Source organism: Thalassotalea loyana (genome assembly GCF_030161435.1).
Classification (GTDB): Bacteria; Pseudomonadota; Gammaproteobacteria; order Enterobacterales; family Alteromonadaceae; genus Thalassotalea_G; species Thalassotalea_G loyana.
Genome location: NZ_BSSV01000006.1, coordinates 230,686 through 288,356, shown reverse-complemented (window position 1 = coordinate 288,356; position 57,671 = coordinate 230,686). Strand labels below are relative to the sequence as shown.

Sequence of the window (57,671 nt, the reverse complement as noted above, 5' to 3'; positions counted from 1 at the left end):
CGTTAGAAAACTTAGTGTATTTGGCAAATCTTCGATTAAGCTACCTTGACGGACGTTACCAACTGCAACGCAAAGATACCGATGCACTCGCCCTAGAAGTTATTGATACTTGGCAAGCAGATAGTGTCAGGGATACGTCGACATTATCTGGTGGTGAGAGCTTTCTTGTAAGTTTAGCGCTTGCCTTGGCCTTGAGTGACTTGGTGAGTAACAAAACCTCAATTGATTCACTCTTTTTAGATGAAGGCTTTGGTACGCTTGATAATGAAACGTTGGAAATGGCATTGAATGCACTAGATAGTCTCAATGCAAGTGGCAAAATGGTCGGCATTATCAGTCATGTTGATGCACTTAAAGAGCGTATCAATGTGCAAATTAAAGTCAAAAAGGGCAGTGGCCTGGGAATTAGTCAGCTTGAGCCTCAGTTTAAGTTTCAGGAAAGTCCCTAATCTACTAGGTTTGCTTGAGTAAGTTTGATAGTATCTGCGCCAATTTTTTTGCTAGCGCAAGTTTATATTTAGGAAATATGATGAATATCACAAAAGATAGCGTCGTTCAGTTTCATTACACACTGACCGACGAACAGGGTACGCAAGTAGAGTCTTCTTTCAATAGCGATCCTATTGCTTATTTGCACGGTCATAAAAATATGATCGTTGGTGTCGAAAAGGCGCTTGAAGGCAAAGCAGCTGGTGACGAGTTTTCAGTTACGGTTACGCCAGAAGAGGGGTACGGTGAGCGCCAAGAAGATGCTATTCAACGTGTACCTGTCAAGCACTTGCAAGGTGCTAAAGTATGGAAGCCTGGCATGATAGCAACAGTAAACACGGAGCAAGGTGAGCGTCAGTTAACTGTAGTAAAAGCGGGTCGTTTTATGGTTACTGTTGATTTAAATCATCCTTTATCGGGCAAAACATTAACCTTTGATATTAAAGTAGAAGGTGTTCGTGAAGCAACGCAAGAAGAGATTGAGCACGGTCATGCGCACGGTGTAGGTGGTCATCAGCACTAGTTACCTAATTTCATGGGTTTTATTAAAAGTCAGCTTTTTAGCTGACTTTTTTGTTATTTTGTCTCTATTATTTTAAATTAAGGTTATATCTTGTTAAAGTGAACTGTAGTTCACATATGTGTCCGATAATAATAAGAGGTAATATGAAAACAATCCCTTCTCTCGTAGCAATTATCGCTCTTGCTATCAGTTCGTCTGTTGTTGCTAAAACAACAGTTATTCATGCGGGCGAATTACTCGCAGTGCCAGGTGATAAGCCATTAAAGGAGCAGACTGTAGTCATTAAGGACGGTAAAATCATTAACGTTGTTAAAGGTTATGCTGAGGCGACTAAATTTGGTAAGAACGCACAGTTAATCGATCTCTCCGATCGGTTTGTTATGCCAGGTTTAATGGATATGCATGTCCACTTACAAGGTGAGTTAAGTCCAAGTAATGATAGTGAAGCGCTAAGAATGTCTAATGCAGATGTCGCAATGAAAAGTACGATGTTTGCTAACAAAGTATTGCATGCTGGATTTACGACGGTTCGCGATCTAGGCGCAAATCCAGAAGAAATATTTGCACTGCGCGATGCGATTGATAAAGGTTGGGTTAATGGTCCGCGCGTTATTGCTGCAGGTTCTATGGTGGCGGCTACCGGTGGCCATGGCGATGTTGACGGTATGAAAGCAGAGCTTATTGAAAAATATACCCCAAAAACTATCTGTGATGGTCCTTATGATTGTCGTCGTGCAACACGTCATGCGATTAAATATGGTGCAGATATCATTAAGATAACATCGACAGGGGGCGTTCTATCTGATACCAATACAGGCACAGGACAGCAAATGACGGACGATGAGCTTGTCGAAATTGTTGAGACGGCTCATGGTTTAGGTCGTAAAGTAACAAGTCACGCTCACGCAGCAGCAGGAATCAACGCAGCACTTCGCGCAGGTGTGGATAGTATTGAGCATGGCAGTTATGCCGATGAAGAAAGCATCCGATTATTTAAAGAAAATGGTGCCTATCTTGTGCCAACTTTACTCGCCGGTGATACGGTTGTAAATCTAGCAAAAAACTCTAATTTTATGTCTGATGCGATCAAGGCCAAGGCGATTCGTGTAGGTGCAGATATGATTGCTAATTTCAAACGTTCATATGAAGCAGGCGTCAACATAGCGTTTGGTACTGATTCAGGCGTATCTAAACATGGTATTAACGCTCGTGAAGCGGTATTGATGGCTAATGCGGGGATGAGAAATAGTGATATTTTAAAATCTGCCACGGTTAATGCAGCAGATTTAATCGACATGTCAGCAAGCCTTGGCACGATTGAATCTGGAAAAATCGCTGACATTGTGGCGTATGATGAAAGCCCATTGAAGAATATTGAAGCGTTATTAGATGTCGATTTTGTAATGAAAGACGGTAAGGTGCACAAACAAAAATAGCCTTGGTTTATTGTTTGTGAAGGAAGGGGAGAGTTCTATGACTTTACCCCCTTTTTTTATGCAGTTGTTATCAGCTTTTTATCGCTTTACGACTTAATACACCCGTTGTTAATCCTACACCTAACAGGATAGTCAAAGACCCAATAATGGTCATCGTAGTTATGTTCTCTTCTAAGAATAAATATCCCCAGAGTATACCAAAAACTGGAATTAAGTAGGTGACTGTTATGGCATTGTTTGGACCCATAGCCGCAATCAGTCTAAAGAATATAATGTAAGCAAACCCAGTACAAATAACGCCAAGAACAATCACGGAATAAACAGCATGGTCACTTATGTTGTTCTCAGGCAGGAAGAATAGACTCAACGGCAATAATACGAGTGTTGCTGATACCTGACTTCCCGTTGCTAGTGCCAATGAACCCATACCCGAGAGTCTGGCTTTAGTTAAGTTAGCTGAAAACCCATAACAGAAAGTAGCCAGCAGCACGGCGAGCGTAGGAAGCACTACCGTGACTGAATCACCACCGGTTTTATCAGACATCAACAAATAGACGCCAATAAATCCAACCAAAAGTCCAACGACATTGCTTGTTGCAGGCTTTTCTTTAAACCATAAAAACGCAACAAGGACACCAAACATTGGCGTTGTCGCATTGAGTACCGACGTGACACCTGCTGATAGGGTAAGTGTTGCATAGCCAAACAAAACAAATGGAATGGCAGTGTTAAACATTCCAACAAAAAATACGTCTTTATACTTGCCTGTTAAGGCGTTTTTTTGGCCTTTGAGTAACAAAAAAGGCAACAATACGATACTCGCAATCAGTGTTCTTAATGCCATTAATAGTACAGGCCCAAATTCAGGGCTTGAGATACGCATAAATAAAAAGGAAGCACCCCAGATAGCAGCAAGAGCGATTAATTCAATTAACGGATTAGTTTTCATTGTTGACTGGTTCTATATTGCAAACATGCGCGGTTGTTTTGTTTATCATGTGCCAAGTAATATTTAATTGAAACAAATTCATTCCGTAGCGTTTTTTGTCATCTTGGTCTTTTTTATAAGCCGGACGCGGATCTTGAGCCAATACCTGAGTGATTAACGCTTTTAAATTTTTATGTTGAGCATCAAATTGCTCAATAGCATTAAGCGCTGTGCTTGAAAAAGTAACATTGATAGTACTATCCGCTTCCTGCGCAAAACTGCTTGTCGCGTTTGTTAACGCATCGGCATAGGGGACATAAGGCTTAATATCTATGATAGGGGTTTCATTGAGTAAATCCATCCCTGATATATTGATTAACGTCTTGCTTTCACGCTGAGATATGCCATCGAGCTTCACCACGGACATTCCAATCGGGTTAGGTCTATAGGTAGAACGTGTCGCTAATACACCCATTTTTTTGTTACCGCCGAGTCTAGGTGGGCGTACCATAGCCTTCCACCCGTGAGGAGCGGTTGCATGAAAACCAAAGATAACCCAAATATGCGAATATTGCTCAATACCTTGCAACATTTGCGAGGCTTGTTGTTGGTCAAACAACTCGATATGGCCAGATGCGTGAGTGACAATGCCTGGTTGTCTGGGGATTGCAAACTTTTCGTTATAGGGAGTGTATGCTTTGCCAATATATTCAATGGTTAATGCAGATGGAGTAAGATCACTCATTAACGATCACTTTATAGGCCTTACCATAACAGAGCTTTTCTTTAACACAAGCTGTTGACTCTACAACGACACAATCAGAAAAAATAATGGCGTTGGCGTCTAATTTATTCGCTTTACGTTTAGCCATGTTTTTGGCGTCAACTTCATCTGGCTCAGCCAAGTGAGCTTTAGTTTGGCAAGAACTGCCTTCTACAATTGCTACGAACTCGTTGTCTTTCGGTAATTCATTTGCTGTTTGATATGTTTTCACTTTACCAACGGCAAAATAGTTTTCGAAATTTTCTTTGTCTAGGTTAGTAGAAACGGTGTAGTTGCTACTACAACTTGTTAAGATCAATAAACTCAATAAAGAAATTAAATATTTCATTGTCAATGGCTTAGCTTTTATTGGTTGTTTGTTATTGTACGTGATAATTTGTTTGAACACATCATGTTATTGTGTGCTTTGTGGCATAGCTAAAAACTCAATAGGTGCGTTTCCAGCAATCCAATAATTAAATAACTTATCAATGGTTTTATTCTTTTGCTTCATCAGAATCCAATTACGGATATAAAGTTCGAATTGATGGTCCACTGAATTTAGCGCAAACGCCAAACTTAATGGGGCAATCCTAGGTGTTGGCACAACAACTGTGTATTCCGGGTATAACAAATTCCATCCAGAAGCGGACGGAGCACCGAATAACATACCATCAATATGTTGGTACTTTTCCTTAAAAAATAACCTTGGCGTTGATATCTCCCAAGCTTTACCTTGTGTGAAATGTTTGTCGATAGCATCTTTATAGAAAAATGTTTCGGGAACGCCAATGATTAAGTCGTCACGACTTAAAATATTTTGCCAACTGGTAAATTCACTTCTACGTTCATCTTTAACAATAAATGCTACGGTTTGCTCACTGTAAGGAATTGATAATGAATAGTTTTCCATATTATCTGGGATGACAGGAATGCCTGTTGTAATGTCTAAATAGCCAGAATCTAACAAGGGCTTTGCTTGGTCCCGAAAAATTAGGACAAACTCAAGTTCAACGCCTAAATCACTGGCAATGTGATGCATAATGGAGATATCAAAACCAACTAACTTGCCGTCTTTGTTGTGAAAAGCATAAGGTAAATCGTCTCTAAAATAGCCTACACGCAAAAAGCCACGTTCATTAATTCTTGTTAATACTGACTGTGATAAATCGACATCGGTGTTAGCTTCAGGGGCTTTTAAAATGCGATGAGGGACATTCTTAAATACTAAGTCTCGATCGATAAAGTTATCGTAGCCTTGGTATTGATGGTCTATTGAGGCTAATGATAGGCGTAACAATAAGAAAACCGAAATACTTAAGCTTGGCAGGAGAATTCCTGCTCTTAACAGTCGACTGAAATTGAGTCGTATTTTCCTTATCACAGCAGAACTGATCATGAGCACTAAACAAAACGCACTCATAACAGAAAGCATCGCCACCAGTTTGCCATTTAGCAGGTTTTCCGAAATCAAAAACATCTCAAACATCGCTGATGATACGTTAAAGGATTCAAGAAGTTTCGGCATCGCGACGGTTGTTGAGGAAAACAGCTGAGGTATTCCTTGAACAATCAAATTAAAGTAATCAGAAATACCCACTTTTGCCCCAGAAAACCATGCCGCAAATACAGGGAATAACATGGCAAGTAGTTTGCCTCCAACAGGAATGCTGAAACAGATAGGGATAACGATGCCAGGCACTTTATCAAGTGAAGTATTCTTGCCATGTAACTGATGGAAAAGACTTTTTGATTTCTCAACTAAATTAGGAATGACCAGTAAGAAACTCCCTGTAGCAAACGCTGCCATCATTGAAGATCTTGTTGCTTTAATGATTTGTTGATAACTAAACGGAGTGAGCATCGAAATAACGACAGGTAATACGATCCAACATAGCATCATGACCAACAAGAATGAGGTGATAAGATAAACGATAAGTCCATCAATTGTTTGAGCTTCTAAGTTCGATACGGCGCGATATGCAATACAGAAGATACCAACGGGTGACCACGTCATAACGATTTTATTGATGTATGTGATGCCCTCTAATAATTGTTCGAGAGTACCAATTAATGATTGTTTGTTGTTTAACGGGATGAGTCCTATTCCCAAGATGAAACTGAAAAAAACAACACCTGGTATGTTTGCGTTGGCAAGTGCCTCAAAAGGGTTTTTGATAATGAAAATTGATAGCAGTGACACTGGCTCCGGTGTATTGATTGTATTAGCACTGTAAAATTCTGCATTTTGCCAATTTGGAAAAGCCAGCGGCGCGCTAAAAATAAACAATAAAATGATGGCTGCAATCAATAACAATGAAAGTAGGGCAGGTTGTAACGCCCACTTGGCTTCTTTTGCATTAAGTTGACAAACCCCAATGATAATTGAGAGTGAAATATATGGAATAGCTGTTAGCTGAAGCAATGCTAAAAAGCTATCTGCAACTTGCCCAATAATTGCAGGCATGCCGGTAAAATACAGTCCGCCACTAAGTCCTAGTATAATCGCTAAAATGATTTGAATAGACAAAGGTATCTTTTTCATAACAGCCTTAATATTTTTATGTTTCAGTGTTTTACGAGCAGAAAAAGGTAATTTTTAATTATGTTTAATAGTATAGGTGATAAGTTATATTTCACGTAGACATTGTGTTATCTTACGTTACTTTCTGTTAATCGATTTAAAGGAAGCGATATGAAGCGAGTATTAACATTGATCTCTGTCATCTTTTTAGCTGCGTGTACACCTGAAGTAGGTAGTGAAAAGTGGTGCAAAATGATGGATGAAAAGCCAAAAGGTGATTGGACTGCAAACGAAGCAGCAGACTACACAAAACATTGTGTGTTTAAGTAAATTACGTCTGTAAGCCTTTATTTATGGCGATGTTAGCGCTATGTTAATGTCGTCATTTGCCATATCTTGTAACAATTTTTAGACCCTTCATCGTGTTGTTTGTACACTTCATTTGATACGTTAAAGTTAGCCACCATTCTACCCTACAAAAAATAACAAACTTTTACCTCGATTGGTTCGAATAGCGTTGTTTTAAAGCCTATCCTAGCGCCGTTAACACTATTTAATAAACAATTGGAAGGTAAAAAATGAAAGCAACACCGAGACTATTGTCAGCTGTTTTTGTAGCTGTCTCTATGGCCGGATTAGTAGGGTGTGGTGAGGAAAAACAAGAGGTTGTGCGAGAAGTCGTGCGCCCTGTTGAATTCTTTACAATTACCTCAGCTTCTAGCCAATATATTCAAAACTTTCCTGCGTTAGTCGCTCCATCAGAGGAGTCAGACCTAGCTTTTCGAGTAGGTGGTGAACTTGTTGAAGTGAATGTCGTCGCGGGCTCAACGGTTGAAAAAGGCGATGTTATCGCACGAATTGATCCGACAGATTTCAAAGTTAAAGTAAACGAAGCACAAGCCGCATACGATTTGGCGCAAAAAACGTTTGACCGCCAAGAGCGCATGTTGAATCTAGAGTTAACTTCTCAAGCTGATTACGACATGGCCGCTGCTCAATTAGCACTATCAAAAGCTTCATTAGATGCTGCTGAAAATAACTTGAAATACACTGTGCTGACGGCACCTTACGATGGTGTAATTTCTAAGGTTAATGTAGAAAATCGCGAAATGATCCCAAACCTGTTGGCGCAATCGAAGCCAATCGTCAATATTCAATCTCAAGATGGCATCGACATTTCATTCCAATTGCCTGAGTCAATCTTAAGCCGTATTAAAAATAATGCTGCTTCCTATAAACCAGAGATTACATTTACGTCTTCGCCATCGCACAAGAGTAAGGTTTTCACCGCTGAATTTAAGGAGATGGATAAAACACCAGATCCGAAATCACGTTCGTACAATGTGGTACTTACGATGAAAAATCCGCAAGGTATCAATGTCGTATCAGGAATGACCGCGAACGTAAGAATTGAACTTGACCAAGTGTTAGAAGGTTTAAATCCATATGCACTCGTACCTGTTGAGTCAGTTTTTTCTCCACCAAACGTAGATCCCGCCAAAAAACAGTTCGCGGTATGGAAAATTGACCAGGAAACAATGAAGGTAAATCAACAGTTAGTCACTATTGGCGACTTAACAGACCAAGGTATTAAGGTGACGAGTGGTTTAGCTGCGGGCGATGTTATCGCTGCTGCTGGTGTTCACTCGTTACTTGAAAACACTACGGTGCGTCAGTGGACTAAGCAAAGAGGTATCTAGTCTATGAGTAATTCTACCGCACAATTACCTCTTGGAGGTGGCGTCGCTGGCTTCTTTATGAGAAATGGCGTAATCGCGTGGATGGTTACGTTGATTCTGCTATTCGGGGGCATCAATAGCTTTTTAAAACTGGGTCAACTAGAAGACCCGGATTTCACAGTGAAAAACGCAATTGTTGTTACGCTTTATCCCGGAGCTTCTGCTCAACAAGTAGAAGAGGAAGTTACCCACGTCCTGGAAACAGGTCTTCAGAACATGAAAATGATTGATTATATCGAGTCGTTTTCAAGTAAAGGCTATTCATATATCTCTTTCAATTTGCCTAGAGATGCTCAAAAGAAAGACGTTCAACAATTTTGGGATGATTTGCGCCGAAAAGTAAACGACGCTTCTAGCTTTTTACCACCTGGCGCTTCTAAACCGATAGTTAATGACGACTTTGGTGACGTTTACGGCATGATGATGCAAGTATACGCAGACGGATACTCGTTGGATAAAGTGAGTGAGTACGTTGAGCTGATTAAACGTGAGTTATTGCTTGTGCCTGGCGTAGGTAAAGTTGCGACGAAAGGTGAGCAACCTGAACAAATTTTTATTGAAATTGATCGCTCTAAAGTCGCGAATCAAGGCTTAACTTTTAATAATGTTGCTAATGCGATTAAAAACCAAGACAGTATTTCAAACGCAGGTGACGTTCATATTGGCGAAGAGATTATTCGCTTCCACCCAACCGGTGAGTTTCAAACGATTGATGATTTGAAGAACATCATTGTTTCACCGACAGGTTCTCAAACTATCCTTTACCTTTCTGACGTAGCAAACGTTTACAAAGGATTCAAAGACAAGCCTTCAAATTACATCACAATCAACGGTCAAGAAGCGATTTCAATGGGAATATCATTCGCGCCTGGTGTAAATGTTGTCACTGTTGGTAAAGCGGTTCAGGCACGAATGGATGAACTTGAAGAAATGCGTCCTCACGGTATCGATTATGAGTTTGTATATAATCAGCCGGAGCGCGTAGATAACTCAGTTAAAGGCTTTTTAGGTAATCTATTAGAAGCGTGTGTCATCATATTCTTCACACTATTATTTACGATGGGCCGTAAAGCAGGTTTGTTAATCAGTTTTATTTTAGTTGTTACCATTTCCGGTACCTTCATCTTAATGGAAATGCACGGTATACAGCTCCAACGTATTTCTTTAGGCGCATTGATTATTGCCTTGGGTATGCTCATTGACAACGCCATTGTTGTTGTTGAAGGTTTGATAATAGGCATGGAAAAAGGCAAGTCAAAGTGGGACTCAATGATTGCGATTGTTAAGCAAACACAGTACCCGTTACTTGCAGCAACTGTGATCGCAATTATCGCTTTCGCACCAATTGGATTGTCGCCAGACAACACGGGTGAAATTGTCGGTTCATTGTTCTGGGTACTATTGTATTCACTATTTTTGAGCTGGATAACCGCGGTGACGATTACGCCATATTTCTGTGAAATTTTTTACAAAGACGGTGAATTCGATGGCCATGCTGAAGCGCATGGTGATCACGACCCCTACGGTGGTTTCATTTTTGTTGGTTTCAAGTGGTTACTTGACAAGTGTATGCGTTTTCCTTGGGTTTTTACTTTCCTGTTAATTGCTGCACTAGTTATTTCAGCTAAATCATTCAAGTTGGTTAAGCCTGAATTCTTTCCCCCATCAACAATTGCTCAATTTCAATTAGATGTGCGTGATGGTTTTGGTACTGATATCCGTACTATGAAAGATAAAGTAAACGAATTTGAGAAGTTTCTACTCGAATATGAGGAAGTGACGCAAACAACGGCAGCGATTGGTGGTGGTCATGTTCGCTTCATGCTTTCTTACAAGCCTGAGAAACAATATGACAACTATGCAAACCTCATTGTTTCTACGAAAACACCAGATGATGTTGTCGAAGTGATCAAGAAGTTACGACGAGACGCACCTGCTAAATTCCCTGCTTTACAAATAACACCAAAGCGTTATTCAGTGGGCCCACAAACACCGGGGGCAATCGAGTTACGCATCTATGGACCAGATCCTGTCGTCTTGCGTCAGTTATCTGAACAAGCTAAAACGTTTATGCGTGCGGCTCCTGGAGCTGAGTCAATTCGTGATGATTGGTTTGAACGCTCTAAAGTTATTCGTCCTTTGTTCAACGAGGTTAAGGCTCGTCGCTTAGGTATTACGAAAAAACATCTCGATCAAACGATTCTAGCAAATTTCTCTGGCCGAACGATTGGTAAGTTTAAAGAAGGAACCGACGTACTGCCAGTTGTAGCTCGTCCGCCAGAGGAGCAAAGGGTAACACTATCTAATCTAGGTGAGCTCAATATATGGAGCCCAGTTAAGCAAGGATTCGTGCCAATTTCACAAGTAGTCGATGGGTTTGAAACGACCTTTGAGGACGCATTTATTAATCGCCGCAACCGTGTTCGTACGATTACCGTAATGGCTGATTATGATGTGACAGGTGATGCAACATCTGCTTCCGTTCGTCGATTAATGTTACCTGCTGCACAAGAATTTGAGCAAAATCTTCCTGTAGGCTACTCAATGGAGTGGGGTGGTAAGTTTGAGAAATCCACGAATGCAAAGGCCTCGGTATTTAGCTCTATTCCAGCCGGTTATTTAATTATGTTCATTCTAACAATTATCCTCTTCAACTCGTTGAAGAAAGGCTTAGTGATTTGGTTCGTTGTTCCTTTATCTATCATCGGTGTCGTTGGCGGACTACTCGCCTTTAATATGCCATTTACGTTCATGGCATTGTTAGGCGCGCTAAGTTTAACGGGGATGATGTGTCGTAATGGCATTGTTTTGGTCGATCAAATTACAATCTATCAAGATAAAGGCGCTGAAGATTATAAAGCGATCTTTGATGGCGCGGTATCAAGGGTTCGACCGGTATCGTTAACCGCGATAGCTGCAATCTTGGGCATGATCCCTTTACTCAAAGATGCTTTCTTTGCGGCGATGGCCGGTTCTATGATGGTTGGTTTAGCGGTTGCAACGTTCTTAATCTTGTTCGCTGTTCCTGTGTTCTACATGCTTATCTATCGTGTGAAATATCGCAAACTTGCAGATATTGAAGCAGAAGGTTCATTGGAGTAATTTGCCAAGCACTCGGTTTTATATAGGCTGAGTGCGCTACTAAGGATTTATTATGAGTTTATTCGATGTATTAAGAGAGAAAGAAGAACAAAAGGCGCATGAAGACGTAAGGGAAACATTAGTGCAAAAAGTGGCGACAATGTTTGATCCTCAAGAAGACATAACAACCCATGAGCTTGCAATCATTTTTAAATTGTTTGCCGTTGCGAGTGTTGACATGGATATTGATGCGGTTCGTGAACAAGCCAAAGCCTACAATTTAGGACGACACTTTGGTTTGGATGACTAGTCATCTAGTTAGTATCAAAAAAGGCTTCATGAAATGAAGCCTTTTTATCGCAAAAAACAAAACTATTTACTTGTTTTGTTCTTGTTGAGATTGAATCTTCGCTTTTTTGGTTTGCTTTCGCTTCGCGATAACTGCTGCTGCATCGCTACCAATGTGTGATTCACCACGCTTTTTCGCTAATTCCATTTGTTTTTCACGTTCAGCATAACGAGCGCGTTGTTCATCGGTTACGCTATCAATACAGTGATGACAGCTCACACCTTTTTGATATTCTTTGCGTTGCTTATCTTCTTCAAGAATTGGCATGCGACAAGCGTGACATTGATCGTACTTGCCAGCATTGAGTTGATGGTCTACCGTCACACGATCATCAAAAACGAAACACTCACCTTTCCATAGGCTTTCTTCTTCTGGTACTTCTTCTAAATACTTAAGAATACCACCTTCTAAATGGTAGACTTCTTCAAAGCCTTGTTCTTTCATGTAAGCAGTAGACTTTTCACAACGGATGCCACCAGTACAAAACATTGCGACTTTCTTTTGCTTCTTCGGATCCATGTGGTCTTTAACGTAGTCTGGAAACTCACGGAACGTTTTTGTTTTTGGATCTACCGCATATTCAAACGTACCGATATCCACTTCGTAGTCATTACGGGTATCAACCAGGACAACATCAGGATCAGAAATCAGCGCATTCCAATCTTTAGGTTGCACATAAGTTCCAACTACGTGGCGAGGATCTATACCTTCAACGCCCATAGTAACAATTTCTTTTTTCAGTTTTACTTTACAGCGTTTAAACGGCTTTTCTTCTGAATAAGATTCTTTGTAAGATAGACCAGCGAAACGTTCGTCTTGTTTTAAGTAGGCGACAAGTGCATCAACAGACTCGCGCGAACCTGCAATTGTGCCATTGATACCTTCTTTGGCTAGCAGAAGTGTTCCGCAGATATTTAAAGATTCCATTGTCTTTAATAATGGATCGCGGATTTCTTGATAATCTTCAAGTGCAACAAATTTGTACATTGCACATATAACGTAGTTTGACATTAAATTTTCCTATTGCGAGCTGAATCGTAAATTCAGAGCTAATCGATAAATTGCCATTTTTAAGGCGACGCGGATTATAAGGGGTTTGGCATCCGTTGTAAATTGATGGCTTTTATTAACGAGATGTTAAAAAAATGTTTGTTGGTTATTTAAACACTTGACATTGATCACAAACTGTAACATTTTTGCTATTTCGTGTGAAAAAACGTAAAATCCAGTTCGCATTATTGCAGGATGCAAGTGCTTATCTTCACATTTTTAGGCTGTATTTATGAAGTTAAACAATGATTGTTCGCAATATTTAGCGCTAGTTATACCTGCACTAATATCAACGTGTTCTTTTGCAAATACCCCGGCAGAAATGGCGGATTTGAGTCTGCAAGATTTGTATGCAATGTCGATTGACGACGATGCTAATGATTTTGGCTTTCAGGCGGGTGTATTGTTTAAGCGTGAAACATTAGACGGGTACATGAGCGGTACCAACTCGTTGTCCTACGATGATGTACTCTTTCAGCCTCCAGAAGATCGTACTGACAACAATTATCCTATTTTACCGACCGTTATCACTCAGCAAACCTTAGTTTTTAATTTGGCGTTTGGTGTTGACGATAAAAGTACGGTGAACTTGAGTATTCCTTATATCGAGCAAGATACAGATCACCTCAGTATTGTGCCAGGTTATGACGAGTTTAATATCGCAACCCATGGCCTCGGCGATTTGTCGATTAATTACCAACGCCAAGTGTACAAGAAGGCGAATACTCATATCTCACTCTCTTTAGGCGTGACACTGCCGACAGGCTCTATCGACGAGCAGGGCGATACACCGCGAGCTCACGGTGATCAGCAACTTCCATATACGATGCAGTTGGGATCGGGCACTTTTGATATGCCGATAGGTATTAATGTTGCACATGTAATGCGCAATTACACAGTCGGCGGAAACCTCTACGCGAAACTCAGGTTCGGTAAAAATGATCGCGATTACCGACTAGGAAATAAATATGCGGCGAGCGCATGGATAAAGTATGAAGGTTGGTCGACGATCGACCCTCAGCTCAAGTTAAGTTACATAAATTGGCAGGACATTTCTGGTCAAGATGATGAAATCACAGTGCCTGGTGCTTTTCCATATCCTGCAGGTATCACAAACCCCAAAAATTATGGCGGTCAACAGATTAATGTTTCTACCGCATTCGATGTATATTTTGGCGATCAAAGAGCTAGCATTGAAATTATCGTCCCGGTTTACCACAACCTAAACGGTGTTCAACCCAAGCAAAAAACAGGGCTGGCTCTACAATGGCACCAGCAGTTCTAAGGTAGGTCTGAATGTTCTTGGGCATACATAAGTTTATGATATATAAAACGATAGCAAGTTTGTGTATCCTGCTTTGGTCTTTTTCAAGCAACGCTATCGAGCCAGCCAAAAATAGCGATAAGATTAAGGCAGCGTTTTTGCTGCACTTTACTGGGTATACTACTTGGCCAAGTATAAAAACTGAACAAGTCAATATATGTTTACTCGGGGAAGTGAGTTTCGATAGCTTTTTAAAAAGCATGGTAAAAGCAAAGCCCGAGAATAGAGTGGGTCAAAAACTGAATGTACTTTATCTAGAGACTAAGGAAGAACTTAACAGTTGCCACGTAGCATTTGTTGCTAAAAATTTAGTAAAGCAAGCCGTTGAATATCGCACTGAACATAACTTATCAACGCTGTTAGTAGGCGAGTCAAAGGGATTTATTGAACAAGGTGGTATGGTTAATTTCTTTACGGACAAACAACGTATTCGTTTTCAAGTTTGCGTAGACAAAGTAGAAGCTGCAAATATTAAAATGAGTGCAGACTTGTTGAGACTGGCGGTTATCTACAAACCTCAAATAGATAAGGTTGCACCATGAAGGCTTTTATAACTCAGCTATCGATAAAACAAAAAATAGTGAGTGTGATCCTATTTATTAGCGTAGCTGTCGTTAGTGTTACGGCCACTGTATTCTACGTTAAAGAGGTACAGCTTTTACGCAATGCCATGGTTATCAATACACAAACACAGGCAACGTTGATTGCATCAAGTGTTGTCGCCGCCATTACTTTTGACGATAGGCTTGCTGCAACAGACAGCGTGCGTCTGCTAAAAAATAACGAACAGGCCTTATATGCCGCGGTCGTGTTACTAGATAATTCTGTATTTGCTGAGTATGCGAATGAAAATATTACTCAAAAGCCAATCATAGACTTAACAAAACAGACTCGTTTTGATAGCGATCATTTGGAAGTTGTTGTGCCTATTTTGGACAATGATGCAACCATAGGCCATTTATATTTGTGTGTCGCACTCGACCAACTAAATGCCTTGCTTGAAAAGTATCGCAAGATATTTATTGTGACCTTATTATTAAGTGCATTCGTTTCTTATTTATTAGCACTAAAATTTCAACGTTTGTTAACAAAACCTATTATGGCGATGGTTAAACAAGTGGAAAATCTCGCGGCACAACGCGACTACACGAAACGCCTATCGCTAAACCTGACAAACGAGCTTGGTAGTTTACAACATGGTTTTAATCACGTTTTGGACGCCGTAGAAGAACGTGAAACTCAGTTGAAACGCCATAGTGAAACATTGCAAGATATCGTTAATAAGCGAACTAAGCAGCTATATCAAAAAGCTCACTTCGATGCATTGACTGGTCTACCCAATCGATACTTGTTACTTGACAGACTTGACCATGCAATTTCTAATGCTAAGAGAAACAACGGTCAATTAGCCGTTTTATTCATGGATTTGGACCGTTTCAAAGTGATTAACGATAGCCTCGGCCATGAGGTAGGCGATCAGCTTTTACAAGCGGTTTCAGTAAGACTCAAAAATGTGGTTCGTGAGTGCGATACTGTCGCGAGATTAGGTGGCGATGAATTTGTCATTTTATTAGAAAACGTTGACCATGCGAGAGATTGTGCTCGTGTTGCTGAAGCAATAAATCAAGTGTTCGAAGCGCAATTTAATTTAGAGCATCACGTATTGCATGTCAGTACAAGTATTGGAATTTGTGTTTACCCTGATGATGGTGCCGATGCTAAGGCTTTGCTTAAACATGCTGATATAAGTATGTATCACTCGAAACAAAAAGGTCCAAGCAATTACAGTTTCTACGAAGCTAAGATGGATGAAAAAATTCATCTTCGCTTGGAAGTAGAAAATCAACTACGTCATGCAATTGAGTATGATGAACTATACCTTCATTACCAACCACAAACCTGTATCAAAACCGGTGACATAAATAAGGTTGAAGCGCTAATTCGCTGGCACAATAAGCTATTGGGTCAAGTTCCGCCGATAGACTTTATATCAGTAGCTGAAGAAATTGGCATTATCAACCAAATAGGTTTGTGGGTTGTTGAGCAAGCCTGTCAGCAGGTTAAGTCGTGGCAGGATGCAGGTTTAAAGAGTCCAAAGGTTGCTGTCAATATCTCATCAACTCAATTACTTGATGGTGAGTTGATTAATCATTTTGAGCGCTTAATTGAGCAATACGAAATTGAAGCTCACTACTTAGAAATAGAAATTACCGAAGATGTATTTGTTGACCAGTCAACAAGGACTGTAGAGGTCATTAGTGCATTACGTGATATGGGGATTAATATTGCGATCGATGATTTTGGCACCGGTTACTCATCATTGAGTTATCTGAAAAAACTGCCAATTGATACCTTAAAGCTCGATGGTGCGTTTGTTAGTGACGTACAATATAGTGCATCGAGCCAGGGTATTGTCAGTTCAACGATTATGTTGGCACATAGCTTAGGCATGAAAATCGTTGCAGAAGGTGTTGAGACCCAATCACAGTTAAACTTTTTGAAGTCGCAAAACTGTGATTATGCGCAAGGCTATTATTTATATCGTCCGATGCCAAGTGACGAAGTCACTAAACACCTTGAAGTGTCGCCAAACTACAAAGATTCTCATGCAATAACCAAGGATGCCTCTTTGGTAACTAATCAAGATTTAGTCATAGAGAAATAATTTGTCTAAGTGACTCGCATTTTCATGGCGAGTCACTTTTATTCATCAATCAATTGTCTAGCTGTGTAGCTTGAATGCTTGTTACCTAATTTTTCTTTCATTGTTGTTAGCAAGTTATCTGATTCACCTAATAGTTGCCACGGTGGATTAACGATAAATAACCCAGTGCCCGTCATACCATATTCATCACTGTCTTGCTTTTGGCAGTATTCAAGCTGAATTACGTTTCGTACGTTACTCGAAACAAATTGCTCCTCCATTGCTTCGATATAACTTCTTTTTACGACCGGATACCATAACAGGTAGGTACCAGTGGAAAACTTTCGATAAGCCTGAATTATAGTCTTTACGGATTTTACGTAGTCTTCTTTTAATTCAAATGGAGGGTCCATCAATACAACGCCACGGCGGGTAGGCGGCGGAAGTTGCTCAAGAAGGCCATTGTAGCCATCTGATTTATAGACTCGTGATTTTTTCCATCTCTGGCATAGTTCTTCAAGTAGTTCAAAATCACTTTTATGTAATTCAAATAAATGGGCAAAATCTTGTCGTCTTAACAATTCTTTCGCAATACCAGGAGAACCAGGGTAAATTTCTAATGATTTATTATTATTTAGGGAAGAAATTAATGAGATATACTCATTGAGGATTTCCGGTAAGTCGCTCGATTGATACAGTTTACCAATACCGTCTTTGTATTCCCCGGTTTTTTGCGCGTAGTCGTCTTGTAAGGCATACATACCAGCACCACTATGGGTATCGATATAGCTATATCCTTTGTCTTTACGAGCCATGTAATCGAGTACGTAAATTAGCACACTGTGTTTTAAAACATCAGCAAAATTGCCTGCATGAAAGGCGTGACGGTAGCTTAACAAATTAGCCTCTTTATGGGTTGTTAATAATCAGCGAGATAATACCAGAAATGTCAAAAGAATTATCCTATGGATAACATTGTAATTGACTAAGACTATTTATCTGACCAAATCGCAAATTCATTGCCACTTGGCTCTTCAAAATGGAAGCGTTTGCCCCCTGGAAATTCGAAAATATCTTTGACAATCTTGCCTCCGTGGCTCTTCACTTTCTCGAGGCTTGCATCTAAATTTTGGCTATATAATACGATCAAGCAACCACCTGATGCCGTTGTTGATGCCAAAGGAGCTTGGTAGAAGCCTCCGTCAAAGCCCTGCGCGTTATAAGCGACATAATCAGGGCCATAATCAGTGAATTTCCATTCAAAGCAATTAGCAAAAAATGCTTTGGTACTTTTTAAATCATTTGCCGGAAGCTCTAGGTAGTTAATTGTTTCGGTGTTCATGATTAATTCCTTTTAGGTAAACCAATTACATTTAATTGGCATTATTGACCTTATCAAATTGCAGAAAAAAATAAAGCGAGCCTTAGCTCGCTTTATTAATCTTTATATCCATAAAATGCTACTTAACGCGCATTCCTGGCTGAGCACCTTCTTCAGGGTTTAAAATCCATAAATCTTCGCCACCTGGACCTGCTGCTAGTACCATGCCTTCAGACATACCAAAGCGCATTTTACGCGGGGCGAGGTTAGCGACCATAACTGTCATTTTGCCTTCTAAGTCTTCAGGCTGATATGCTGACTTGATACCAGCAAATACTTGGCGAGTTTCGCCACCTAAATCTAGCTCTAAACGCAATAGTTTGTCGGCTTTTTCAACGTGTTCTGCTTTAACTATTTTAGCGACTCTTAAATCGATCTTAGCGAAGTCTTCAAATTGAATTTCTTCACTAATTGGATCATCAGCAAGTGGACCTGTTACAACCGCTTTTTGCTCTTGTTGTAACGATTCTTTTGACGCTTCAATCATGGCTTCAACCTTGTCCATTTCAATACGTTGCATTAACGCTTTGAACTTATTGATCTTGTGGTTTGCTAACAATGTTTTATGGCCTTCCCAAACCAACTCATCATTTAAGAAAGCTTCCGTTTTTTCGGCCAACGCAGGTAATACTGGCTTCAAGTAAGTCATTAAAATGCGGAATAGGTTAATACCTAATGAACAAATGTTGTGTACATCTTGTTGCTTGGTTTCGTCTTTGATTAACTGCCATGGCTCTTTAACAGCAATGTATTCATTAACTTTGTCAGCAAGTGCCATAATCTCACGCATCGCTTTACCGAATTCGCGGTTTTCATACAAACTTGCCAAATTATCACCTGCCGCCATGACTTCATCAGCTAACTGTTGATCATCAACCTCACTTGAAAGTACACCGTCAAACTTCTTAGTAATAAAGCTTGCACAACGTGATGCGATGTTAACCACTTTACCAACTAAGTCTGAGTTTACACGTTGGGCAAAATCTTCAAGGTTTAAGTCTAAATCATCGATTTTGTGAGTTAATTTCGCTGCATAGTAGTAACGAAGGTATTCTGGATTCAGATGATCTAAATAAGTACGGCCTTTGATAAAGGTACCTTTCGATTTAGACATTTTCGCACCGTTTACTGTTACAAAGCCATGAGCGTAAACCGATGTTGGCTTGCGATAACCTGCACCTTCTAGCATTGCAGGCCAGAATAGTGAGTGGAAGTAAATAATGTCTTTACCGATAAAGTGGTATAATTCTGCGCTTGAATCTTTCGACCAAAAGGTATCAAAGTCGATATCTTGTTTGTCACAAAGGTTTTTAAAGCTACCCATATAACCAATTGGTGCATCTAACCATACGTAGAAAAACTTGCCCGGAGCATTTGGAATTTCAAAACCAAAGTATGGCGCGTCACGGCTAATATCCCATTGTTGAAGGCCAGACTCAAACCATTCAGCGAGTTTGTTGGCCATTTCATCTTGTAATGAACCACCAGTTGTCCAGTCTTTTAACATCTGTTCAAACGCTGGTAGGTCAAAGAAGTAATGCTCAGAATCACGTAGAACAGGGGTTGAGCCTGAAACGACAGAACGAGGGTTGATGACTTCGGTTGGTGAGTATGTTGCACCACAGTTGTCACAACTGTCGCCATTCTCGTCTTCACTACCACATTTAGGACATGTACCTTTAACGAAGCGATCAGGTAAGAACATTCCTTTCTCTTCATCAAAAAGCTGTGAAATTACACGTGTTTTAATGTGACCATTGTCATTTAACTTATTATAGATTCCCGTAGCGAATGCACGGTTCTCATCACTATGCGTTGAGTGGTAGTTGTCAAAGCTGATCAAAAAGTCATTGAAGTCACTCATATGCTCTTCGCGTACACCATCGATCATTTGCTCTGGTGTTATCCCCAATTCCTGTGCTTTAAGCATGATTGGCGTACCGTGAGCATCATCGGCACAAACGAAGTAAATTTCGTGGCCACGCATACGCTGGAAGCGCACCCAAATATCGGTTTGGATGTGTTCAAGTAAATGGCCTAAATGAATAGAACCGTTTGCGTATGGAAGCGCACAAGTAACGAGTATTTTACGATTTTCTGTAGACATAGAATCTGCCATCAATGAAATTAAATTTTTTATATGGTAATCAATGGCGCAATGGTACAAAATTTACCATCATCTTTCATCAACATTTCTGTTGTTTTTTGCATTCAACGTCATAAAGGTCAGTATTTTGTTTAGTAAGCTTTTTTCTTCATCAAATAAAAACAGCAAAGTGCCTGAAGAATTGGTACAGGTCATCGAGCAAACATTAGCGCAATATCGTTCAGAAGCGTTTCCATCAGGCGTGCTTGCGTGTTGTCAAGATATGACATTCACGCGAAAAGATAATGAAGTGATTGTCGAAGCTAAAATTGGCTTTCCTTGTCAGTCTGAGTTAGTTGAATTAGCGCATCAACTCAGTGATAGCCTTGATATCAGTTTAAAGCTTAACTTTTCTCTAGCGGTACTACCCGTTAAAAAGCATGATATCAAAGGTATTAAGAATATTATTGCCATTGCGTCAGGTAAGGGTGGGGTAGGTAAATCGACAACGTCAGTAAACCTTGCACTAGCATTGCAATCGGAGGGAGCGCGCGTTGGTATTTTGGATGCCGATATTTATGGTCCATCGATTCCAAAAATGCTTAGTGTTGAAGGCCAGTCTCCGAAGAGTGATGATGGAAAGTCTATGACACCGATAGAAGCTTTCGGACTTGATGCTATGTCAATAGGTTTTTTAGTTCCTGATAGTGATGCGGCTGTATGGCGTGGCCCAATGGCGAGCAGGGCATTTGACCAGCTGTTAAATGAAACACGATGGCATGATTTAGACTACTTAATCGTTGATATGCCACCGGGCACTGGGGATATTCAATTAACCTTGTCGCAAAAAGTTCCTGTTTGTGGTGCTGTTATCGTAACGACTCCACAAGATATAGCACTGGCGGATGCCACTAAAGGGATTGCAATGTTCAACAAGGTTAACGTGCCAATCTTAGGATTAATCGAAAACATGAGTTATCACATTTGCGACAATTGTGGGCACCATAGTCATTTATTCGGTCAAGACGGTGGTGTATCTGCGGCTAAGGAGCACAATATCCCGTTGCTTGGTCAATTACCACTCGATATTACAATTCGAAAAGATGCAGATGCAGGAACAAGTCAAGTTATTGAAAATTCTACTAGTCAGATAGCCCAACAATACCTTAAGATAGCTCGTAATTTAGCAGGGCAATTATTTAACAATAGAGATAAACGCAGCCCTAATACGCCAGATATATTAATAAAAGAAGTGTAACTCATGAGATTGTGCGATAAAGATATTGAACAACATATCGAGCAAGAAAAAATAATTATTAGCCCGAAACCTGATAGCTCAATGATTTCAGGTGTTAGTGTCGATATACGATTAGGTAATGAATTTCGTGTATTTAAAGATCATACCGTACCATACATCGATTTAAGCGGTCCTAAAGCAGATGTTCAGCAAGCCATGAGCTCAGTGATGAGTGACGAAATCGTGATTGCTGACGGTGATGCATTCTTTTTACATCCGGGAGAATTAGCGCTTGCTGTGACCTACGAATCCGTTACTTTACCTGATGACATTGTTGGTTGGTTAGACGGCCGCTCATCGTTGGCTAGATTAGGCTTGATGGTTCATGTAACAGCACATCGCATTGATCCAGGTTGGTCTGGCCAAATCGTACTTGAATTTTACAACAGTGGTAAATTGCCATTGGCTCTGCGTCCTAAGATGAAAATCGCCGCGCTTAACTTCGAAACTATGTCTGGCAGTGCAGAAAAGCCTTACAACAAACGTGATGATGCTAAATATAAAGGGCAAATGGGCGCGGTTGCTAGTCGTATTAGCGAGGATGATACGAGTAAATAGACTTGCACTTAAGTCTATTTACCCTTGTGGCTCATTATTACGTTTGAACAAGTGTGAGGGGATTTTTATTCTGTTCACGCTGATGAGTTTCTAAACACAAATTAACTGCTGATATTAATTTAGCTTTGTCGTGGTGATGAGCGACTTCTTCACATGTTAAATCATGAACAATGATATTAGCACGTGAAGAGGACATCTCTTTATCTTCTGTAATTACAGTATGAATCGGCTGATATCCCGTATTTTCCTCTATCCAGTCGAGTTTTTCGTCGATTGTGAGTGCTGCTGCTGGGCTTCTTTCTTTTACTACGTTATCTAAAAAGATACAGTGCGCGCTACTTTTCTTAATGGCCTTTGTAATGTCACGCACCAATAACGGCGGAATGACACTCGTTAAAAAACTGCCGGGGCCAAGCACAATAATATCTGCTTTATTAATAGCATCGATACAAGGGGCAGGGGCCTTTACAAGTGGTGCAAGTAGCAAGCTCTTCGGCATAATAGGCATATCATCCACAGACAACTCGCCAACACGACAGCGTCCTTCCGGATAAAAAGCCATGAGATCAGTTGGAGCCTCGGACATGGGCAGTACTTGAGTTTTTACTTGTAGAATGTTCCTAACTAACTCGATTGACTCCAGTGGTCTAGATTGAATCTGTCCTAGTCCGTATAGAATAAGGTTACCAAGATTATGGCCACCTAATTCGTCTTCACCATCAAAACGAAAATTAAAGAGCTGGCTACCGACGGATTGATCGTCAACGAGTTGCGTTAAGCAATTGCGTAAGTCACCCCATGCAATAGAGCTACTTCTTCTACGAAGCCTACCGGTTGAGCCGCCATTGTCAGTCGTCGTTACAATACCTGTAAGTTGGTCACCTAAAAAGGATAGGGTAGATAACGTTCTTCCCAAACCGTGGCCACCACCAATTGCGACTACATTTGCGTGTTTTAATTGCATGAAATAAAAATGTCATAAGAGAGTATGCTAACAATAACGCTAAAGTCATAAAAAATAAAGTTTTGCGGTAATCTCCATAATCGTCATGCTGACATTTACTTAGCAATCACGCCAAAAAATCAACGGTATTTCCCTTCATATATAGGAAGAAAAAGTCTGTTGTTAGAAACATTTTGGTAACAGAAGTGTAAAATTATGAATGACGAGCGCTCATTTTTTATCTCTATAAACTATTGAATTTCGATATAAAGCGTTAAAAAGTGAGCGAATTGATTGTTTGATAATCACTTGAACTCGATATTGCAAAAAAAAGCGAATTTATTTGAATTAATGGTTGACAGTTACTTAGGTGGTGCTTAGAATTCGCCTCGCTTTCAACAAGTACTAGGTCACTTGTTAGCGGCTTCAGTGGGGCTATAGCTCAGCTGGGAGAGCGCTTCGCTGGCACGCAAGAGGTCTGCGGTTCGATCCCGCATAGCTCCACCACTTTAGCATAGTCTGAAGTTGTCGCGAGAAAGCAAGTAAGTAACAACGTCTAGGTCCTGTTGTTATTTATGTTGCGTCCCTATCGTCTAGAGGCCTAGGACACCGCCCTTTCACGGCGGTAACAGGGGTTCGAATCCCCTTAGGGATGCCAAAATTCTTGAAATGAGAAAGGCATTGTTAGGTATTACCTATTATAATAGTGCAGATGAACCAGTTTAAATGGTGCGTCCCTATCGTCTAGAGGCCTAGGACACCGCCCTTTCACGGCGGTAACAGGGGTTCGAATCCCCTTAGGGATGCCAATTTCTCGTTTCACAATTTTACATGCAAGTAGCATCTTAGCGTCCCTATCGTCTAGAGGCCTAGGACACCGCCCTTTCACGGCGGTAACAGGGGTTCGAATCCCCTTAGGGATGCCACTTTTGCAAATGTTATTGGATTTGTGCATACAAGCACACTTAGTGTCCCTATCGTCTAGAGGCCTAGGACACCGCCCTTTCACGGCGGTAACAGGGGTTCGAATCCCCTTAGGGATGCCAATTTCCAATAACAAATCACTTAAATGTGACTTTCATTAGGCCGAAAGTACATTGTTAATAAGTGAAAGCTGCAAAGCTTGATGTCCCTATCGTCTAGAGGCCTAGGACACCGCCCTTTCACGGCGGTAACAGGGGTTCGAATCCCCTTAGGGATGCCACATTAAAAAAACCGACGAAAGTCGGTTTTTTTATACCTGAAATATACCAATACGATGTTGGTATCTAAATGAGCTAACCAGACAGTAGTTGTCCCCACAAGTATTGTACGTCATCTTTAAGGTCTTCATCAGCGGTGACAATATGCTTGAGGCGCTGTGAGAGGAATTCAATGCAATTGTATTTAGCGCGACAAGCCATATTAAGTCGTAATCAAAACGTAGTTGCGTATGAGTTGTTCTTTCGTGATGGACCAGAAAACTTTTTTCCAAACATTGATCCTCATGAAGCTACATCCAAGCTAATCGGGCGTACTCACTTTAATAAAGGGATCAAGGAGATTAGTGGGGGTAAACGTGCGCTAATCAATTTTTCTGAAGAAAGTTTATTAAAGCGTTTACCACTTATCCTGCCAAAAGATGAAGTTATCATCGAAATTTTAGAAGATGTCTTGCCATCTGACGAAGTCTATCAAGCATGTGTTGATATGTATCGCCAAGGATATGTGTTTGCACTTGACGACTTCGTCTATAAAAGAGAATGGCGACGTTTCTTGCAGCTCGTTAAAGTGATCAAGTTTGATTTAATGCACACACCACTCGAAAAAATTGAGCCTATCGTTACTCAACTTCGAGAAAAAACGAAAATAAAACTGCTCGCTGAGAAGGTTGAAACGCAAGAAGAATACTTAAAAGCGATGGCTATGGGATTCCACTATTTTCAGGGCTATTTTTTTACAAAACCCGAAATGAAAACGGTGCATGAAAACGAGTCAAATCAGCACTTGTTAATGCTTATCATGCGAGAATCTGCGGCAAAAGAATTAAACTATCGCAAAATTCAAAACTTGTTAGAGCAGGATAGTACGCTAATTTATCGTTTATTATGCTTTGTAAATTCCGGCGGTTTTCCTTTAAAAACGACGATATCGTCAGTCAAACAAGCGATGAATTATTTAGGTGATATACAACTTCGCCGTCTACTTGCTTTATTTGTTACCGCGGTTTTAGGCAATGACAAAACGCCGGAGTTAACAAAAATGTGTGTCGTGCGGGCAAAGTATTGTGAATCAATTTGTCGAAAGGTAGCACCTAATCTTGTTGATTCGGGTTTCTTGGTTGGTATGTTTTCGCTTTTAGATGCCATAATGGAAATGCCTATCGCGAAGGTTCTTGAAAGGCTGCCCATGTCTGTTGAGATCGAAGACGTTTTACTTGATGCTGACGACAAAAACCAAACACCTATCGCACTTGCTTTGCGGTCGATTAAATTCCTAGAAAAAGGTAGCTGGCATTTCACTGAGTTAGAAGCCAAAAAATTGCGAGTGAGTTCTGATTTCTTAAATGAATGCTATCAAGAGGCGATAAATTGGGCTGAGCACTACAACGAGGTGTAAGGAAAATTTCCCGTTGTAGTGAATTTATCCGCTAGTTGGATGTCATTACAACGTTTTGTTCAATCATTGCTTTCATTTTATCCGCTAAAATAGGCTGCGCTTTGCGGTTCGGGTGTATTCCATCATTTTGCATAAGCTCCGGTTTAATCGCTATATCTGTTAAAAAGAACGGTAATAAGGTGATCTCGGTTTCTTCAGCAACCGTAGCAAAAACATCAGTAAACATTTTACTGTAGCGTGGACCATAATTTGGTGGAATCTGAATTTCCATAAGATAGACATTGATGTCGTGCTCTTGTGCTAGTCGAATAATTTGTAAGAGATTATGTTTAATTGTTGCAGGAGGAAAGCCACGTAACCCGTCATTTCCTCCAAGTTCGATAATTAGATGATCGAATTCTTGTTTCGACAAAATCCCTGGAAATCGAGACAAACCGCCACCTGTCGTCTCACCGCTTATGCTAGCATTTACAATTTTATAACCTTTATTCTCTGCAGAGGATGTTTCATTAAGAAGGTGAACCCAGCCCTCATTTTGTTGCATTCCATAACTTGCACTTAAGCTGTCGCCGAGTAATAAAATAGACGTAGTTGCCTGTGTATGTGAAGATACCATACACAAAAGTAAGAAATTTAATACAAGAAAAGCTTTTTTAATCATGAAGATAGATCCTAATACAATACTAGATGTTCGCCAGCTAAATAAGTCAGTTAATTTAGGTAGCAAGACAATTGATATTTTGCAGAATGTTAATCTAGAAGTAAATGCCGGTGAAACAATCGCCATTGTTGGCTCGTCGGGCTCAGGTAAAACCACGCTGTTGTCAATTATTGCAGGGTTAGACATCCCTACCGGCGGCGAAGTGTTCCTCAAAGGTCAAGCGCTACATAGTGCCGATGAAGAGCTGCGAGCACAGATTCGTGGCGACTATGTTGGGTTTATCTTTCAGCAGTTTTTATTGATTCCAAGTTTGACGGCTAAAGAAAACATTATGCTTCCGGCAGAATTATCCAATATGCCAAATGCTGAAGAAATGGCACAGGAGCTTCTCGAAAAAGTAGGCTTGGGCCAACGCGGAGATCATTTTCCTTCACAGCTTTCTGGTGGTGAGCAACAACGTGTAGCCATTGCTCGCGCATTTATCACTAAACCGGACATTCTATTTGCTGATGAGCCAACAGGAAACTTGGATAACCAAACCGGCGCTCAAATTGAAAATCTGTTGTTTGAACTCCATGAACAAGCAGGGACAACGCTCGTTGTAGTAACGCATGACCCTAAGCTTGCTGAACGATGTCAACGACAAGTGGTTATGGATAATGGCCATTTAACCGAACAAAGCCCTAAGTTGGTCGAGGTTGTTTAAGCATGAAAAACTGGTTTAAACATTCGGTTTCTCTGCTCAAGCACGAATTGAGACGAGGTGAACTGACTATTGTTGCGTTGGCGATTATTTTAGCGGTATCGGCTGTTTTCTCGCTTACTGGCTTTTCGAATCATATTAAAGATGCCTTGGTTAATGAGAGCACCACCTTTATTGCCGCTGATAGGGTTTGGGCAACTTCAAGGCCACTTGATGAGTCGGTAAATGTAAAGGCTGCGGAACTGGGTGTTAACACAGCAAAACAAGTGTTTATGAGCTCAATGGTGTTTTCCGATGAACGAATGGTTTTGTCTTCTTTAACTGCCGTCACCGATCTGTATCCGCTTAGAGGTGATTTGTTGGTCGAAATATCGGGCCAAGAACAAGCAGTGTTTGCACCAGAAAGAGGTGGTATTTGGGTGCAACCGGCCATTTTAACAAAACTTGCGGTTAGTCCCGGTGATGCCATTGAAATAGGTAACAAAACCTTCGAAATTAAAGGGGTGATTAATCAAATCCCCGATGCCTCGTTTAGTGTTTTCACGTCAGGCCCTACGATTATTTTGCATTTTGACGATATGATTGAAACTGGATTGATTCAGCCTGGTTCAAGAATTTGGTATGAGTATTTATTTGCCGGCGATAAGTCGGCAATCACTGAGTTTGAAGCTTGGGTCAAGCCGCAAGTAAATGATACGCAACGTTGGTACGACATTAAAGATAGCCAGTCTTCTTTGTCTAATGCGCTAAATCGTGCAGAACAATACTTGTCGTTAGCGAGTATGTTAGGTGTTGTATTGGCTGCCGTTGCTGTTGCAGTTGCCGGTAGACGTTACGCTCAGCGCCAACAAAGTGTCGTCACTATTTTCAAGGCGATGGGAACCAGTAAAGGTTATGTTAGACGCGTTTATTTACTGCATTGGAGCTTGTTGAGTATTTTTAGTATCGTCGCTGGTTTAGCTGTTGGTGCTTTACTCTTAGCTATTGGAATCAATAGTGTTAAAGATCAACTTGAAATTCAAGGTAGCTTAATTCAACTATATCCGATGTTAGTTGCAAGCTTTACGGGGGTTATTTGTGCGTGTGCCTTTGCCATTGTTCCCCTAAGAGAACTGATTGATACGTCACCATTGAGCATACTGCGCGGTTTTGATAGTAAGAAGTTACCTTGGTATGCCCACATTCCAGCAATAACTGCATTGTTCTTGCTCTTGTTCATGTTCAGTAAGAATTTGGCATTATCCGTAGCTTTAGTTGTCGGTGGATTGCTCGTATCTGGGGTGATATTACTTACGGCAAAATTTATCCTCGTATTGAGTCGCCAAGCAGGAGCTAAAGCCGGCAAAGCGTGGCATCTTGCGCTAGCTAATTTAAAGCGAAGAGCAAATGAAAACGCGGTTCAGCTAATTAGTTTTACCGTGGCGATTGAGTTACTGTTGTTAATATTCGTGATGAAAGGTGCCATTATTGATGAATGGCAACGCCAACTTCCAGACGATACTGCTAATCGATTCCTCGTCAACATTGCGCATGATAAAGTCGATGAGGTAGCCACTTTCATTGATGAAAACAATATTGTATCGAGTGGTCTCTATCCTGTTGTTAGAGGCAGATTGACGGCAATCAACGATACGCAAACAGCGCGCCGTGTCACCAAAGAAGATGATAGTAAAGATGATAACGCTCGTCGTGGGGTAGGTCGTGAGCTAAACCTAACGTGGCGCAATGATTTACCTGAAGAAAACACGGTCATTTCAGGACAATGGTGGGCCGAGGAGGACGACAGTGGACAGGTATCTATCGAACAAAAATTGGCGGAGCGCTTGGGTGTTGGCTTAGGTGATAAGTTAACTTTTCAAATTGGCAGTGACGTCGTTACCGTGCCAATTACTAGTATCCGTGAAGTTAATTGGAATTCACTGCAACCAAATTTTTATATGATATTTAGTGCAGGTGTACTGTCTGATTTCCCGGCAAGTTACATCAACTCAATGTACATTAATGATGAAAACAAGCCGAAGTTACAGCGCTTTTTAACGGACTACCCAACAATTTCTATGATCGATGTTGAAGCCATCATTCGCCAATTGCGTTCTGTTATTTCACAGGTCTCTTTGGCTATTGAGTTTGTATTGATTCTCGTTGTCTTGGCAGGTTCGTTAGTACTTGTCGCACAAGTACAAGCAAGTATGGAAGAGCGAGAGCGTGAACTAGCAATATTAAAAACACTTGGCGCCAAAAGTAAAATGCTCAATTTTAGCGTTTTATATGAGTTTGTTGCACTTGGCGCAGTCGCTGGCTTGATGGCGAGTATCGCAATGGAGCTTGCGGTTTATATCTTGCAGACACAAGTATTTGACATGACACCAAGCTGGCATTTGTCATATTGGTTGCTCGGTATTGCTTCCGGCGCAATATTTGTCGGTACTGTTGGCTTTTTGTCGTGTGCGCGTCTGTTGAAACTGTCCAGTGTGACCCTTATTCGCCGAACGATGTAAGTTTTTAGGTGTAGAAATTAATTCATTAATCTATGATAGGAGGGTAAACCAATCTAAATAAGATAATGAATTAAATGATAAAAAAAATCTTAGACGAAACCCCGCTGTCGGGTAATACACAAAGTATTATAAGAAGTGTCGTTTTTATAGCGGCACTCTTTATTATTATCGCAGGGCTAAAAGCATCAACTAACCTCATTCTCCCTTTCTTGATGTCCGTATTCATCACAATTATGTGCAACCCGTTGGTTCGCAAAGCAGATCAATACAACATTCCTAAAGCTATTTCTATCAGTACCGTTATTCTGCTTTTTGTTACGTTGGTGATGATATTGGCAGGGCTTGTTGGCAGTTCACTAAACGAGTTAACGTTACTTTTACCAGAGTATAAAGAGCAACTAAAGGTCAAGTTCACATGGCTTGTTGTTAAGCTTAATGAGTTTAACATTCAGCTCTCGTCGGATTTATTGCTCGAGTACTTTGATCCCTCTGCCGCGATGGATTTAGCGACAAACATGTTTTCAAGTTTAAGTGGCGCGATGGCGAATTTATTTCTCATTATTATTACCGTTGTGTTTATGTTATTTGAAGCATCTGGCTTACCAAGAAAAATTCACTTAGCGTTAGATGATCCTGAGATGCGATTGAATCAAATTGAAAAGTTCATCTCATCAGTTAATAGCTATATCGCAATAAAGGCCGCTGTGAGTGTATTAACAGGCGTACTAGTTAGTACGATGCTCTGGGGGTTTGGACTTGATTTCTTCTTATTATGGGGCGTTCTCGCATTCTTACTTAACTTTATCCCTAATATCGGTTCTATTTTGGCAGCAATCCCAGCAGTATTACTTGCCTTAGTCCAATTAAACCCTGTATCCGCTGGATTCATAGGGTTAGGTTATGTGATGATTAACATGATTATGGGCAATATCATTGAACCTCGTTATTTGGGAAAAGGCTTAGGGTTATCCACCTTAGTTGTTTTCCTTTCATTGATTTTTTGGGGTTGGTTGTTTGGCACAGTGGGCATGCTTTTATCGGTACCGTTAACGATGATTATAAAGATCGGTTTAGAAAATTCAGAAGAAGGTCGATGGTTTGCTGTAATGCTATCTGCAGAAGAAAAATAGCCCTTAAAGGGCTATTTTGATATTAATTATTAACTTATGAAAGCTCGTCTAATTCTTTTATTCGAGCTTTCGTCATTCTGATAAAACACTTCTTGTATGCCGATGCAGCGCCAGTACCCGGCGATAATTCTAAATAATAAAACTTACAATTGTTTTCTCTAAAGGTAAGAAAGTTTCTTTGTGCTTTGTTAAACATATTGAGAGCGCCACTACGTCCAGTCACACTAGCAAGGTCTTCTAGCTCAAATTTTTTATTATTTATCCAAGCCGTGAGTTCACGTTCAGCCTGGTTTTTAACCGTATCCAAACACTGAGATACCTCGACATTAGTGGTAAACTTTTTCTCACATTGCTCGATGGTGCGGGGAGTTTTTGCGGCACTTGGTATTGAGTATACAAATGCTGATGTCATTAACGTGATTAGGAAAAACTTATTATTCATTAATCTATACTGGCAATACTTTTTTAAACGGTTTGACAATAACTTTAGCATATACACCCGCGTCCATGTATGGGTCAGCGTCAGCCCATGCTTTTGCTTCCTCTAAAGAGCTAAACTGTGCAATTACGGTAGAGCCTGTAAAGCCTGCCTGAAGGTCACCTTCATCGCTTGCTGGACATGGCCCTGCAACGAGCAGGCGGCCTTGCTCATCAAGTTCCGCAAGGCGAGCAATATGCTTTTCTCTTACCGGTAGTCGCAGCGATAAGCTATCTTCAACGTCATGGCTGAAAATTACATAATAATTCATGAACTTTTACTTCTCCGTTTGGTTAGTTTTATCTGAAGCCGTTTGCTCTTCTTCAGGTAGATATTTATAGAGTGAGACAATCGTTGTAATCGCAAATACAAAAGTCAGGCCTGTAAGGCCAAATACTTTAAAGTTGACCCAGGTTTCTTGCGAAAAGTTAAATGCAATATACCAATTGAGTATGCCACACAATGTGAAAAATCCAGCCCAAGCCCAGGTTAAGTTAACCCAGATTTTATCTGGTAATTGAATAGCTTCGCCTAAAAAGGTTTTTAAAATAATCTTTTTGAAGCCGTAATAACCAATCAACAAGGCACTTGCAAAAAATACATTGATAATTGTTACTTTCCATTTGATAAACGCATCATCTTGTAAAAAAATCGTAAGACCACCAAAACAAAGAATTAGAAAAAAGAATACCAATGTTTGTTTTGGTATGGGCTTTTTAGAGACCATGTAAAAAAGGATTTGTAGTGCTGACGCTACAATCAAAGCGCCTGTTGCCCAATAAATATCTTGGAATTTGTAAACGATTAGAAAAACAATTAATGGAATATACTCAAGCAAAACATGCATAAACAAATCTCTCACAGTTAGATGTTTGATATTTTATCTAATCGAATAGTCAAATAACACTTTTTCTTCATTCAATAAGTTACAGATTGTTTTTGTTATAATGTAACGATGTTAAGCTATTGTTTTTTATAGGTTTAGTGTGTTCTATTAATCAAATCTTACAATTTCCGTAAAAGTTTTCAGTAAATAACTCACTGATTTCTTGCAGATTTTATAATCTGAAATATAGTTAAATGAGTTAAGGAAACTTTAGAGGGATCTTATGTCTGCTAACGTATGGACGTTACCTAGTGAGTTAATTATCAATGATATAGATGATTTGAAACTAGCCGTTACGCAGGATTATCTAGAGTCAACTGAATTGGTTATCGATAGTAGTGCCCTTACTCGCATAGACACTATCGGTGTGCAATTTCTCTTAGCTTTTGTTCAAAAGCGTACCAATAAAAATAATAAAACCGAGTGGCAAAATCTTTCAGAAATTTTATTAGCAAGCCTTGAGAGCCTAGGCATAGACAAAGCGCATTTAGCGATTGTGTAAGCAAAATAAGGAAGAGAAATGAGTAAGATTTTAGTCGTTGACGACTCTAACTCGATTAGAGACATGGTGTGTTTCACTTTACAAAACGCTGGCTATACCATTGAACAAGCACAGGATGGCTTATTGGGGTTGGATAAGGCAAAGCAATCTGCATTTGACTTGGTTATCTCTGATGTAAATATGCCCAATATGGACGGGATTAGTATGGTTCAGGAGTTAAGAAAACTTCCTGACTTTAAATTTACACCTATCTTGATGCTCACAACAGAAAGTAGTACCGACATGAAAATGAAAGGTAAGGCTGCTGGTGCAACAGGCTGGTTAGTTAAACCTTTCAATCCCGACAAATTACTATCGACAATTAAACGCGTCATAAGGTAATGCTATGAGCGTCGACTTATCCCAATTTTTGCCTACTTTCTATGAAGAAAGTTTTGAGGGCATTGAAATCATGGAATCTACGCTGTTAACGCTAGATTCAGACAATAAAGAAGCAATCGATTGTATCTTTCGAGCTGCTCACTCAATAAAAGGTGGAGCGGGGACTTTCGGACTACAGAAAGTGAGTGATTTTACTCATTTAGTAGAAACACTATTAGATGAGTTACGTGACGGTCGTAGGCAGTTTAATGAGCACGATAAGGAGCTTCTTTTACGTGCTACAGATACCATAAAAGCATTACTTGAATATGAAAAAGATGGTGTAGAACCTGAAGAATTTGATATTGAAGCCGTTACTCAAGCGTTAAATGCGACGCTTAGTGGAGAATCTTGTACAGCGAACAACGAAAGTAAAGGTTGGCGAATAATATTTATTCCTGATGCAGATATAGCACAGACAGGCAACGATCCATTATTACTTTTCAATGCGTTAAGTGAGTTAGGCACATTACATGCCCACTGCAATGATAGTCAATTACCCAATTTTGAAGAGCTGGATGTCGAAGAAATACACCTAAGTTGGCAGTTGACGTTGGTGGATACAGAAGCTAGCCGTGATGATATTGAAGAAATATTTGAGTGGGTTGAAGACGAATGCAAATTGGAAATCGAGTCAATTGGCGAGCCTTCTATTAGTGCTGAATGCTCGGAAGTAATGCCTGAGGTGAACGACGAGCCGGTCACCAATGTTGAAGAGTCAATCGCAACGAAGAAGTCACAAGATAATCAAGCGTCGTTGTCACGACAAGACAGCGCCGTAACGCTTGAGCCTGACAATAAGCCAGTAAAAGAAACGAAAGTCTCAAAGACTAAGAGTGATAACGGGTCGATACGAGTTGGTGTTGACAAGGTAGATAGCCTGATAAACCTCGTAGGTGAACTTGTGATAACTCAGTCAATGCTATCTGAGCTTGGCCAAGATTTTGATTCATCTAAAGCCGAACAACTCAAGTCTGGGTTAGAGCAGTTGATGCAAAACACTAAAGAGCTTCAAGAAAGCGTTATGCGAATCCGAATGCTTCCTATCAGTTTCACTTTTAATCGATTTCCTCGTTTAGTTCATGATTTAGCAAAGAAAATGGGCAAACAAATAAATTTGGTTATTCAAGGTGAACATACTGAACTTGATAAAACAGTGTTAGAAAGAATCGGTGATCCATTAACTCACTTAGTTCGCAATGCCATCGATCATGGTATTGAATCGCCTGAACAACGGGTTAACAACGACAAACCAGAACTCGGTGAAATATGCCTTTCAGCCTACCATTTGGGCGGTAATGTTGTTATTGAAATTAGAGATGATGGTAAAGGAATTGACAAAGAGGCGATTTTAGCAAAAGCCAAAGAAAAGAATTTAATTGACGGCAATTATCCACTATCAGAACAACAGATATACGACTTGATCTTTGAGCCTGGCTTTTCAACTGCTGCACAGGTAAGTGATATATCAGGGCGCGGCGTGGGCATGGATGTTGTAAAACGAAATATTCAGTCACTTGGCGGACGAATTGTTATTGAATCAAGTGTCGGTAGAGGCAGCAATATCAAAGTCTATTTACCGTTAACCCTAGCCATACTAGATGGCCAGTTGGTTAAAGTGTGTGGTGAGACTTTTGTTATTCCTTTGCTTGTGATTGTTGAATCGTTGCAGGTACAAGCTGAAAACGTCGTAAAAGCCTCTGGCGGGCAAGTTTATTATCGTTTACGCGAAGACAATGTTCCCATTTTACCCATAGGAGAACTATTTAGCCTATGCCAACAAAACAAAGATCTGAGCGATGCGTTATTAGTGGTAACTGAGTCTGAAGGACAAAAAGTTGGTTTGCTTGTTGACGATTTATTGGGTCAACAACAAGTTGTTATCAAAAGCTTGCAAGATAACTACCAGCAAGTCGATGGGATTTCAGGTGCAACGATTTTAGGCAATGGCGCAGTCGCATTGATTATTGATGTTGCAGGCGTGATTTCGCTTTCTAAGCAGCAATCGATAGCAAGCCAAAAAACAAAACAAGCAGAGGAGGTTGGAGAATGAACCTACAAAGCTTAATTGATGATGTACCAGTTGAAGGTGAGTACACCCTTGAAGGGCTTGATTTTATTACGAGTGGAGATCAATACCTGAGCTTTAAGCTGGACGAGGAAACCTATGCTGTTGAAATCCTGGCGGTTGAGGAAATTAGAAGTTGGCAAACCCCGACGTTGATTCCTAATGCACCCATAGATGTTAAAGGCGTAATTAACATGCGCGGGACAATCGTACCAATTATTGATTTGCGAATTAAATTTAATGTTGGCGAAGCTCATTATGATCCCATGACTGTCATTATCGTCTTAACTATTGACTGCGTAGACTCCACGCGAAAAATGGGGTTTGTGGTGGATGCTGTTGAAGACGTAATCAACGCACAGACGAGTGACATCAAACCCTATTTTGATATCGCAGGTGGTATCGACAGCAAATACATTGAAGGCCTGGTAAACGTTAATAATGCTATCGTGAGTTTGATTAGTTTACGTTCACTTCATCACTTAAATGATGAGCAAGGAGCTAGCTATGAGTCATGAAGAACATGAATATTTAACGTTTAATGTTGCGAATGAAGAATATGGTGTCGATATTCTGTGCGTTCAGGAGATTAGAGTTTTACAACAACTTACAGAACTTCCCAATAAGCCAAGCTATATCCGAGGGGTTATCAACCTTAGAGGAACTATTATTCCTATTGTTGATTTAAGGACCAGGTTCAATAAACCGGAAGTAGACCATGGCGATAAAACGGTTGTTATTATTCTCAAAGAACAGTCACCAAACTCGCCAGGTTGCTTGGGCATCATCGTAGACATGGTTTCAGAAGTGTACAACTTTTCGAGTGCTGAAATTAATGATGCACCTGCCTTTGGTTCGCAAATAGACCATTGTTTTATTCACGGATTAGCAAGTGTGGATAACAAGCTTATTGTTTTATTGGACACAAGTCAGTTACTCGATATTGAAATTCTTTACCAGCAAACCAGCGAGCCGGTAACAGAGATGCAACATGAAAAGGATGTCGTATGAAGCCCAAACAAATAACGATACTGCAAGACACGTGGCAATTTATTAGCGTGTCTTTTTCACCTGAACAAGTAGCAGAAATTTTCTATCACAAACTATTCGAGTTAGATCCATCACTCAAAGTTTTGTTTCCCTCTGATTTATCAGAGCAGGGTAAAAAGCTTGTTCAGATGATTGATACCGCAGTGACGAATATTGATAAACCGAATGTTTTGTTTCCAGTTGTAGAGAAGCTTGGCGCACGTCATGTTGGCTATGGTGTAAAAGAGTCACACTATCAAACGGTGGGCGAAGCTTTGATCTATACGCTAGCGCAGGCGTTAGGAGAAGATTTTGATGAATCAACTCAGAAAGCCTGGGAGGCATGTTACCAGCTTTTATCGAAGGCGATGATAGATGCAGGAAAACAGCAAACACCGGATGTTGAAGAGGATCAAATGATGAGCAATGGCATTAGTGATATCGGTGCATTTATACAAGGTGCATTGGAGCAATCAGGTACAGCATTTATGATGATAGATCGCGACTTCATCATTACTTATGTGAATAGAGCGACTTTAACATTGTTGAGCAAACATGAAGAAACGTTCCGACAAAAATGGCCCAACTTTTCAGCAGCCAAAGACGATGTCATTGGTGCTTGTATAGATATCTTCCATGAGAAACCCGAACATCAACGTAAATTGCTGTCGGACCCTAATAATCTTCCGTGGGTAACAGATATTGAAATCCATGGCGTTATTATTGAACTGAATGTCACGGCTATTTTCGACAATCAAGGTAACTACGTTGGCAACTCATTGGAGTGGCAAGATGTTACACAAGCTCGAAGTAATACGATTCAAGTGGGCCGACTAACATCTGCGGTAGAAGGGATGACAACTAATCTGATGATGGCAGATCCGCAAGGTAACATCGTATATGCAAATCCATCGGTTTTAGAAATGCTAGAGTCGCGAGAAACCGAATTACAATCAGTTTTACCGCAATTTAAAGCCGATAAAATAGTCGGTACAAATTTTGATTCTTTTCATGCTAACCCACATCACCAACAAAGCTTACTCGGTGACCCGAGTAAATTACCATACCGAACAGAGATTAAAGTCGCAGGGTTATGTTTCGAGCTGATTGCCATTGCGCTTATGGATGACAATGGTAAACATCAAGGCACTGCTGTCCAATGGTTAGATATGACAGAACAAAGGGACGCTCAAACGCAAGTTGATCAATTAATTAGTGCAGCAATTGAAGGTCGATTGAACGAACGAATTGATACATCTAAATATCAAGGCTTTATGAAAGATCTTGGTAATAATATCAACGCATTAATGGATTCTGTCATCCAGCCAATCGATGATGCAATTGAAGTTGCCAAGTCATTAGAGCAAGGCGAATTAGACAAGCTAATGAAGGAAGATTATCAAGGAGACTTTTTAGCATTGGCAAATGCAATGAATTCTTCAATTTGTAATTTGACAAATATGGTTGGTGAAATTCGTGGTGTATCTACCAATGTTTTTGAAGCAGCTAAGGAAATTGCGGCAGGAAATTCAGAATTGAGCCATCGAACTGAATCTCAAGCTTCAAGCCTAGAGGAAACTGCTTCTGCGATGGAGGAAATTACATCAACCGTTGTTCAAAACGCAGAAAATGCATCAGAGGCGAGCAAGCTATCTAACGATGTTATGTCAAAAGCAACAAATGGTGGTGATGTTGTTAAAAACGCTATTTCTGCAATGGGGGAAATCAACAAATCTAGCAAGAAAATTGCTGACATCATTAGTGTTATTGATGAGATTGCATTTCAAACGAATTTACTTGCATTAAACGCTGCGGTTGAAGCGGCAAGAGCAGGTGAACAGGGCCGAGGGTTTGCCGTGGTAGCTGCAGAGGTGCGTAATTTGGCGCAACGCAGTGCAGGTGCTGCTAAAGAAATTAAAGGGTTAATTAATGACAGTGTAGAGGCTGTCGGACAGGGAACTAAATTTGTTGATGCAACAGGTCAAACCTTTACAGAGCTTGTTAGTTCAATTGAAGAAGTTAGCCAAATGCTCTCAAATATTGATACCGCGAGTAAAGAGCAGAGTGCAGGTGTCGCCGAAGTGAGCACGTCAATCAGCCAAATGGATGAAATGACCCAGCAAAATGCAGCCTTGGTTGAAGAAGTCAGTGCGTCAAGCGCAGCAATGGAGGATCAAGCGCAGAGCTTACTGCAACAGGTAGCAGTTTTTAAAAGTGGAAATGACACTGAAATTGCTGTGAGGGAGCCAGCAATCAAAGAAAAGCGATCCGTAAATTCGCCGATGAGAAAGCCACTAGCGAAAGTGGCTAACCTTGATGATGAATGGGAAGAGTTTTAGTGGAGTTAGACAATGATGTCGAATCAAGTGACTGTCGAGCGATTGAACAACAAACAATTCGAGTTTTTATGTCAATTTATTTATGACGAAACAGGAATTGTTCTTACACCAACCAAAGTGGAGATGGTTCACAGACGCTTATCTAAGCTGACTAAGGCGAAAAACTTTTCTAGTTTAGAAGATTACTATCAGCACTTTGTTACCCATCAAGAAGAAGAAAAGAAAGATTTAGTTAATGCACTAACAACGAACTTAACGCGCTTTTTCAGAGAAAACCATCACTTTGATTATCTGAAAGATCACTTTTTGCCTTACCTGTTTGAGCGAAATAGTGATACCAAGCGCATAAGAATATGGTCTAGTGCCTGCTCTACTGGTGAGGAGCCGTACAGCTTAGCCATGCTATTGGTTCAACATTTTCGAACCTATATTGATAGTTGGGATGTAAAAATTTTAGCGACAGATATCGATACCGAGGTGCTAAATACTGCTAAAGAAGGCATTTATAGCAAGTTAGCCATGGACGATATTCCACTTGAGATGCGAAGTAAAAGTGTCAATCTGTGCGGTGCGAGTCAAATCGAGATCAAGCCCAATGTTCGAGATTTGATTACCTTTAAAAATTTAAACTTACTACATGAGTGGCCAATGAAAGGTCCGTTTGATGTGATTTTTTGTCGTAACGTCATTATCTATTTTGATAAAGCGACCCAACAAGCATTGTTCCATCGTTTTCATAATTACCTGAGCGATGGCAGCATTTTAGTGCTAGGACATAGTGAAAGCTTAGGGAAATCCGCTGGCTTATATAAAAACCAGGGTAAAACGATATTCTCAAAGTCCAAGGCGGACTAGATGGCTGAACTAGTTAAGCCACCTAAGTGTTTTGGTGAGTTCAATCATGTAAATCACTATTGGGATAAACACAAAAATAGGCATATTGCGAAGATTTTACCGGGCGAATTCTATTTGAGCAGTGCTGATCTTTTGATAGCGACAACACTAGGAAGTTGTGTTTCAGCATGCATCTGGGATGAACAAAAAGGAATTGGGGGAATGAACCATTTTATGTTACCGATCACCGATAAAGACGCGACGAATGTTTCGTGGGGAAACGAGCAAAAAATATCGACAGCGACTCGATACGGGAATTTTGCCATGGAACATTTAATTAACGGTTTGCTTAAGTACGGGGCAAACAAGGAGAATCTCAAAGTAAAAATATTCGGTGGTGCAAAAGTGATTGGCTATATGACAGATGTTGGGGAAAGAAATATAGCTTTTGTACGACAATATTTAAAAGACGAACAATTACAAGTTGTTAGTGAAGATCTGGGGGAACATTACCCACGCAAATTACTTTTTGATCCGACATCTGGAAAGGTGTTGATGAAGAAACTAAGACAGCTTCATAACAATACGATTCTTGAACGGGAGAAATCATATCAGCACACGATTCAAGCATCCAATATAGATGGCGATGTGGAGTTATTTTAATGGAAAAAATAACGGTATTAATAGTCGATGATTCACGAGTCATTCGCGATATTTTGAGTAGCTTGCTTGAAGAGAGTGAAAGAATTGAAGTGGTTGGCGTTGCTGAGAACCCCTATGATGCAAGAGAAAAAATTAAACAACTAAACCCAGACGTGCTGACGTTAGATATTGAGATGCCAAAAATGGATGGCATTACCTTTTTGAAGAACCTTATGCGTTTAAGACCAATGCCAGTGGTTATGCTGTCAACGTTAACTCAAAAGGGGGCTGATATTACATTAGAGGCGCTTGAAATAGGGGCCATTGATTACATTGAAAAGCCAAAACCAACAGATATCGTCAAGGGTGCTGATGAATTTAAAGCAATGCTTGAAGATAAAATTATACAAGCATCAAGTGCAAATGTTCGAAAACACTTAGACCAACCCCTGGTTAATCAAGCATTAACACCTGAACAATCATCCTTAAAGCCCATACGCTATATGTCAAATCATATCATTGCAATTGGTGCATCAACTGGAGGTACTGAAGCGATTGGCAAGTTCTTGATGACGATGCCTGAAAATTGCCCTCCAATTGTTATTACACAGCATATCCCGGTCCACTTTAGCCAACGTTTTGCCACAAGGTTGAATAAGCTTTGCAAAATAAAAGTGAAACAAGCACAAGATGGTGCATTGTTAGTGCCAGGTGTAGCGTATATTGCCCCTGGCGGACAGCACTTAACGTTCGATTTAACTCATCACAAATATACATGTGTGTTAGAGGATTCAGCCAAAGTAAATAGACATAAACCATCTGTAGATGTCATGTTTAATTCATTGTTACCAATTGCAAGTAAAATTCAAGCGGTATTACTGACAGGAATGGGTTCTGATGGCGCTGAAGGGATGAAATTACTAAAGGAGGCTGGCTCAACTACAATTATTCAATCTAAGAGTTCAAGTTTAATTTGGGGGATGCCTGGCTCCGCGTTTCGACTAGATGCCCACCAACATGAATGTCATTTAGCTGATATTCCCTCGCTAGTGTTATCAAATGCTCAAATGACGTCTATATGATTTGTTAAAAAGGAGATTTTCGATGCCTATTACTAGTAATTTTGATGAAAGCCAAAACACGCTGCGTATTTCAATAGAAGACCAGTTTGATTTTTCAAAACATCAGGACTTTAAGGATTCCTATAGTGCGCTGAGTGATAAAGGGACAAATTTTGTTATAGATCTGTCTAAAACAAGTTACATGGATAGCTCAGCACTTGGCATGATTTTGCTACTAAGAGAGCATGCAAATACACATGAAGGCAGTGTTGTGATTACCCAGCCAACTGACAGTGTATATAAAGTACTTGAAATAGCGCAATTTCAAAAGCTTATTGATATTCAGCGGTAGTCCGTGATGGTTGAAACAAAAGAGAAAAAGTCTGCACTTGTCGTAGATGACTCTCGAACTCAGAGAAACTATCTTAAAGAACTTTTACTTGAACAGGATTACCGAGTTTACACAGCAGAACATGGCGAACATGGCGTTGAAATGTTTTTGAAGTATCAGCCTGATATTGTGTTAATGGATATCAATATGCCGATTATGGATGGCTTTCAAGCGGCAAAGATAATTAAAGACGCAAGTAAGAACGGATTTTGCCCTTTAATTTTTGTTACAACGCTGAGCTCAGAGAAAACCATGTTGGCGAGTGCTGAGGCGGGTGGTGACGGCATACTCATAATGCCGTTTTCACCTGAGGTATTTAAAGCCAAAATCATGTCGTTGCAACGTATCAGTGACTTGTATCATCAACTTAATGTTTTGCAAGAAACTCAACAGCATGATGCAGAACTTGCAGAACAGTTGATGGCAAGTGTGATTGATAGCCGAAACCATAAACCTGATTGCATTTCTATTGTGAAGCAAGCGGCGTCGTTGTTCAGCGGTGATATTCAACTCAGCGAGTTATGTCCTAATGGTGACATCAATATATTACTTGGTGACTTTACAGGGCATGGTCTTAGGTCTTCTATTGGGGCAATACCTGTTGCCGAAACGTTTCGATCGATGACAAAAAAAGGATTTTCGTTGCTTGAGATTGCTTCTCAAATCAATCAGCAACTCTATGATCTATTGCCAAGTGACTTATTTCTTGCTGCAGGCTTTGTCACTGTGTCTTGCGATGAACGCTCGCTGTATTCAATCAATGCTGGTATCCCAGATATTTTACAAATTGGTGATGGTGGCGTTGTTAAACACAGAATATGTTCTTCCCATCCACCCTTGGGGATCATGGAGCGCTTAATGCCTAGTACGTTACTAGAAGTCTACAGTTTTGAAGATACTGATCATCTTCTACTTCTGAGTGACGGTGTGATAGAAGCTCGAAATGCAGATGATGACTTATTTGGCGAAGACCGGTTACTGACAGCGGTTAATAAAGGGTATCAAACCGGAGGTATTGCAGACTTTTTGTTACAACAAGTAAATCGTTTTGGTGAGAACGTCGAACAAGCTGATGACATTTCAATTATAAATGTTGCCTGTGGCTTGGCATCAAAACCAAAAGAAGTTTGGAGTAGCAGTCGAGAAGATTCAACGCTTGCAATTAATCTTTCTACATTTAACGAAAAACCTTCGTGGTCGTGGAGTGTTGTATTAAATGATAAAAAACTTGCAAATGTGAACCCCGTGCCACTGGCAATGAATCAACTAAAAGACCTAGAAGAAGACGGCGACCATTGGCAAAGCGTCTATACTATTTTAACAGAGCTATATATCAATGCCCTTGATCATGGTGTGTTGTTACTCGACTCATCTTTGAAGAACTCGGCACAAGGTTTTTCTGAGTACTTTAAATTACGCTCGGAAAGATTAAATCAGGATATATCAGGGACAATTTCTATTTCTATAGATCTTTACAGTTTGGCCAACGGTGGGAAGGTGGTAATTAAAGTGCGCGATAGTGGAAAAGGTTTTGATGTTGAAAGTGTATTAAAGCAGAGGATAAACAATGAACAATTAGGCCTGAACGCCTTGTCAGGCCGTGGTATCGACTTAGTAAGCAAGTTGTGTGAAACCCTAACATATGACGAATTTGGTACTTCAGTGGAGGCCTCGTATCTATGGGAGTAGACAATGAGAAAATTACAGTTCTTGTGATAGAAGACACTGAAAGTATGCGTAAAGTGATATGTGGCTATGTTGAGGCCGAAGGACATATTGCGCTTGAAGCAGAAGGCCATGTGCAAGCATTTAAACAACTTGAATCAAATACCGTTCAGTTAATCCTGATGGATATAGAAATGCCTCAAGTCAACGGTATTGAGTTAACGAAGCAAATCAGGGCACGTTTTGAACGCTGGATACCCATCATTTTTTTAAGTTCAAATGATCGCGATAAATTCTTGACTCAAGGAATAGAAGCTGGCGGAGATGACTATCTTACTAAGCCAGTTAAGCCACAAATTTTACACGCAAAAATTAATGCAATGGTGCGGATTGCGACCATGCAAAAAGAGCTAAACCTTCTCAATCAAAAATTGGAAAAGCTTACCTTGCAAGATCCATTGACCAAGGTAATGAATCGCAGAGCGCTTGATAAAAAGTTGAAAGAGGATTGGTATACCTGCCAACGGATTAATCAGCCGCTAACCGTATTGATGATTGATATCGATCATTTCAAATCATACAACGACCATTATGGTCATGGCCAAGGAGACAATTGCCTTAAAAAGGTAGCCTTGTGTTTAAAGCAAAATATAAATCGTGAAACAGACTGTATTGCTCGATATGGTGGCGAAGAATTTACTATTTTGTTGCCATTTACCAACTTAGAGCATGGAGAAATAAAAGCAAAACAACTTGCGAGATTGTTGGAAGAAAGAATGATTGAGCATGTTGAGTCACCGACGGCTGGCGTTGTGACTATCAGTATCGGTATCGCATGTACTAGCCAAGATATTTCCTCATACAAAGAGCTCATTAAATGTGCCGACAATGCGCTTTATCAAACTAAGTTAAATGGTCGAAATGGTGCGAGTATCTATGAGCAAAGTGTAAGAAAAATAAGCTAATAACAGAAACAGGGAAGAACATGTATGAACAAGCCTAATGTATTAATTATTGACGACGACATTGAATATCTTTCAGTATTAAAAGAAGGCTTAGAACATCAATTTGAAATTAGTGGGGCTACAGACTTCTCAGAAGTCGATGCGCTGTTGGCCAGCGACCAAAAATTTGATATCGCATTGGTTGATGAACACGTGGGGCAGGAATTAGGCTCTCATTGGATCAAAAACAAAAAAGCTGAAAATGAAGTTGCAAATTCATTTGTTCTTTACTCAGGACTTGCAAACGAAGACGCCATATTGAAAGGTTTAGAGTGTGGTGCTGACGATTTTCTTGCAAAACCTATTTCAATTAAAGCGCTAAACAGTAAATTAGTTAGAATTGTTGATTATCAAAATCAAATAACCTCTTTCGAGCAACAGTTAAAAAGTAAAGATCACGTCATTAATGTGTCTATGTCCCAAGCATCAAAGTATGGTGCTTGTATGCAGCTGACATCGAAGTTGAATCACTGTAATAGCCTGGTAGAAATTCGAGATCAGGTCTTTAACTTCTTTGACAGCCTAGGCCTTCAAGGTTGCTTAGGCTTCTATCCATTAAAAGGGGAAGAGCAATATTTCCATTCGGTGAAAGGTTCTTGCTCTCCCGTCGAAATAGAAGTGCTTGAAATTTTAAAATCTAAGCCACGCTTGTTCCGATTTGGTTGCAGAATTATTTTCAATCATCACCTCGTTTCTATGCTCATTCTTAATTTACATGAAGACGATCCTGATACTGATATCTATGTTGATGCGCTAGCTTCACTCATAGAGTGTATTGGTGCACGTGTTGCTTTTTTAGCATATAAAGACTCTTTGGAGCAGGTTCAAACACAAATATCGGCCGCTGTGATGACGACAAAGAAAATGGTAGAGGTGTCTAAACATCATCAACAAGATATTATGAATGAGATTGTTCAAAATGTTGGGTTGAGTTTCCATGTACTCGATTTAAATGAAGAGCAAGAGCAATATTTAACGAATTTAGTCCATGATGTGCTTAAAAAGCATTCCCAAGACGACATTAACTTTATCGAAGTGTCTCAACTGCTCGATAAAGTGTTGGAAAACGTTGACAGTATTAAAACGCTTGATAAACACCAAGAAACTGTTGCTGTTGATGATTGCTTTGATGAGGATGAACTATTTTGAACTCTCCATTGTCCATCGCAGAATTGCCAATAGCCAGTTTACTGGTAAATAAGTCAGGCAAAATTCTTAATGCAAACTCCTTGTTTGATGACATGCGAGGAGTGCCTCATGGTGAATCGATACATAGAAGCGCCAATGAAATCCTCAATTCAGGGATAAATTCGCCATTAGCGCTTATCGAACATTTTGAAGGAAATGTAAACACTCAAACCCCAAAGCCTTATTATCTGCGATGCCATGAAGGAAAAGATCTACTAGTCGATATTTTAGTGAAGGGTTTTCAAGAACATTATGTTTTGACTGTTTTGCCTCATAGTGATTTTTTTGAGCAACACTATAGTGCAGCAAAAGAAAAGTCATATCGGGTAGGGCAGTACAAGTATGATGTTGTGAATAATGAGTACTTTTTTTCTCCTGGGCTACAGATGATTTACGGGGTGAACAAACCTCACAATGAAATTATCCTTAAAGACTTCTTCGATAAGCACCCAACGAAAGAAAAGGTGAAATTAAAGCGATTACCCGAAGAGGCATTATCTGCAAACAATCAGTTTGCTATAAAGACTTATTTTATTAGTGATAAAGAAAAAAGAGTATGGCTTGATATTAAAGGGGTATTGACGGTAGATAGTGAACATAACATCACAGAAATAAATGCGATAGTGAGAGATATTACTGTAGAGCACTTATTAATTGAAAAGCTCAAATTACTGGTGATGTTCAAAAACGCCGTCAATGTGCCCGTTTATTTTTTGGATGAAAATGACCAAAAGGTATTTCCCGAGTTATCGTTATTCGATTCACAACCTGATGGTTTATTTAGCTATGTTAATTTTAATATAGCTGACTACATATCGTTAAAAGAACAAGCCTTAAAGTACGGGCAGTTTCATGCTAAAGACATCAGCTTTGACAAATATAATACGGTTTACAATATCTCCGTGACATTTGAACCTCATGAGAGGCTTTTTGTCTGGGTTGTTGAGAATGTCACTGAGCAATACTTTGAACAACAACAACAGGCCATTTCTAATCGATTAACCCTATTAGGAAATGCTTTCAGCAACGTTTCCCATGATATTAACAATGTGTTGAGTATTGCCCTAGGGTCTATCGAGTTGCTTGAAATAAAAGTTGAAGCCGGTCAAAAGGATGATCTAACTCCCTATATAGAACGGGTAAAAAACGCCATTGATAAAGGTCGACATGTTACAGACCGATTACTTGCGTTTACACGAAAACCAGCGGTGAAAATGGTTGAATTCAACCCTGAGGTAGAACTCAAAGAGAATCTCTATATTTTTGATCAACTGCTTGATGAAAAAATAAAACTGTCAGTCTCGTTTTCTGAAAAGCAATATTTTATCCGTTTCCCTCAAGGAGAGTTTATCAATATTGTGTTGAATATTGTGATCAATGCCCAAGATGCTATTTTTGAAAATAGCAATAAAGGGAGGATTGAACTCTCAACAAATATTGATAAAGGAAATAGATTTCAGTTAATTATTAAAGACTCAGGGGTAGGTATTCAAGAAGAAAACCTTAAAAAAATATTTGATCCATTTTTCACTAATAAGTCCACTAAACAAGGAAATGGAATAGGGCTGGCTAACGTTTATAACAACATGTACAAACACAATGGATCGATTCAAGTTGATGGCAAGTCAGATCTTGGCGGCGCACAATTTACGTTAACTTTCAAATGTAAACCAGCAGAGGAAAAACCAAAAACGCCGTTAGGCATTAATAAATACAACAAACTAAAAGGCTTAAACATTCTGGCGATTGATAGTGAGGTTTCAATCGTTGACTTTGTTGATGTTTGTCTATCGGAAGAAGGGGCTAATGTTACTAAAATAAATCATTTAGATGAGTTACAACGTGATCTTGTGGAGCGCAAAACACTCGATATGGTGATTACTGATCTAAATACGCCAATTTCGCCTAATGACGAGATAATTAAACTTATCCAAGCAAAATTTCCAACGGTAACAGTTTTATCGATGAGTGGGTATATTGAGAGCGAGGGGATTAACTGGCCTTATCCGATACTTAGAAAACCATTTAGCTTCAAGGAGTTAAAAGAGTTTATTGTCTCAAACGTTGGTGTATGTACAATTCATCACTAACCGTGAAGAGGGAAAAGTTCGTACGTTTATTCAATGGTGACTTTGATATCGGTCATTGGTTGGCAACAACAGGCTAATATTTCACCGTCACCGACGAAAGCAAGCGGCTCACCTTGAGGGTAATTTACCTGGCCTTCATCTAAAGTGATTCTACAGGCGCCACAAAAACCGTCCCTGCAGTGAAAATGTACCTCTACATTTGCTGCTTCGAGGCAATTTAATATCGTCTGATGCGAATCAAGGTAGGTGACTGATATGTCACCTACCTTGATTTTAGGTCCATTGGCTGTGTCTTTCGATTCAGACATCAGAATAGTTTATGTAGCAACTAAGTAAGCTTATAAATCGAAGTCATCAAAGTCATCTGAAGAAACTTCAGCATCGACTTGACCAACTAAGTAACTAGAAATCTCACTTTCTTGTGGGGCAACTTGTACGTTGTCACTAACTAAATATGCGTTCATCCAAGGCAATGGATTGCTCTTGATTTCAAAAGGAGGTTCAAAACCAATAGCAACCATTCGTTGATTACTAATGTATTCAATATATTGGTTAAGAATTTCTGCATTTAAACCAATCATTGAGCCATCCTTAAATAAGTATTGTGCCCACTCTTTTTCTTGCTCAACAACATCTAAGAAGATTTGCTTACCTTGATCTGCGAATTGCTGAGAAATTTCCTGCATTTCAGGATCATCTTTACCTGACAACCAGTTGTTTAAAATATGCTGAGTGCCTGTTAAGTGTAATGCTTCGTCACGTGCTATTAGCTTAATGATTTTAGCGTTACCCTCTAAAAGTTCGCGCTCTGCAAATGCAAACGAACAAGCGAAACTCACGTAAAAACGAATCGCTTCTAACGCGTTAACGGAACAAATTGCTAAGTACAGTCGTTCTTTTAATTTACGTTTGCTAACTTCAATTGTTTCACCATCAATCTCGTAGCTTCCTTCACCTTGGGACTGCAACAACTGAGTTGTTAAGATTACATCGTCAAAATATTTCGCAATGCTTGATGCACGCTTTAATATTGCTGGGTTAACAACAATATCGTCGAATACTTCGCTTGGATCGGTAAAAAGGTTTCGCAAGATATGGGTGTAAGAGCGTGAATGAATCGTTTCACTAAATGCCCATGTCTCAATCCAAGTCTCTACCTCAGGCAATGATACTAGAGGCAATAGAACTGCATTTACGGAGCGAGCAGCCATTGAATCTAGTAGTGTTTGATACTTAAGGTTTGAAATAAAAATGTGTTTTTCAGAAGGCGTTAAAGACTGCCAATCTGCTCTATCTTTTGACACATCAACTTCTTCTGGTCGCCAGAAGAATGATAATTGTTTTTCAATAAGCTTTTCAAAAGCCATAAAACGTTGTTGATCGTATCGAGAAACGTTAACGCTGTTACCCAAAAACATAGGCTCAAGAAGGGCATTATTTGGTTCTTGGTTAAACGTAGTGTAGGCCATCATTTACTCCGGAAATTACTTGGCGATTATTATTATATTTTTCTTGAAAAAAGGTGTTTAAAGACAAAACCGTAGCAAGGTATTCTTACTACGGTTCTAACAGTAAATTAGATCTTACATGCGCCGCCTTCACAGCCCTCATCTTCTTCCATTTGGCCGTCAGCTGCACCATCACGTGTATTGTGATAGTAAAGTGTTTTTACACCTAACTTGTATGCGGTAAGTAAATCTTTAATGATTTGCTTAACAGGCACTTTTCCGCCTTCAAAACGGGCAGGGTCGTAGTTAGTATTTGCTGAAATAGTTTGGTCAATAAACTTCTGCATAATGCCAACAAGCTCTAAGTAACCATCGTTTGATGGGATATTCCAAAGCAGTTCATAATTATCTTTAAGCTTTTTATATTCTGGAACTACTTGTTTCAAAATACCGTCTTTACTTGCTTTAATAGAGATCAAGCCACGTGGAGGTTCAATACCATTTGTTGCATTTGAGATTTGTGATGACGTTTCTGACGGCATCAATGCAGATACGGTTGAGTTACGAACACCATGCGTTTTAATGCTTTCGCGTAAACCCTCCCAGTCTAAATGTAGTGGCTCAGCGGTTACCTTATCGATTTCTTTTTTATACGTATCGATCGGTAAAATACCCTGGCTTAGTTTTGTTTCATTAAACTTAGGACATGCACCCAACTCTTTCGCTAAGTTATTTGACGCTTTTAATAAGTAATATTGAATCGCTTCAAAAGTGCGGTGAGTTAAGTTGTTTGCACTACCGTTTGAGTAGAAAACACCATTTTTAGCTAAGTAATATGCGTAGTTGATTACACCTATACCTAATGTACGACGTCCCATTGTTGCATTATGAGCAGCTGGTACTGGGTAGTCTTGGTAATCTAATAAACTATCTAATGCGCGAATTGCTAAATCTGCTAAACCTTCTAACTCATCAAGAGAGTCAATTGCACCAAGGTTAAATGCCGATAATGTACATAGGGCAATTTCGCCATCAGGATCATTAACTTCTTTTAATGGTTTTGTTGGCAAGGCAATCTCTAAACATAGGTTAGATTGTCTAATAGGTGCTTGCTCAGCAATAAACGGACTATGAGTATTACAGTGGTCAACGTTTTGTAGGTAAATACGACCAGTGCTTGCACGCTCTTGTGCAAATAAACTAAAGATCTCAAGTGCTTTAATACGTTTTTTGCGGATAGAGTCGTCTTGCTCATACTTAACATAAAGCTCTTCGAACTTATCTTGGTCTTCAAAAAATGCATCGTATAAACCAGGCACATCACTTGGACTGAATAAAGTGATTGATTCACCTTTGATTAATCGCTGATACATTAACTTGTTAAACTGAACACCATAATCTAAATGGCGAACACGGTTCTCTTCTACACCACGGTTGTTTTTAAGAACAAGTAAGCTTTCCACTTCTAAATGCCAAAGCGGGTAGAATAGGGTAGCAGCACCACCACGAACTCCACCTTGTGAACAGCTCTTCACTGCTGTTTGGAAATGTTTGTAGAATGGAATACAACCAGTATGGAACGCTTCACCATCGCGAATTGCACTGCCTAATGCACGAATACGACCAGCATTAATGCCAATACCAGCACGCTGAGAGACGTATTTAACAATTGAACTTGACGTTGCGTTAATTGAATCTAAGCTATCGCCACACTCAATTAATACACACGAAGAAAACTGGCGCGTAGGTGTACGAACACCAGCCATGATAGGTGTAGGTAGCGAGATCTTAAATGTTGAAATTGCGTTGTAAAAGCCTTTCACATAATCAAGGCGTGTCGCTTTATCGTACTTAGCGAATAAACATGCGGCAACAAGCATGTATAAAAACTGTGCACTTTCATAAATTTCGCCTGTTACACGGTTTTGAACAAGGTACTTGCCTTCTAACTGTTTTACCGCTGCGTAACTGAAGTTTAAGTCGCGAGAATGGTCAATAAAGCCTTCCATCGCTTCAAACTCTTCTTTCGAGTAATCTTGTGTTAGATGTTCATCATATTTACCTAATTCGACCATGTTTAATACGTGTTCGTATAATTTTGGCGGTTCAAACTTGCCATAAGCTTTCTTACGTAAATGGAAGATAGCTAAGCGAGCGGCTAAGTATTGATAATCAGGAGATTCTTCAGAAATCAGATCTGCTGCAGATTTGATAATCGTTTCATGAATATCTTCGGTTTTAATACCATCATAAAACTGAATGTGAGACTTTAATTCTACTTGAGAGACAGAAACATCTTCTAAATTTTCTGCTGCCCAAGCGATTACTTTGTGAATTTTTTCTAGATCAATGGCTTCTTTTTCACCATTTCGTTTCGTGACGAAGAGATTACTATTCATGAAAGTCCTGTAAATCTTTTTTTATTGTTGTTCTTGTAAAGATTGCTAACGTGATTCCTATATCTTGTGACTGAACAAATCTTAAACACAATATATAGGGGCGATTTAAATTATAATCACAAGATAATGGGGTTTTTGCCTGTTTGCAATACTAGAAAGACCACAATTTTTACTCATAATTTTTATGTGGTCATTCTTGTTAGTAACAACTAACTTTGTACTGCAAATTTTAATGGCAATCAGTAAAACGCAACTGTTATTTTGAATAAATTATTAGGTTAGAATTATTTAAATTATTTTAGTTAAGCTCTTATTCGCTTTTGTAATAAGGATAATTAAAACCTTTTATATCAATAGTTTACTGTTTTTGTTTATTGTTTGTTCGATCTGTACCAAAAATAATCTGATGTAATTCTTGAGTTGTTTCTGCCAGCAAATTAGCTTGCCAACTATCGCAGTCTTTCAAATCTTTAATGTATCCCCAACCAGCAACAATTGTTGTCATGTTTGCGGCGTTACCTGCTTCTATATCACGTGGTGCGTCGCCAACATATATACAGTGCTCAGATTTTACATTTAATTCCTGGCAGGCTACAAACATCGGTAATGGATCTGGCTTACGCTTTTCAAGTGAGTCTCCACCAAGTGTTATTGCACTATTATTTAGACTACTGAAAAAAGGGAGTAGAGTATTCGTTAAACCGATAGGCTTGTTAGTAATAATCCCCCACGGGATATTCGCGTTCTCTAAAGTCTGGAGTGTTTTATTGAGGCCTTCGTATACAGCTGTGTGCTCAGCAATATTATGTTCATAGTATGCTAAAAATTCTGCCCTAAGCTCTTCATAATCGTAGTCGCCAAGTTTCTCGCCAAATCCGAGGCGCAATAACCCCAATGCACCATCTGATGCAATTGGACGATACTTTTCGGCCGCAACGATGGGCAGGTTGTACTTAATCATTATATGATTTAATGCTGCACCCAGATCGTCTGCAGTGTCTAAAATTGTGCCATCTAAATCAAAAAGAACGGCTTCTATTGGGTGGTTTATTTGGCTCATAGTTTTTTACAACATAAAATATAATTCACGTCTAGGCCCGGAGCTAGTTTGTGATTTTCGGTAATAGGGTTGTAGTGAATACCCGTTGCATCGATACATTTCAGGCCGTGCTTTTCAGCCCATGAAATTAACGTAGAAGGGCGAATAAAGCTTTCATGATGATGAGTTCCATCTGGCACGAGCTTTAACACTTTTTCCGCTGTGACAATTGCAAGCAGGTAACTTTTTAGGGTTTTGTTTAGTGTCGAAAAGAATACGTAGCCACCGGGTTTTGTCATATCACTGGAGGCTTTAATGATTGATTCCGGATCTGGCACATGTTCTAGCATTTCCATGCACGTAACAATGTCATAAGCTTCAGGAGAGGCTTTTGCTTTTTCTTCAGCCGTTATTTTCTGGTAATCAACGCTTACATTACTCTCTAATGCATGAAGCTTTGCGACGTTAAGTGGTTCTTCACCCATGTCGATACCGGTCACGTCAGCACCTAATTTGGCTAAGCTCTCTGTGAGAATTCCGCCACCACAGCCAACATCAATAGCCTTTTTATCAAACAACTCTTTTGCATGCTGAATGATGAATTGACGGCGTAAAGGGTTGATTTGATGCAGTGGTTTGAAGTTTCCTTCCAAATCCCACCATTCATGAGCTACTTCTTCGAATTTCGCGATTTCGTTGAAATCTACGTTTGCTTCTTTAGACATATATGTTTGGCTTATTTCGTAATTTTTCTGTAGATTCTAAAACAAATAATGAGGCTCGCAAAGCTGTGAGCGAATAAAAAGAACAATAAAACTGAGATAACAAGAAGTCTGTATGTCAGAAAATCAACTAACGCGAGTAATAGGCAAACTCGGTGTTGCAGCGCTTGCAATAAATGGCCTTATCGGTGCGGGTATTTTCGCGCTTCCTTCAGCAGCGGCAGAAATTGCTGGGCAATTTAGCCCTTGGATGTTTTTGTTGTGTAGTGTCTTAATGGCAACAATACTACTATGTTTTGCGCAACTTTCTGCCGGATTTGATGACAACGGAGGTCCTGTTGCCTACACAGAAAAAGCCTTTGGTCATCAAGTTTCGTTTCAGACCACGTGGTTGTTATATGTTGGTCGAGTCACTGCGCTTGCAGCTAACGCCAATGCGTTGGTATTTTATCTTTCCCAATTCATGCCCATTCTATCTACACCACTATATAAAGGTATAGCCATTGTTTTTATATTGTTATTACTCGGTGGGATTAATATCGTAAGTGCTGTCAAAGCAATGCGATTTATTAATGCGATTACATTAATAAAAATTGTGCCCTTACTTTTGTTTATTGCATTTGGTTTGCCATATCTAACTTCTGATATTTTTAATTTGTCCGCATTCAATGATGTTAAAGATATAGATGGTGCATTATTACTGCTGGTTTATGCCTACATTGGATTTGAGGGGGCAGTAGTTCCTGCAGGAGAAACTAAAAATCCAAAAAAACAAATTGCGATAGCATTGATCGGTACGTTGTTAGCGACGAGTGTTATTTATTTCTTTATCCAGTGGGTCAGTATCAGCGCGTTAGGGGATCTCAGCAATTCCAAGACTCCAATGTCTGATGTAGCAAACATTACGATGGGGCAGGCGGGTTTAATTTTAATGACTTTAGCCGCTGTTTTTTCTATTTCAGGAAATTTAACGGTTGTGATTTTTACGGCATCACGTATGACTCAAAGTTTATCGAAATTAGGCCAACTGCCTAAATGGTTTGAAAAGTCTCATCCAGTGCAAAACAGTCCAACTAATTCAACATACTTTCTTGTGTTCTTAGCAGGTGTTCTGGCGGTTACCGGTAGTTTTGTTTGGCTTGCCATTATAAGTAGTCTTGCAAGGTTGATCGGCTTTATGATTTCAATTGCTGCATTATTTAAGCTGAAAAAACAATTTGAAGAAAACGGGCATTGGTTTTTACCCTTTGGCAGTTTGATTCCTGTTGTATCTTTGGGCGTGTGTTTATGGCTTAGCGCACAGGCTAGTCAGAACAGTTGGTTAATGACGGGGTTATTCGTCGTATTGGGCTTCGCTTTATTTCATTGGAATAAACGAGTAGGGTAATACCAATTACACTAACTATTTAAACTCGCCATTCGGAAGCTCGTTAGAAAAGTGGTAACTGTGCAAATTGTTTTGATGGAGAATGACTACACCTGTATCAATTTGCATTGTTCTAACTTCCCTGAAGAAGCGCTGAACTGTATAAATAATTAATTAAATCTGTATAATGGTCAGATGAGTTAAAATAAATAATAATTACAATAAATATAAATCAACAGGTGAGTTATGAAGTCTATAATTGATCAACTTTCGACGTACAAAAGTGTGCATTTAAATAAGAAAAACGTGCGTACGCATTTTTTCGGTGTTCCATTAATTGTGATGTCGGTCATGGTGTTAGTTAATATGCTGACAATTACTTGGCGTTCAGAGTCCAATGAAATCACATTACCATTAATGCCAATTATCGCTTTGTTTGTTGTGCTCTACTATTTAGTCTTAGATATAAAAATCGGATTAATCGCGACGTTGTTATTTGCGCCAGTATATTGGGCGGCAACGCAAATTAGTGTGTTACCTCATGCAGGCTGGATGGCTTTAGGTATTTTTGTTATTGGTTGGATTATCCAGTTTGTTGGTCACGCATACGAGAAAGCAAAACCTGCTTTTGTTGATGATTTAAACCAACTACTTATCGGCCCTTTGTTTTTAGTTTCTGAGGTTGTTTTTGCGTTAGGTATTAACAAAGAAATGGAACAAGAAGTGACCGATATCGCACGTGATAAGCGTCGTGCTTTTGAAAAGGCTAAAGCAGCCTAACAACAAACATGTTAATGGAATGAAAGATCTGCCTGGTCTTTCATTTCTGTTTTGTTTGCAGGCAAAACTCTATCGCCCATCTTATTAAGTAAATTTATTCTCCCCTCGCAGACTGCAATGACTGACTTGCCTTGTTTGTACTGCATAGGCAGCACAACGCGTCCACCGGGCGACACTTCGAATGTTTGGACATCGTGTTTAATCATGAGTGACGCTTCTTCATAATAAATTACAGTCACTAATCGATTCTCAGTTGTCGTGTTCATAAGCGTTCCTTTGGGCATTGTTTGATCGTATTTACGGTTTCTCTATGCATTAAGTTTACTTGATACCATTGGTGTTTATTGTGAGCCTTTGTTAAATCAATGTTGCAGTTTGTAACTGCGTTAACCGTAAGGTAATAAAATATCAAAATTGATCGCTTTGTTTGATTTTTGAACCATAATTTTTATTAATTACAATCTTTAAAAAAATTACAAAATTGTGGAGTCAAATTATTATTTAAAAATCAATATATTATGTATAAGAACTGAACAACGAAATAGGGGCTTGAAATACGCGGTAATCCAGTACAAAATGGTTGTCTATTTTGAGTGTGGCATAGCACTTTTTTGTGTTACCATGCCCATTACATAAAATTATAAAAATTTCGAAATTTTTCAGTATTTAGGGATACCATCTATTTATGACCGATCTGGCAAAAGAGATTGTTCCAGTCAACATAGAAGATGAGCTAAAAAGTTCATATCTAGACTACGCAATGAGTGTAATTGTTGGTCGTGCGTTACCAGATGTACGTGACGGCTTAAAACCAGTACATAGACGTGTATTATACGCAATGAATGTACTTGGCAACGATTACAACAAACCATATAAAAAGTCTGCTCGTGTAGTAGGTGACGTAATTGGTAAATATCACCCACATGGTGACACTGCTGTATACGACACTATTGTACGTATGGCGCAACCATTCTCACTACGTTACATGTTAGTAGATGGTCAAGGTAACTTTGGTTCTGTTGATGGTGATTCAGCGGCAGCAATGCGTTACACGGAAATTAGAATGGCGAAAATCTCGCATTCTATTCTTGCTGACCTCGAAAAAGAAACGGTAGATTTTGTACCGAACTATGACGGTACGGAACAAATTCCTGCAGTAATGCCTACTCGAATTCCTAACTTACTCGTTAATGGTACGTCTGGTATTGCCGTAGGTATGGCAACAAACATACCGCCTCACAATTTAACTGAGGTGATCAATGGTTGTTTAGCACTTATCGATAATAATGATCTAACGATCGATGAGTTGATGGAACACATCCCTGGTCCTGATTTCCCTACAGAAGGTATTATCAGTGGTAAAGCCGGTATTGTCGAAGCCTACAAGACAGGCCGCGGTAAAATAAAAATCCGCGCACGTGCAGAAATTGAAGTTAACGAGAGCACAGGTAAAGAAACCATTGTTGTTCACGAACTTCCATACCAAGTAAACAAAGCTCGCCTGATTGAAAAAATGGCTGAGTTAGTTAAAGACAAACGCCTTGAAGGTATTTCGGCCTTACGTGACGAGTCTGATAAAGACGGTATGCGTATGGTTATCGAAGTTAAGCGTGGTGATGTTGGTGAAGTTGTATTAAACAACTTATATAAACTAACACAAATGCAGGTGTCTTTCGGTTTGAACATGGTTGCCTTAGCAGATGGCCAACCTAAGCTATTTAACCTAAAAGAAATGCTTGAAGCGTTCTTGCTTCACCGCCGTGAAGTTGTGACTCGCCGTACTATCTTTGAATTACGTAAAGCACGTGACAGAGCGCATATCTTAGAAGGCTTATCAATTGCTTTAGCGAATATCGATCCGGTTATTGAACTCGTTAAAAGCTCTGCAAACCGTAAAGAAGCTGAAGAGAAATTGGTTTCTCAAGGATGGGCGTTAGGTAATGTTCAAGGCATGCTTGAAACTGCCGGTAACGATGCGGCGCGTCCAGAGTGGTTAGAGCCACAATATGGTATTCGTGACGGTCTTTACTATTTAACACCAGAGCAAGCAAAAGCGATTGTTGACCTACAACTTTACAAGTTGTCAGGTATGGAACATGAAAAGATTCTAAGCGAGTACAAAGAGTTATTAGACTTGATCGCAGAGCTATTGCATATTCTTGAAAGCCCAGCGCGCCTGATGGAAGTAATCAAAGAAGAGCTTGAAGTCATCAAGGCTGATTTTGGTGACGAGCGTCGTACAGAAATTACTTCTGCTTCTCACGATATTTCATTAGAAGACTTAATCAATGAAGAAGATGTTGTCGTAACACTTTCACACGAAGGTTACGTCAAATATCAAGCACTTACAGATTATGAAGCGCAACGTCGTGGTGGTAAGGGTAAAGCGGCAACTAAGATGAAAGATGAAGATTTCATCGAACGTCTACTTGTTGCAAATACTCACGACACGATTTTATGTTTCTCTAACCGTGGCAAGTTGTACTGGTTGAAAGTTTACCAGTTACCTTTAGCAAGTCGTACGGCGCGTGGTCGTCCAATTGTTAACTTATTACCGTTAGAATCAGACGAGCGTATTACGGCTATTTTACCTGTACGTGAATACGAAGAAGATA

Annotated in this window: 52 protein-coding genes and 6 tRNA genes (2 of these 58 only partly in view); 39 read left to right on the top strand and 19 right to left on the bottom strand. The window is 39.8% G+C overall.

The window, feature by feature from the left end; genetic code table 11:
* The 3 genes from QQK05_RS14215 to QQK05_RS14205 form a co-directional block, all read left to right on the top strand.
* Positions 1 to 449 carry the 3' portion of an AAA family ATPase gene (locus QQK05_RS14215; protein ID WP_284299734.1) on the top strand. 3,244 nt of this gene lie to the left of the window's left edge, so the window shows 449 of its 3,693 coding nt (coding positions 3,245-3,693); its start codon lies off the left edge, out of view; the stop codon is at positions 447 to 449.
* 80 nt (positions 450 to 529) lie between these two features.
* Positions 530 to 1,012 carry an FKBP-type peptidyl-prolyl cis-trans isomerase gene (locus QQK05_RS14210; RefSeq protein ID WP_284299804.1) on the top strand — a complete coding sequence of 161 codons (483 nt, stop codon included), beginning with the start codon at positions 530 to 532 and terminating at the stop codon, positions 1,010 to 1,012.
* 143 nt (positions 1,013 to 1,155) lie between these two features.
* Positions 1,156 to 2,448, top strand: a complete 1,293-nt coding sequence (locus QQK05_RS14205; RefSeq protein WP_284299732.1) for a metal-dependent hydrolase family protein — start codon at positions 1,156 to 1,158, stop codon at positions 2,446 to 2,448.
* A 70-nt stretch (positions 2,449 to 2,518) separates the two neighbouring features.
* Here QQK05_RS14205 and QQK05_RS14200 read toward each other — a convergent pair whose 3' ends face one another.
* The 4 genes from QQK05_RS14200 to QQK05_RS14185 form a co-directional block, all read right to left on the bottom strand.
* The gene (locus QQK05_RS14200; protein ID WP_284299730.1) at positions 2,519 to 3,397 is read right to left on the bottom strand and encodes a DMT family transporter; all 879 of its coding nucleotides are present in this window, start codon (positions 3,395 to 3,397) and stop codon (positions 2,519 to 2,521) included.
* Complete coding sequence (tsaA, locus tag QQK05_RS14195; protein WP_284299728.1) at positions 3,387 to 4,121, bottom strand: tRNA (N6-threonylcarbamoyladenosine(37)-N6)-methyltransferase TrmO; 735 nt, start codon at positions 4,119 to 4,121, stop codon at positions 3,387 to 3,389. The genes QQK05_RS14200 and tsaA overlap by 11 nt, the downstream gene beginning before the upstream one ends.
* Positions 4,114 to 4,488 (bottom strand): Rcs stress response system protein RcsF, encoded by a 375-nt coding sequence (gene rcsF, locus QQK05_RS14190; protein ID WP_284299727.1) that lies wholly within the window; start codon positions 4,486 to 4,488, stop codon positions 4,114 to 4,116. The genes tsaA and rcsF overlap by 8 nt, the downstream gene beginning before the upstream one ends.
* A 66-nt stretch (positions 4,489 to 4,554) precedes the next feature.
* Positions 4,555 to 6,684: a cation:dicarboxylate symporter family transporter gene (locus QQK05_RS14185; RefSeq protein WP_284299725.1), complete on the bottom strand. Its 2,130-nt coding sequence runs from the start codon at positions 6,682 to 6,684 to the stop codon at positions 4,555 to 4,557.
* Positions 6,685 to 6,834: 150 nt separating this feature from the next.
* On the opposite strand from QQK05_RS14185, the gene QQK05_RS14180 reads away from it, so the two are divergent.
* The 4 genes from QQK05_RS14180 (at position 6,835) to QQK05_RS14165 (ending at position 11,793) form a co-directional block, all read left to right on the top strand.
* Entirely contained in the window at positions 6,835 to 6,993 is a 159-nt protein-coding gene (locus QQK05_RS14180; protein ID WP_284299723.1) for a DUF3012 domain-containing protein, read from the top strand.
* 248 nt (positions 6,994 to 7,241) lie between these two features.
* On the top strand, positions 7,242 to 8,363 hold the full coding sequence (locus QQK05_RS14175; protein WP_284299721.1) for an efflux RND transporter periplasmic adaptor subunit: 1,122 nt from the start codon (positions 7,242 to 7,244) through the stop codon (positions 8,361 to 8,363).
* A gap of 3 nt (positions 8,364 to 8,366) precedes the next feature.
* Entirely contained in the window at positions 8,367 to 11,504 is a 3,138-nt protein-coding gene (locus tag QQK05_RS14170; protein WP_284299719.1) for an efflux RND transporter permease subunit, read from the top strand.
* 52 nt (positions 11,505 to 11,556) lie between these two features.
* Entirely contained in the window at positions 11,557 to 11,793 is a 237-nt protein-coding gene (locus QQK05_RS14165; RefSeq protein WP_284299717.1) for a hypothetical protein, read from the top strand.
* A gap of 66 nt (positions 11,794 to 11,859) precedes the next feature.
* Here the strand turns inward: QQK05_RS14165 and trhO are convergent, their stop codons facing one another.
* A complete protein-coding gene (gene trhO, locus QQK05_RS14160; protein WP_284299715.1) occupies positions 11,860 to 12,843 on the bottom strand; it encodes an oxygen-dependent tRNA uridine(34) hydroxylase TrhO in 984 nt (327 codons plus the stop codon).
* A 271-nt stretch (positions 12,844 to 13,114) separates the two neighbouring features.
* Between trhO and QQK05_RS14155 the strand changes: the two genes are divergently transcribed.
* The 3 genes from QQK05_RS14155 to QQK05_RS14145 are packed head-to-tail and all read left to right on the top strand — an operon-like array spanning position 13,115 to position 16,871.
* On the top strand, positions 13,115 to 14,167 hold the full coding sequence (locus QQK05_RS14155) for a transporter family protein (RefSeq protein ID WP_284299713.1): 1,053 nt from the start codon (positions 13,115 to 13,117) through the stop codon (positions 14,165 to 14,167).
* Between the two features lie 35 nt (positions 14,168 to 14,202).
* Complete coding sequence (locus QQK05_RS14150; protein WP_284299711.1) at positions 14,203 to 14,748, top strand: YfiR family protein; 546 nt, start codon at positions 14,203 to 14,205, stop codon at positions 14,746 to 14,748.
* The gene (locus QQK05_RS14145) at positions 14,745 to 16,871 is read left to right on the top strand and encodes a bifunctional diguanylate cyclase/phosphodiesterase (RefSeq protein WP_284299709.1); all 2,127 of its coding nucleotides are present in this window, start codon (positions 14,745 to 14,747) and stop codon (positions 16,869 to 16,871) included. The genes QQK05_RS14150 and QQK05_RS14145 overlap by 4 nt, the downstream gene beginning before the upstream one ends.
* 38 nt (positions 16,872 to 16,909) lie before the next feature.
* Here QQK05_RS14145 and QQK05_RS14140 read toward each other — a convergent pair whose 3' ends face one another.
* From QQK05_RS14140 to metG, 3 genes are all read right to left on the bottom strand, one after another.
* Entirely contained in the window at positions 16,910 to 17,749 is an 840-nt protein-coding gene (locus tag QQK05_RS14140) for a 23S rRNA (adenine(2030)-N(6))-methyltransferase RlmJ (protein ID WP_284299707.1), read from the bottom strand.
* Between the two features lie 92 nt (positions 17,750 to 17,841).
* Positions 17,842 to 18,195: a VOC family protein gene (locus QQK05_RS14135; RefSeq protein ID WP_284299802.1), complete on the bottom strand. Its 354-nt coding sequence runs from the start codon at positions 18,193 to 18,195 to the stop codon at positions 17,842 to 17,844.
* Between the two features lie 115 nt (positions 18,196 to 18,310).
* On the bottom strand, positions 18,311 to 20,338 hold the full coding sequence (gene metG, locus QQK05_RS14130; RefSeq protein WP_284299705.1) for a methionine--tRNA ligase: 2,028 nt from the start codon (positions 20,336 to 20,338) through the stop codon (positions 18,311 to 18,313).
* A 127-nt stretch (positions 20,339 to 20,465) separates the two neighbouring features.
* Here metG and apbC point away from each other — a divergent pair, with 127 nt between their 5' ends.
* Positions 20,466 to 21,575: an iron-sulfur cluster carrier protein ApbC gene (gene apbC / locus QQK05_RS14125; RefSeq protein WP_284299703.1), complete on the top strand. Its 1,110-nt coding sequence runs from the start codon at positions 20,466 to 20,468 to the stop codon at positions 21,573 to 21,575.
* Between the two features lie 3 nt (positions 21,576 to 21,578).
* Positions 21,579 to 22,172 (top strand): dCTP deaminase, encoded by a 594-nt coding sequence (gene dcd, locus QQK05_RS14120; RefSeq protein ID WP_284299701.1) that lies wholly within the window; start codon positions 21,579 to 21,581, stop codon positions 22,170 to 22,172.
* Positions 22,173 to 22,209: 37 nt separating this feature from the next.
* Here the strand turns inward: dcd and QQK05_RS14115 are convergent, their stop codons facing one another.
* Positions 22,210 to 23,136: a gluconeogenesis factor YvcK family protein gene (locus tag QQK05_RS14115; RefSeq protein ID WP_284299699.1), complete on the bottom strand. Its 927-nt coding sequence runs from the start codon at positions 23,134 to 23,136 to the stop codon at positions 22,210 to 22,212.
* 410 nt (positions 23,137 to 23,546) lie between these two features.
* On the opposite strand from QQK05_RS14115, the gene QQK05_RS14110 reads away from it, so the two are divergent.
* The 7 genes from QQK05_RS14110 to QQK05_RS14080 all read left to right on the top strand — a co-directional run bounded on the left by QQK05_RS14110 (position 23,547) and on the right by QQK05_RS14080 (position 25,713).
* Positions 23,547 to 23,622, top strand: a tRNA-Ala gene (locus tag QQK05_RS14110).
* 75 nt (positions 23,623 to 23,697) lie between these two features.
* Positions 23,698 to 23,773: transfer RNA gene (locus tag QQK05_RS14105), tRNA-Glu, on the top strand.
* A 75-nt stretch (positions 23,774 to 23,848) separates the two neighbouring features.
* Positions 23,849 to 23,924: transfer RNA gene (locus QQK05_RS14100), tRNA-Glu, on the top strand.
* 41 nt (positions 23,925 to 23,965) lie between these two features.
* Positions 23,966 to 24,041, top strand: a tRNA-Glu gene (locus QQK05_RS14095).
* A gap of 44 nt (positions 24,042 to 24,085) precedes the next feature.
* Positions 24,086 to 24,161, top strand: a tRNA-Glu gene (locus QQK05_RS14090).
* A gap of 82 nt (positions 24,162 to 24,243) precedes the next feature.
* Positions 24,244 to 24,319, top strand: a tRNA-Glu gene (locus tag QQK05_RS14085).
* 170 nt (positions 24,320 to 24,489) lie between these two features.
* Positions 24,490 to 25,713, top strand: coding sequence for an EAL and HDOD domain-containing protein (locus QQK05_RS14080; RefSeq protein WP_284299697.1), 1,224 nt, complete (start codon positions 24,490 to 24,492; stop codon positions 25,711 to 25,713).
* A 31-nt stretch (positions 25,714 to 25,744) separates the two neighbouring features.
* Here the strand turns inward: QQK05_RS14080 and QQK05_RS14075 are convergent, their stop codons facing one another.
* Positions 25,745 to 26,374 carry an arylesterase gene (locus tag QQK05_RS14075; protein ID WP_284299695.1) on the bottom strand — a complete coding sequence of 210 codons (630 nt, stop codon included), beginning with the start codon at positions 26,372 to 26,374 and terminating at the stop codon, positions 25,745 to 25,747.
* On the opposite strand from QQK05_RS14075, the gene QQK05_RS14070 reads away from it, so the two are divergent.
* The 3 genes from QQK05_RS14070 (at position 26,373) to QQK05_RS14060 (ending at position 30,705) form a co-directional block, all read left to right on the top strand.
* Positions 26,373 to 27,080 carry an ABC transporter ATP-binding protein gene (locus QQK05_RS14070; protein WP_284299693.1) on the top strand — a complete coding sequence of 236 codons (708 nt, stop codon included), beginning with the start codon at positions 26,373 to 26,375 and terminating at the stop codon, positions 27,078 to 27,080. The genes QQK05_RS14075 and QQK05_RS14070 overlap by 2 nt on opposite strands.
* 2 nt (positions 27,081 to 27,082) lie before the next feature.
* Entirely contained in the window at positions 27,083 to 29,575 is a 2,493-nt protein-coding gene (locus tag QQK05_RS14065; protein WP_284299691.1) for an ABC transporter permease, read from the top strand.
* Between the two features lie 74 nt (positions 29,576 to 29,649).
* Positions 29,650 to 30,705, top strand: coding sequence for an AI-2E family transporter (locus QQK05_RS14060; RefSeq protein ID WP_284299688.1), 1,056 nt, complete (start codon positions 29,650 to 29,652; stop codon positions 30,703 to 30,705).
* A gap of 34 nt (positions 30,706 to 30,739) precedes the next feature.
* Here the strand turns inward: QQK05_RS14060 and QQK05_RS14055 are convergent, their stop codons facing one another.
* From QQK05_RS14055 to QQK05_RS14045, 3 genes are read right to left on the bottom strand one after another with little or no spacing between them, the layout of a single operon-like run.
* Positions 30,740 to 31,147 (bottom strand): lysozyme inhibitor LprI family protein, encoded by a 408-nt coding sequence (locus QQK05_RS14055; RefSeq protein WP_284299686.1) that lies wholly within the window; start codon positions 31,145 to 31,147, stop codon positions 30,740 to 30,742.
* A gap of 4 nt (positions 31,148 to 31,151) precedes the next feature.
* Positions 31,152 to 31,454 carry a YciI family protein gene (locus QQK05_RS14050; protein WP_284299684.1) on the bottom strand — a complete coding sequence of 101 codons (303 nt, stop codon included), beginning with the start codon at positions 31,452 to 31,454 and terminating at the stop codon, positions 31,152 to 31,154.
* Between the two features lie 6 nt (positions 31,455 to 31,460).
* Positions 31,461 to 32,030, bottom strand: a complete 570-nt coding sequence (locus QQK05_RS14045) for a septation protein A (RefSeq protein WP_284299682.1) — start codon at positions 32,028 to 32,030, stop codon at positions 31,461 to 31,463.
* 262 nt (positions 32,031 to 32,292) lie between these two features.
* Between QQK05_RS14045 and QQK05_RS14040 the strand changes: the two genes are divergently transcribed.
* From QQK05_RS14040 to QQK05_RS13975, 14 genes are read left to right on the top strand one after another with little or no spacing between them, the layout of a single operon-like run.
* Positions 32,293 to 32,571: an STAS domain-containing protein gene (locus tag QQK05_RS14040; RefSeq protein WP_284299680.1), complete on the top strand. Its 279-nt coding sequence runs from the start codon at positions 32,293 to 32,295 to the stop codon at positions 32,569 to 32,571.
* A gap of 18 nt (positions 32,572 to 32,589) precedes the next feature.
* Complete coding sequence (locus tag QQK05_RS14035; protein ID WP_284299677.1) at positions 32,590 to 32,952, top strand: response regulator; 363 nt, start codon at positions 32,590 to 32,592, stop codon at positions 32,950 to 32,952.
* A 4-nt stretch (positions 32,953 to 32,956) separates the two neighbouring features.
* Entirely contained in the window at positions 32,957 to 35,044 is a 2,088-nt protein-coding gene (locus tag QQK05_RS14030) for a chemotaxis protein CheA (RefSeq protein ID WP_284299675.1), read from the top strand.
* Positions 35,041 to 35,577: a chemotaxis protein CheW gene (locus tag QQK05_RS14025; protein ID WP_284299673.1), complete on the top strand. Its 537-nt coding sequence runs from the start codon at positions 35,041 to 35,043 to the stop codon at positions 35,575 to 35,577. The genes QQK05_RS14030 and QQK05_RS14025 overlap by 4 nt, the downstream gene beginning before the upstream one ends.
* Complete coding sequence (locus QQK05_RS14020; protein ID WP_284299671.1) at positions 35,567 to 36,070, top strand: chemotaxis protein CheW; 504 nt, start codon at positions 35,567 to 35,569, stop codon at positions 36,068 to 36,070. Before QQK05_RS14025 ends, QQK05_RS14020 begins: the two co-directional genes overlap by 11 nt.
* The gene (locus QQK05_RS14015) at positions 36,067 to 38,427 is read left to right on the top strand and encodes a methyl-accepting chemotaxis protein (protein WP_284299670.1); all 2,361 of its coding nucleotides are present in this window, start codon (positions 36,067 to 36,069) and stop codon (positions 38,425 to 38,427) included. The genes QQK05_RS14020 and QQK05_RS14015 overlap by 4 nt, the downstream gene beginning before the upstream one ends.
* A 12-nt stretch (positions 38,428 to 38,439) precedes the next feature.
* Positions 38,440 to 39,282, top strand: coding sequence for a CheR family methyltransferase (locus tag QQK05_RS14010; RefSeq protein ID WP_284299668.1), 843 nt, complete (start codon positions 38,440 to 38,442; stop codon positions 39,280 to 39,282).
* Positions 39,283 to 39,924, top strand: coding sequence for a chemoreceptor glutamine deamidase CheD (cheD, locus tag QQK05_RS14005; protein WP_284299665.1), 642 nt, complete (start codon positions 39,283 to 39,285; stop codon positions 39,922 to 39,924).
* Positions 39,924 to 40,985: a protein-glutamate methylesterase/protein-glutamine glutaminase gene (locus tag QQK05_RS14000; RefSeq protein WP_284299663.1), complete on the top strand. Its 1,062-nt coding sequence runs from the start codon at positions 39,924 to 39,926 to the stop codon at positions 40,983 to 40,985. The genes cheD and QQK05_RS14000 overlap by 1 nt, the downstream gene beginning before the upstream one ends.
* 22 nt (positions 40,986 to 41,007) lie before the next feature.
* The gene (locus tag QQK05_RS13995; protein ID WP_284299660.1) at positions 41,008 to 41,316 is read left to right on the top strand and encodes an STAS domain-containing protein; all 309 of its coding nucleotides are present in this window, start codon (positions 41,008 to 41,010) and stop codon (positions 41,314 to 41,316) included.
* Positions 41,317 to 41,322: 6 nt separating this feature from the next.
* Positions 41,323 to 43,044, top strand: a complete 1,722-nt coding sequence (locus QQK05_RS13990; RefSeq protein ID WP_284299658.1) for an ATP-binding SpoIIE family protein phosphatase — start codon at positions 41,323 to 41,325, stop codon at positions 43,042 to 43,044.
* Positions 43,035 to 43,985 carry a GGDEF domain-containing response regulator gene (locus QQK05_RS13985; protein WP_284299656.1) on the top strand — a complete coding sequence of 317 codons (951 nt, stop codon included), beginning with the start codon at positions 43,035 to 43,037 and terminating at the stop codon, positions 43,983 to 43,985. The genes QQK05_RS13990 and QQK05_RS13985 overlap by 10 nt, the downstream gene beginning before the upstream one ends.
* Before the next feature lie 24 nt (positions 43,986 to 44,009).
* A complete protein-coding gene (locus QQK05_RS13980; protein WP_284299654.1) occupies positions 44,010 to 45,173 on the top strand; it encodes a response regulator in 1,164 nt (387 codons plus the stop codon).
* Positions 45,170 to 47,302: an ATP-binding protein gene (locus QQK05_RS13975; protein ID WP_284299652.1), complete on the top strand. Its 2,133-nt coding sequence runs from the start codon at positions 45,170 to 45,172 to the stop codon at positions 47,300 to 47,302. The genes QQK05_RS13980 and QQK05_RS13975 overlap by 4 nt, the downstream gene beginning before the upstream one ends.
* Before the next feature lie 26 nt (positions 47,303 to 47,328).
* Here QQK05_RS13975 and yfaE read toward each other — a convergent pair whose 3' ends face one another.
* From yfaE to ubiG, 5 genes are all read right to left on the bottom strand, one after another.
* Positions 47,329 to 47,610 (bottom strand): class I ribonucleotide reductase maintenance protein YfaE, encoded by a 282-nt coding sequence (gene yfaE / locus QQK05_RS13970; protein WP_284299650.1) that lies wholly within the window; start codon positions 47,608 to 47,610, stop codon positions 47,329 to 47,331.
* Between the two features lie 30 nt (positions 47,611 to 47,640).
* Complete coding sequence (gene nrdB / locus QQK05_RS13965) at positions 47,641 to 48,771, bottom strand: class Ia ribonucleoside-diphosphate reductase subunit beta (RefSeq protein WP_284299800.1); 1,131 nt, start codon at positions 48,769 to 48,771, stop codon at positions 47,641 to 47,643.
* Between the two features lie 107 nt (positions 48,772 to 48,878).
* Positions 48,879 to 51,149, bottom strand: coding sequence for a class 1a ribonucleoside-diphosphate reductase subunit alpha (nrdA, locus tag QQK05_RS13960; protein WP_284299647.1), 2,271 nt, complete (start codon positions 51,147 to 51,149; stop codon positions 48,879 to 48,881).
* A 358-nt stretch (positions 51,150 to 51,507) separates the two neighbouring features.
* Complete coding sequence (locus tag QQK05_RS13955; protein WP_284299645.1) at positions 51,508 to 52,209, bottom strand: HAD family hydrolase; 702 nt, start codon at positions 52,207 to 52,209, stop codon at positions 51,508 to 51,510.
* Positions 52,206 to 52,913: a bifunctional 2-polyprenyl-6-hydroxyphenol methylase/3-demethylubiquinol 3-O-methyltransferase UbiG gene (ubiG, locus tag QQK05_RS13950; protein ID WP_284299643.1), complete on the bottom strand. Its 708-nt coding sequence runs from the start codon at positions 52,911 to 52,913 to the stop codon at positions 52,206 to 52,208. The genes QQK05_RS13955 and ubiG overlap by 4 nt, the downstream gene beginning before the upstream one ends.
* A 112-nt stretch (positions 52,914 to 53,025) precedes the next feature.
* Here ubiG and QQK05_RS13945 point away from each other — a divergent pair, with 112 nt between their 5' ends.
* Together QQK05_RS13945 and QQK05_RS13940 are read left to right on the top strand one after the other, a co-directional pair.
* Positions 53,026 to 54,297, top strand: coding sequence for an APC family permease (locus tag QQK05_RS13945; RefSeq protein ID WP_284299641.1), 1,272 nt, complete (start codon positions 53,026 to 53,028; stop codon positions 54,295 to 54,297).
* A 225-nt stretch (positions 54,298 to 54,522) separates the two neighbouring features.
* The gene (locus QQK05_RS13940; RefSeq protein ID WP_284299639.1) at positions 54,523 to 55,056 is read left to right on the top strand and encodes an Mpo1 family 2-hydroxy fatty acid dioxygenase; all 534 of its coding nucleotides are present in this window, start codon (positions 54,523 to 54,525) and stop codon (positions 55,054 to 55,056) included.
* 11 nt (positions 55,057 to 55,067) lie between these two features.
* On the opposite strand, the gene QQK05_RS13935 is transcribed toward QQK05_RS13940, so the two are convergent.
* Positions 55,068 to 55,322: a TIGR02922 family protein gene (locus QQK05_RS13935; protein WP_284299637.1), complete on the bottom strand. Its 255-nt coding sequence runs from the start codon at positions 55,320 to 55,322 to the stop codon at positions 55,068 to 55,070.
* Between the two features lie 419 nt (positions 55,323 to 55,741).
* Here QQK05_RS13935 and gyrA point away from each other — a divergent pair, with 419 nt between their 5' ends.
* A protein-coding gene (gene gyrA, locus QQK05_RS13930) for a DNA topoisomerase (ATP-hydrolyzing) subunit A (protein WP_284299635.1) crosses the window boundary here: on the top strand, positions 55,742 to 57,671 show its 5' portion. Its footprint extends 806 nt past the window's final position; the window shows 1,930 of its 2,736 coding nt (coding positions 1-1,930); its start codon is at positions 55,742 to 55,744; the stop codon falls past the right edge of the window.

Excerpts from the sequence above, each read along its gene's own strand:
- QQK05_RS14210 (WP_284299804.1), top strand. The coding sequence starts at position 530 with ATGAATATCACAAAAGATAGCGTCGTTCAGTTTCATTACACACTGACC.
- QQK05_RS14205 (WP_284299732.1), top strand. The coding sequence starts at position 1,156 with ATGAAAACAATCCCTTCTCTCGTAGCAATTATCGCTCTTGCTATCAGT.
- QQK05_RS14200 (WP_284299730.1), bottom strand. The coding sequence starts at position 3,397 with ATGAAAACTAATCCGTTAATTGAATTAATCGCTCTTGCTGCTATCTGG.
- tsaA (WP_284299728.1), bottom strand. The coding sequence starts at position 4,121 with ATGAGTGATCTTACTCCATCTGCATTAACCATTGAATATATTGGCAAA.
- rcsF (WP_284299727.1), bottom strand. The coding sequence starts at position 4,488 with ATGAAATATTTAATTTCTTTATTGAGTTTATTGATCTTAACAAGTTGT.
- QQK05_RS14185 (WP_284299725.1), bottom strand. The coding sequence starts at position 6,684 with ATGAAAAAGATACCTTTGTCTATTCAAATCATTTTAGCGATTATACTA.
- QQK05_RS14180 (WP_284299723.1), top strand. The coding sequence starts at position 6,835 with ATGAAGCGAGTATTAACATTGATCTCTGTCATCTTTTTAGCTGCGTGT.
- QQK05_RS14175 (WP_284299721.1), top strand. The coding sequence starts at position 7,242 with ATGAAAGCAACACCGAGACTATTGTCAGCTGTTTTTGTAGCTGTCTCT.
- QQK05_RS14170 (WP_284299719.1), top strand. The coding sequence starts at position 8,367 with ATGAGTAATTCTACCGCACAATTACCTCTTGGAGGTGGCGTCGCTGGC.
- QQK05_RS14165 (WP_284299717.1), top strand. The coding sequence starts at position 11,557 with ATGAGTTTATTCGATGTATTAAGAGAGAAAGAAGAACAAAAGGCGCAT.
- trhO (WP_284299715.1), bottom strand. The coding sequence starts at position 12,843 with ATGTCAAACTACGTTATATGTGCAATGTACAAATTTGTTGCACTTGAA.
- QQK05_RS14155 (WP_284299713.1), top strand. The coding sequence starts at position 13,115 with ATGAAGTTAAACAATGATTGTTCGCAATATTTAGCGCTAGTTATACCT.
- QQK05_RS14150 (WP_284299711.1), top strand. The coding sequence starts at position 14,203 with ATGATATATAAAACGATAGCAAGTTTGTGTATCCTGCTTTGGTCTTTT.
- QQK05_RS14145 (WP_284299709.1), top strand. The coding sequence starts at position 14,745 with ATGAAGGCTTTTATAACTCAGCTATCGATAAAACAAAAAATAGTGAGT.
- metG (WP_284299705.1), bottom strand. The coding sequence starts at position 20,338 with ATGTCTACAGAAAATCGTAAAATACTCGTTACTTGTGCGCTTCCATAC.
- dcd (WP_284299701.1), top strand. The coding sequence starts at position 21,579 with ATGAGATTGTGCGATAAAGATATTGAACAACATATCGAGCAAGAAAAA.
- QQK05_RS14115 (WP_284299699.1), bottom strand. The coding sequence starts at position 23,136 with ATGCAATTAAAACACGCAAATGTAGTCGCAATTGGTGGTGGCCACGGT.
- QQK05_RS14080 (WP_284299697.1), top strand. The coding sequence starts at position 24,490 with ATGCAATTGTATTTAGCGCGACAAGCCATATTAAGTCGTAATCAAAAC.
- QQK05_RS14070 (WP_284299693.1), top strand. The coding sequence starts at position 26,373 with ATGAAGATAGATCCTAATACAATACTAGATGTTCGCCAGCTAAATAAG.
- QQK05_RS14075 (WP_284299695.1), bottom strand. The coding sequence starts at position 26,374 with ATGATTAAAAAAGCTTTTCTTGTATTAAATTTCTTACTTTTGTGTATG.
- QQK05_RS14065 (WP_284299691.1), top strand. The coding sequence starts at position 27,083 with ATGAAAAACTGGTTTAAACATTCGGTTTCTCTGCTCAAGCACGAATTG.
- QQK05_RS14060 (WP_284299688.1), top strand. The coding sequence starts at position 29,650 with ATGATAAAAAAAATCTTAGACGAAACCCCGCTGTCGGGTAATACACAA.
- QQK05_RS14055 (WP_284299686.1), bottom strand. The coding sequence starts at position 31,147 with ATGAATAATAAGTTTTTCCTAATCACGTTAATGACATCAGCATTTGTA.
- QQK05_RS14050 (WP_284299684.1), bottom strand. The coding sequence starts at position 31,454 with ATGAATTATTATGTAATTTTCAGCCATGACGTTGAAGATAGCTTATCG.
- QQK05_RS14045 (WP_284299682.1), bottom strand. The coding sequence starts at position 32,030 with ATGCATGTTTTGCTTGAGTATATTCCATTAATTGTTTTTCTAATCGTT.
- QQK05_RS14040 (WP_284299680.1), top strand. The coding sequence starts at position 32,293 with ATGTCTGCTAACGTATGGACGTTACCTAGTGAGTTAATTATCAATGAT.
- QQK05_RS14035 (WP_284299677.1), top strand. The coding sequence starts at position 32,590 with ATGAGTAAGATTTTAGTCGTTGACGACTCTAACTCGATTAGAGACATG.
- QQK05_RS14030 (WP_284299675.1), top strand. The coding sequence starts at position 32,957 with ATGAGCGTCGACTTATCCCAATTTTTGCCTACTTTCTATGAAGAAAGT.
- QQK05_RS14025 (WP_284299673.1), top strand. The coding sequence starts at position 35,041 with ATGAACCTACAAAGCTTAATTGATGATGTACCAGTTGAAGGTGAGTAC.
- QQK05_RS14020 (WP_284299671.1), top strand. The coding sequence starts at position 35,567 with ATGAGTCATGAAGAACATGAATATTTAACGTTTAATGTTGCGAATGAA.
- QQK05_RS14015 (WP_284299670.1), top strand. The coding sequence starts at position 36,067 with ATGAAGCCCAAACAAATAACGATACTGCAAGACACGTGGCAATTTATT.
- QQK05_RS14010 (WP_284299668.1), top strand. The coding sequence starts at position 38,440 with ATGATGTCGAATCAAGTGACTGTCGAGCGATTGAACAACAAACAATTC.
- cheD (WP_284299665.1), top strand. The coding sequence starts at position 39,283 with ATGGCTGAACTAGTTAAGCCACCTAAGTGTTTTGGTGAGTTCAATCAT.
- QQK05_RS14000 (WP_284299663.1), top strand. The coding sequence starts at position 39,924 with ATGGAAAAAATAACGGTATTAATAGTCGATGATTCACGAGTCATTCGC.
- QQK05_RS13995 (WP_284299660.1), top strand. The coding sequence starts at position 41,008 with ATGCCTATTACTAGTAATTTTGATGAAAGCCAAAACACGCTGCGTATT.
- QQK05_RS13990 (WP_284299658.1), top strand. The coding sequence starts at position 41,323 with ATGGTTGAAACAAAAGAGAAAAAGTCTGCACTTGTCGTAGATGACTCT.
- QQK05_RS13985 (WP_284299656.1), top strand. The coding sequence starts at position 43,035 with ATGGGAGTAGACAATGAGAAAATTACAGTTCTTGTGATAGAAGACACT.
- QQK05_RS13980 (WP_284299654.1), top strand. The coding sequence starts at position 44,010 with ATGAACAAGCCTAATGTATTAATTATTGACGACGACATTGAATATCTT.
- yfaE (WP_284299650.1), bottom strand. The coding sequence starts at position 47,610 with ATGTCTGAATCGAAAGACACAGCCAATGGACCTAAAATCAAGGTAGGT.
- nrdB (WP_284299800.1), bottom strand. The coding sequence starts at position 48,771 with ATGGCCTACACTACGTTTAACCAAGAACCAAATAATGCCCTTCTTGAG.
- nrdA (WP_284299647.1), bottom strand. The coding sequence starts at position 51,149 with ATGAATAGTAATCTCTTCGTCACGAAACGAAATGGTGAAAAAGAAGCC.
- QQK05_RS13955 (WP_284299645.1), bottom strand. The coding sequence starts at position 52,209 with ATGAGCCAAATAAACCACCCAATAGAAGCCGTTCTTTTTGATTTAGAT.
- ubiG (WP_284299643.1), bottom strand. The coding sequence starts at position 52,913 with ATGTCTAAAGAAGCAAACGTAGATTTCAACGAAATCGCGAAATTCGAA.
- QQK05_RS13945 (WP_284299641.1), top strand. The coding sequence starts at position 53,026 with ATGTCAGAAAATCAACTAACGCGAGTAATAGGCAAACTCGGTGTTGCA.
- QQK05_RS13940 (WP_284299639.1), top strand. The coding sequence starts at position 54,523 with ATGAAGTCTATAATTGATCAACTTTCGACGTACAAAAGTGTGCATTTA.
- QQK05_RS13935 (WP_284299637.1), bottom strand. The coding sequence starts at position 55,322 with ATGAACACGACAACTGAGAATCGATTAGTGACTGTAATTTATTATGAA.